The sequence below is a fragment of the Wolbachia endosymbiont (group B) of Ischnura elegans genome (genome assembly GCF_947251585.1).
GTDB lineage: Bacteria > Pseudomonadota > Alphaproteobacteria > Rickettsiales > Anaplasmataceae > Wolbachia.
Genome location: NZ_OX366371.1, coordinates 1,957,876 through 2,015,546, shown reverse-complemented (window position 1 = coordinate 2,015,546; position 57,671 = coordinate 1,957,876). Strand labels below are relative to the sequence as shown.

47 protein-coding genes, 1 tRNA gene and 6 pseudogenes (1 of these 54 running past the window's edge) are annotated in these 57,671 nt (G+C 35.1%); 31 read left to right on the top strand and 23 right to left on the bottom strand.

Features of this window, described 5'->3' with window-relative positions:
* The first annotated feature begins 88 nt into the window (after positions 1-88).
* The 4 genes and pseudogenes from OPR58_RS10355 to nth all read left to right on the top strand — a co-directional run bounded on the left by OPR58_RS10355 (position 89) and on the right by nth (position 2,927).
* Positions 89-1,033 carry an IS110 family RNA-guided transposase gene (locus OPR58_RS10355; protein WP_265022222.1) on the top strand — a complete coding sequence of 315 codons (945 nt, stop codon included), beginning with the start codon at positions 89-91 and terminating at the stop codon, positions 1,031-1,033.
* Positions 1,034-1,255: 222 nt separating this feature from the next.
* Positions 1,256-1,872 (top strand): annotated as a pseudogene (locus OPR58_RS10350) (IS5 family transposase); the annotation flags it as partial.
* Positions 1,873-1,895: 23 nt separating this feature from the next.
* Positions 1,896-2,267 (top strand): annotated as a pseudogene (locus tag OPR58_RS10345) (molecular chaperone DnaJ); the annotation flags it as partial.
* A gap of 21 nt (positions 2,268-2,288) precedes the next feature.
* Positions 2,289-2,927 carry an endonuclease III gene (gene nth, locus OPR58_RS10340; protein ID WP_265022633.1) on the top strand — a complete coding sequence of 213 codons (639 nt, stop codon included), beginning with the start codon at positions 2,289-2,291 and terminating at the stop codon, positions 2,925-2,927.
* A 297-nt stretch (positions 2,928-3,224) separates the two neighbouring features.
* Here nth and alaS read toward each other — a convergent pair whose 3' ends face one another.
* Complete coding sequence (alaS, locus tag OPR58_RS10335) at positions 3,225-5,798, bottom strand: alanine--tRNA ligase (protein WP_265022632.1); 2,574 nt, start codon at positions 5,796-5,798, stop codon at positions 3,225-3,227.
* A gap of 218 nt (positions 5,799-6,016) precedes the next feature.
* Between alaS and OPR58_RS10330 the strand changes: the two genes are divergently transcribed.
* The 6 genes from OPR58_RS10330 (at position 6,017) to fmt (ending at position 10,268) form a co-directional block, all read left to right on the top strand.
* Positions 6,017-6,973, top strand: coding sequence for a hypothetical protein (locus OPR58_RS10330; protein ID WP_265022631.1), 957 nt, complete (start codon positions 6,017-6,019; stop codon positions 6,971-6,973).
* Between the two features lie 289 nt (positions 6,974-7,262).
* On the top strand, positions 7,263-8,024 hold the full coding sequence (locus OPR58_RS10325) for a hypothetical protein (RefSeq protein WP_265022630.1): 762 nt from the start codon (positions 7,263-7,265) through the stop codon (positions 8,022-8,024).
* Positions 8,025-8,229: 205 nt separating this feature from the next.
* Positions 8,230-8,673 carry a PAS domain-containing protein gene (locus OPR58_RS10320; RefSeq protein ID WP_265022629.1) on the top strand — a complete coding sequence of 148 codons (444 nt, stop codon included), beginning with the start codon at positions 8,230-8,232 and terminating at the stop codon, positions 8,671-8,673.
* 98 nt (positions 8,674-8,771) lie between these two features.
* Complete coding sequence (gene rpmI / locus OPR58_RS10315; RefSeq protein WP_010402777.1) at positions 8,772-8,978, top strand: 50S ribosomal protein L35; 207 nt, start codon at positions 8,772-8,774, stop codon at positions 8,976-8,978.
* Between the two features lie 21 nt (positions 8,979-8,999).
* On the top strand, positions 9,000-9,356 hold the full coding sequence (rplT, locus tag OPR58_RS10310; RefSeq protein ID WP_265022628.1) for a 50S ribosomal protein L20: 357 nt from the start codon (positions 9,000-9,002) through the stop codon (positions 9,354-9,356).
* A gap of 12 nt (positions 9,357-9,368) precedes the next feature.
* On the top strand, positions 9,369-10,268 hold the full coding sequence (fmt, locus tag OPR58_RS10305) for a methionyl-tRNA formyltransferase (RefSeq protein ID WP_064085375.1): 900 nt from the start codon (positions 9,369-9,371) through the stop codon (positions 10,266-10,268).
* 87 nt (positions 10,269-10,355) lie between these two features.
* Here fmt and OPR58_RS11355 read toward each other — a convergent pair.
* A pseudogene (locus OPR58_RS11355) lies at positions 10,356-10,511 on the bottom strand (WPE palindromic element domain-containing protein); the annotation flags it as partial.
* Positions 10,512-10,663: 152 nt separating this feature from the next.
* Here OPR58_RS11355 and purH point away from each other — a divergent pair.
* Together purH and OPR58_RS10290 are read left to right on the top strand one after the other, a co-directional pair.
* Complete coding sequence (purH, locus tag OPR58_RS10295; protein WP_006013536.1) at positions 10,664-12,184, top strand: bifunctional phosphoribosylaminoimidazolecarboxamide formyltransferase/IMP cyclohydrolase; 1,521 nt, start codon at positions 10,664-10,666, stop codon at positions 12,182-12,184.
* 476 nt (positions 12,185-12,660) lie between these two features.
* Positions 12,661-12,732: transfer RNA gene (locus OPR58_RS10290), tRNA-Asn, on the top strand.
* Between the two features lie 95 nt (positions 12,733-12,827).
* Here OPR58_RS10290 and tnpC (OPR58_RS10285) read toward each other — a convergent pair.
* The 3 genes from tnpC (OPR58_RS10285) to OPR58_RS10275 all read right to left on the bottom strand — a co-directional run bounded on the left by tnpC (OPR58_RS10285) (position 12,828) and on the right by OPR58_RS10275 (position 15,630).
* A complete protein-coding gene (gene tnpC / locus OPR58_RS10285) occupies positions 12,828-14,171 on the bottom strand; it encodes an IS66 family transposase (RefSeq protein ID WP_265022247.1) in 1,344 nt (447 codons plus the stop codon).
* A 293-nt stretch (positions 14,172-14,464) separates the two neighbouring features.
* Entirely contained in the window at positions 14,465-15,019 is a 555-nt protein-coding gene (pth, locus tag OPR58_RS10280) for an aminoacyl-tRNA hydrolase (protein WP_265022627.1), read from the bottom strand.
* Positions 15,019-15,630, bottom strand: coding sequence for a 50S ribosomal protein L25/general stress protein Ctc (locus tag OPR58_RS10275; protein ID WP_320109892.1), 612 nt, complete (start codon positions 15,628-15,630; stop codon positions 15,019-15,021). The genes pth and OPR58_RS10275 overlap by 1 nt, the downstream gene beginning before the upstream one ends.
* 142 nt (positions 15,631-15,772) lie before the next feature.
* Here OPR58_RS10275 and OPR58_RS10270 point away from each other — a divergent pair, with 142 nt between their 5' ends.
* On the top strand, positions 15,773-16,072 hold the full coding sequence (locus tag OPR58_RS10270) for an ETC complex I subunit (protein ID WP_265022625.1): 300 nt from the start codon (positions 15,773-15,775) through the stop codon (positions 16,070-16,072).
* Between the two features lie 827 nt (positions 16,073-16,899).
* Here OPR58_RS10270 and rsmH read toward each other — a convergent pair.
* On the bottom strand, positions 16,900-17,784 hold the full coding sequence (gene rsmH, locus OPR58_RS10265) for a 16S rRNA (cytosine(1402)-N(4))-methyltransferase RsmH (RefSeq protein WP_265022624.1): 885 nt from the start codon (positions 17,782-17,784) through the stop codon (positions 16,900-16,902).
* Positions 17,785-17,989: 205 nt separating this feature from the next.
* Between rsmH and OPR58_RS10260 the strand changes: the two genes are divergently transcribed.
* Positions 17,990-19,201 carry an MFS transporter gene (locus tag OPR58_RS10260; protein WP_265022623.1) on the top strand — a complete coding sequence of 404 codons (1,212 nt, stop codon included), beginning with the start codon at positions 17,990-17,992 and terminating at the stop codon, positions 19,199-19,201.
* Positions 19,202-19,231: 30 nt separating this feature from the next.
* Here the strand turns inward: OPR58_RS10260 and map are convergent, their stop codons facing one another.
* The gene (gene map, locus OPR58_RS10255) at positions 19,232-20,014 is read right to left on the bottom strand and encodes a type I methionyl aminopeptidase (RefSeq protein WP_010403864.1); all 783 of its coding nucleotides are present in this window, start codon (positions 20,012-20,014) and stop codon (positions 19,232-19,234) included.
* Between the two features lie 346 nt (positions 20,015-20,360).
* Here map and terL point away from each other — a divergent pair.
* From terL to OPR58_RS10235, 4 genes and pseudogenes are all read left to right on the top strand, one after another.
* Positions 20,361-21,795, top strand: a pseudogene (terL, locus tag OPR58_RS10250) (phage terminase large subunit).
* Positions 21,796-21,916: 121 nt separating this feature from the next.
* Positions 21,917-22,294 (top strand): ankyrin repeat domain-containing protein, encoded by a 378-nt coding sequence (locus OPR58_RS10245; RefSeq protein ID WP_265022622.1) that lies wholly within the window; start codon positions 21,917-21,919, stop codon positions 22,292-22,294.
* Between the two features lie 57 nt (positions 22,295-22,351).
* Entirely contained in the window at positions 22,352-22,807 is a 456-nt protein-coding gene (locus OPR58_RS10240) for a hypothetical protein (protein ID WP_265023197.1), read from the top strand.
* Between the two features lie 170 nt (positions 22,808-22,977).
* Positions 22,978-24,219 (top strand): IscS subfamily cysteine desulfurase, encoded by a 1,242-nt coding sequence (locus OPR58_RS10235; RefSeq protein ID WP_265022621.1) that lies wholly within the window; start codon positions 22,978-22,980, stop codon positions 24,217-24,219.
* Between the two features lie 48 nt (positions 24,220-24,267).
* On the opposite strand, the gene rodA is transcribed toward OPR58_RS10235, so the two are convergent.
* Positions 24,268-25,371: a rod shape-determining protein RodA gene (gene rodA, locus OPR58_RS10230; protein ID WP_320109913.1), complete on the bottom strand. Its 1,104-nt coding sequence runs from the start codon at positions 25,369-25,371 to the stop codon at positions 24,268-24,270.
* Between the two features lie 45 nt (positions 25,372-25,416).
* Positions 25,417-26,865, bottom strand: coding sequence for a proton-conducting transporter transmembrane domain-containing protein (locus OPR58_RS10225; protein ID WP_320109891.1), 1,449 nt, complete (start codon positions 26,863-26,865; stop codon positions 25,417-25,419).
* Positions 26,866-26,929: 64 nt separating this feature from the next.
* On the opposite strand from OPR58_RS10225, the gene OPR58_RS10220 reads away from it, so the two are divergent.
* The 4 genes and pseudogenes from OPR58_RS10220 (at position 26,930) to tnpC (OPR58_RS10205) (ending at position 30,684) form a co-directional block, all read left to right on the top strand.
* Entirely contained in the window at positions 26,930-27,235 is a 306-nt protein-coding gene (locus OPR58_RS10220) for an NADH-ubiquinone oxidoreductase subunit NDUFA12 family protein (protein WP_010404196.1), read from the top strand.
* Positions 27,236-27,237: 2 nt separating this feature from the next.
* Complete coding sequence (gene mlaD, locus OPR58_RS10215) at positions 27,238-27,693, top strand: outer membrane lipid asymmetry maintenance protein MlaD (protein WP_010404199.1); 456 nt, start codon at positions 27,238-27,240, stop codon at positions 27,691-27,693.
* 245 nt (positions 27,694-27,938) lie between these two features.
* Positions 27,939-29,130: pseudogene (locus OPR58_RS10210) on the top strand (IS256 family transposase).
* Between the two features lie 210 nt (positions 29,131-29,340).
* Complete coding sequence (gene tnpC, locus OPR58_RS10205; RefSeq protein ID WP_265022247.1) at positions 29,341-30,684, top strand: IS66 family transposase; 1,344 nt, start codon at positions 29,341-29,343, stop codon at positions 30,682-30,684.
* 26 nt (positions 30,685-30,710) lie between these two features.
* On the opposite strand, the pseudogene OPR58_RS10200 reads toward tnpC (OPR58_RS10205), so the two are convergent.
* Positions 30,711-31,115, bottom strand: a pseudogene (locus OPR58_RS10200) (IS110 family transposase); the annotation flags it as partial.
* Positions 31,116-31,328: 213 nt separating this feature from the next.
* Here OPR58_RS10200 and tnpC (OPR58_RS10195) point away from each other — a divergent pair.
* Positions 31,329-32,288: an IS66 family transposase gene (gene tnpC, locus OPR58_RS10195; protein ID WP_320109902.1), complete on the top strand. Its 960-nt coding sequence runs from the start codon at positions 31,329-31,331 to the stop codon at positions 32,286-32,288.
* A 32-nt stretch (positions 32,289-32,320) separates the two neighbouring features.
* Here tnpC (OPR58_RS10195) and OPR58_RS10190 read toward each other — a convergent pair whose 3' ends face one another.
* Positions 32,321-32,623, bottom strand: a complete 303-nt coding sequence (locus OPR58_RS10190; RefSeq protein ID WP_265022618.1) for a hypothetical protein — start codon at positions 32,621-32,623, stop codon at positions 32,321-32,323.
* Positions 32,624-33,060: 437 nt separating this feature from the next.
* On the opposite strand from OPR58_RS10190, the gene OPR58_RS10185 reads away from it, so the two are divergent.
* Positions 33,061-33,492, top strand: a complete 432-nt coding sequence (locus OPR58_RS10185) for a hypothetical protein (protein WP_264682413.1) — start codon at positions 33,061-33,063, stop codon at positions 33,490-33,492.
* 3 nt (positions 33,493-33,495) lie between these two features.
* A complete protein-coding gene (gene ccmA / locus OPR58_RS10180; RefSeq protein WP_064085635.1) occupies positions 33,496-34,119 on the top strand; it encodes a heme ABC exporter ATP-binding protein CcmA in 624 nt (207 codons plus the stop codon).
* A gap of 41 nt (positions 34,120-34,160) precedes the next feature.
* On the opposite strand, the gene tnpC (OPR58_RS10175) is transcribed toward ccmA, so the two are convergent.
* A complete protein-coding gene (gene tnpC / locus OPR58_RS10175) occupies positions 34,161-35,099 on the bottom strand; it encodes an IS66 family transposase (protein ID WP_265023147.1) in 939 nt (312 codons plus the stop codon).
* A gap of 279 nt (positions 35,100-35,378) precedes the next feature.
* On the opposite strand from tnpC (OPR58_RS10175), the gene tnpC (OPR58_RS10170) reads away from it, so the two are divergent.
* Together tnpC (OPR58_RS10170) and OPR58_RS10165 are read left to right on the top strand one after the other, a co-directional pair.
* A complete protein-coding gene (gene tnpC / locus OPR58_RS10170) occupies positions 35,379-36,722 on the top strand; it encodes an IS66 family transposase (protein WP_265022247.1) in 1,344 nt (447 codons plus the stop codon).
* A gap of 157 nt (positions 36,723-36,879) precedes the next feature.
* The gene (locus tag OPR58_RS10165) at positions 36,880-37,833 is read left to right on the top strand and encodes an IS110 family RNA-guided transposase (RefSeq protein WP_265022616.1); all 954 of its coding nucleotides are present in this window, start codon (positions 36,880-36,882) and stop codon (positions 37,831-37,833) included.
* On the opposite strand, the gene tnpC (OPR58_RS10160) is transcribed toward OPR58_RS10165, so the two are convergent.
* The 9 genes from tnpC (OPR58_RS10160) to OPR58_RS10120 form a co-directional block, all read right to left on the bottom strand.
* A complete protein-coding gene (gene tnpC / locus OPR58_RS10160; RefSeq protein ID WP_265022247.1) occupies positions 37,830-39,173 on the bottom strand; it encodes an IS66 family transposase in 1,344 nt (447 codons plus the stop codon). The two genes, OPR58_RS10165 and tnpC (OPR58_RS10160), sit on opposite strands and share 4 nt — an antisense overlap.
* A 288-nt stretch (positions 39,174-39,461) precedes the next feature.
* Positions 39,462-39,638, bottom strand: coding sequence for an IS66 family transposase zinc-finger binding domain-containing protein (locus OPR58_RS10155; protein WP_406846499.1), 177 nt, complete (start codon positions 39,636-39,638; stop codon positions 39,462-39,464).
* Positions 39,638-39,886: a DUF6444 domain-containing protein gene (locus OPR58_RS10150; RefSeq protein ID WP_265022268.1), complete on the bottom strand. Its 249-nt coding sequence runs from the start codon at positions 39,884-39,886 to the stop codon at positions 39,638-39,640. The genes OPR58_RS10155 and OPR58_RS10150 overlap by 1 nt, the downstream gene beginning before the upstream one ends.
* A 175-nt stretch (positions 39,887-40,061) precedes the next feature.
* On the bottom strand, positions 40,062-42,926 hold the full coding sequence (locus tag OPR58_RS10145) for a hypothetical protein (RefSeq protein ID WP_265022615.1): 2,865 nt from the start codon (positions 42,924-42,926) through the stop codon (positions 40,062-40,064).
* The gene (locus OPR58_RS10140; RefSeq protein WP_265022614.1) at positions 42,907-45,261 is read right to left on the bottom strand and encodes a VirB4 family type IV secretion/conjugal transfer ATPase; all 2,355 of its coding nucleotides are present in this window, start codon (positions 45,259-45,261) and stop codon (positions 42,907-42,909) included. The genes OPR58_RS10145 and OPR58_RS10140 overlap by 20 nt, the downstream gene beginning before the upstream one ends.
* 51 nt (positions 45,262-45,312) lie before the next feature.
* Complete coding sequence (locus OPR58_RS10135) at positions 45,313-45,678, bottom strand: hypothetical protein (protein ID WP_265022613.1); 366 nt, start codon at positions 45,676-45,678, stop codon at positions 45,313-45,315.
* A 104-nt stretch (positions 45,679-45,782) separates the two neighbouring features.
* Complete coding sequence (locus tag OPR58_RS10130; protein ID WP_265022612.1) at positions 45,783-47,123, bottom strand: DUF350 domain-containing protein; 1,341 nt, start codon at positions 47,121-47,123, stop codon at positions 45,783-45,785.
* Positions 47,124-47,268: 145 nt separating this feature from the next.
* A complete protein-coding gene (locus tag OPR58_RS10125; protein WP_264375037.1) occupies positions 47,269-48,264 on the bottom strand; it encodes an NAD(P)H-dependent flavin oxidoreductase in 996 nt (331 codons plus the stop codon).
* A gap of 5 nt (positions 48,265-48,269) precedes the next feature.
* Complete coding sequence (locus OPR58_RS10120; RefSeq protein WP_029237615.1) at positions 48,270-48,791, bottom strand: cytochrome b; 522 nt, start codon at positions 48,789-48,791, stop codon at positions 48,270-48,272.
* Between the two features lie 264 nt (positions 48,792-49,055).
* Here OPR58_RS10120 and OPR58_RS10115 point away from each other — a divergent pair, with 264 nt between their 5' ends.
* A complete protein-coding gene (locus OPR58_RS10115) occupies positions 49,056-50,228 on the top strand; it encodes an NADH-quinone oxidoreductase subunit D (RefSeq protein ID WP_264685566.1) in 1,173 nt (390 codons plus the stop codon).
* Between the two features lie 18 nt (positions 50,229-50,246).
* Here the strand turns inward: OPR58_RS10115 and recJ are convergent, their stop codons facing one another.
* Positions 50,247-51,983 carry a single-stranded-DNA-specific exonuclease RecJ gene (gene recJ / locus OPR58_RS10110; RefSeq protein WP_265022611.1) on the bottom strand — a complete coding sequence of 579 codons (1,737 nt, stop codon included), beginning with the start codon at positions 51,981-51,983 and terminating at the stop codon, positions 50,247-50,249.
* A gap of 666 nt (positions 51,984-52,649) precedes the next feature.
* Between recJ and miaB the strand changes: the two genes are divergently transcribed.
* A complete protein-coding gene (miaB, locus tag OPR58_RS10105; protein WP_265022610.1) occupies positions 52,650-53,972 on the top strand; it encodes a tRNA (N6-isopentenyl adenosine(37)-C2)-methylthiotransferase MiaB in 1,323 nt (440 codons plus the stop codon).
* Between the two features lie 64 nt (positions 53,973-54,036).
* Here miaB and OPR58_RS10100 read toward each other — a convergent pair whose 3' ends face one another.
* Positions 54,037-54,270: a hypothetical protein gene (locus OPR58_RS10100; RefSeq protein ID WP_010402600.1), complete on the bottom strand. Its 234-nt coding sequence runs from the start codon at positions 54,268-54,270 to the stop codon at positions 54,037-54,039.
* 138 nt (positions 54,271-54,408) lie between these two features.
* On the opposite strand from OPR58_RS10100, the gene ileS reads away from it, so the two are divergent.
* Together ileS and OPR58_RS10090 are read left to right on the top strand one after the other, a co-directional pair.
* On the top strand, positions 54,409-57,579 hold the full coding sequence (gene ileS, locus OPR58_RS10095) for an isoleucine--tRNA ligase (protein WP_265022609.1): 3,171 nt from the start codon (positions 54,409-54,411) through the stop codon (positions 57,577-57,579).
* A gap of 44 nt (positions 57,580-57,623) precedes the next feature.
* Positions 57,624-57,671 carry the 5' portion of a hypothetical protein gene (locus OPR58_RS10090; protein ID WP_265022608.1) on the top strand. It continues 2,772 nt past the right edge of the window, so only the first 48 of its 2,820 coding nucleotides appear in the window; it begins with the start codon at positions 57,624-57,626; its stop codon lies off the right edge, out of view.

Here is a 57,671-nt window from a genome sequence, read left to right as displayed (position 1 = left end):
TCTCTCGATACGTTTGAATAGTTGCATGGGACATATGTATGCACCCGTTTACAATCTTAAATTAATTAAACTATCGAGGTTATTTATTATGATTACATCTTATCAAAATTTCATTGGCATTGATATCGGAAAATTTAAAAATGTTGCTGCAGCTTATAACCAAAGGAGCGCTATCAAGTTTGACAATGATGCTACTGGTTGGCAACAGTTGTTTCAAAAATTTTCAGATATCCTACCTAATTCTCTAGTAACTTTAGAAAACACTGGAAAATATGAGCTTGGCTTAGCACATTTTCTTGTTGATAAGAATGTTGCTGTACATCGAGCTAATACTCGTAAAGTAAAAAGTTTTATCATATCACATGGAACTTTAGCAAAGACAGATCAATCAGATGCAAGAGCCCTTGCTCAATATGGTTTTGAACGCTATAGTGCTCTATCTCTATTTGTGCCTATGTCAAAAGAACAAACCGCCTTAGTTGCACTCTGTCAACGTCGTGATGACATTACACAAATGAGAACTCAAGAGAAATGTAGGCTTGCAGCACCTGAAAACGACTATATAAAGGAAAGTTGCCAAAAAACAATAGACTTTTTTACCAGTCAGATAAATGAGTTCAACGATGCCATACAAAGAATTATTGATAAAAATCCAGAGTTACAAAAGCGTCAAAAGATCTTGAGAACAGTGCCAGGAATAGGTCTCAAGTTATCACAAGTTTTTGTGTGTCTAATGCCAGAACTTGGCCACCTAAACAAAAAAGAAGTTGCAAGTCTTGCTGGAGTTGCTCCACATCCAAAAGAAAGCGGTAAAACTATTGGTTACCGAAGGATAACAGGTGGTAGGAGCAATGTTCGTGCAAAGCTTTTCACAGCTGCTATGGCTGCTGCAAGATCTAAATCTGCACTTGGTGCTTTTTATTCTGATCTTATTGGTAGAGGTAAAAAGAAGATGGTAGCTATAACAGCTCTAATGCGAAAAATCATAGTAATTGCCAATGCAAGACTTAAAGAAGCAATTAATATGAAATAAAAAATCTGTATAGAAAATAGGTTAACGAATATGTGCGTCTACACACATTTAAAGCACATATTCGTTAACCATAAAATCTAAGCAGTGCTTGCTGTTTGATATAAATTTCTTTCTGTATAAACTAGGGTTTTTGTTGCCAAAATACATTTTTCAATTGAATAAAAATACAAAATTATCAACAAATGAGACTAAATTCAAAAAATTTTAAAAAACATAGTTGATGGCTGTCAATGGCGAATGCTTCCAAAAGAGTTTCCAAGATGGCGAAATTTTTACGATTACTTCAAGAAATGGAGTAAAAAAACGAATGAAGATAGAGAAAATGTTCTAGAAATTGTCTTAAAAAAATTGGTTGGAGAGAACAGTGGTCGGAATACCAAAACAAGCTTCTGCATCATTGATGCCCAAAGTGTAAAAAATACCGATACTGCTGAAGAAAAAGGTTATGATGCTGGCAAGAAAATTTCAGTAATAAAGCGTCATATCGCAGTTGATACACAAGGTTTGACACACGCAATTCATATAACAACGGCAGAAATAACTGATCGTAGCAGTGCTTTGACAATGGTTAAAAATGCTAAAGAAAGTCTCTCTGAAGTTAAAAACATACTGGTTGATGCAGGCTACACTGGAGAAAATTTTGCAACACAGATGAAAGTAACTATTGGTGCAACTGTTGAGGTGAAGCACCTTTGCTGTATTGCCAAAAAGATGGGTTGTTGAGAGATCTTCTTTTGCCTGGTTGGAAAAATGTAGGCGACTTTGGAAAAATTGCGAGCGTAAACTTAATACTAGCCTACAAATTTGCTTTTACTTCTTTCCTCCTCAAAAGATTATGAACAGGTTCTTTGATGATAGAGGGTTTATTTCTAATAGTCTTTATGTTGATGTAACAATATTTGGTACTTTGTCATTGTTAGCACTGCTAGCTACTGAGATATTTAGTCCTACATTTTCAAAAGGTTGTGAAATATACACTGAAAAACACATGAAAGATTTACTTGAGGAAGATCCAAGAGATAGAGTGCAAAAGGAGACTGATCTGTTAGGACGGTATGATCCACGAAGGCTATTAATGCCGATAATTATGCCTCTTGTTAGAAAGTATTTTGAAAAAGTGGCAAGCGAATTTGCTGAGAGGAATTTTGATGAGGTAAAAACTGATATGTCTGATGTTAATACTGAAGGACTACCTCATCCTCGAGCAATTGAATTTGCACAGCAAACAGTATAGTATAAGCTTTTAGCTCTATGCATGGACTCAAAAAAAGTAGAATTAATATTTGAAAAATTTCAACAGTCAAATCCTGCGCCAAAAATAGAGCTAAATTATACCAATCATTTTACGTTATTAGTTGCAATAGTTCTGTCAGCGCGGACGACCGATATAAGTGTTAATAAAATTACAAAGGAGCTATTTAGTATCGCTGATACGCCAGAAAAAATGTTGAATCTTGGGCAAAGTGAGCTGAGAAAATGCATAAGCAGTATTGGTTTATATAATTCTAAAGCAAAAAATATAATCGGGCTCAGTAAAATATTGATTGAGCGGTACAATAGCAAAGTGCCTACTAATTTCGATGATTTGGTATCTTTACCAGGGGTTGGGAGAAAGAGCGCTAATGTGTTCTTAAATTCAGGGCTTGGTATTCCAACATTGGCAGTTGATACTCACGTTTTTAGAGTGAGCAATAGGGTTGGGCTTGTGAAAGAAAAAGATGTACTTAAAACAGAGCAGTCTCTTTTGAATGTAGTGCCAAAAAAATACCTACTTTATGCTCATCATTGGCTAGTTTTACACGGTAGATACATTTGCAAGGCACAAAAACCTTCGTGTGAAACATGCATAATTCATGATTTATGTGAGTTTGAATGTAAGAGGTATAAAGTCTAGCACAACACTTCGATATTTCTTACTTTTATCATCCAAGTAGCTGATCTCTATGATGGTGTCATCCGAGTAGCTGACACTGGGATGACAATGAAGGGCTACTTGATGACGCCTCTGTGCACTGCCGTTATAAAGCTGCTACTTTGATGAATAAAATGATGTCATTCCAGAGCATGGAGCTGTAATCCAGTTCTTATTACCTGATATGCTCATTTGACAGTTAAGTCTTCTCTACCCCTATTTGCATAATACCTTGACGATTCCGTTCACGGTTAAAAGATACCGAGGTAGTAGGGTGTATTAGTTTTTGCAAGCTGTTATTTTGCTATGGATTGCTGTAATGGCATCATCTATTTTATTGTTATCACAGCCTGTTTGGGCAAGTTCGGCATTTCCACCGCAATCCCTTCTGGTTACAGTAGATACTAGCTCTTTTGCATTGATCTTATTAGTTAAATCTTTACTTACTTTGACAATCAAAACTGTTTTATCCTTTTCTGTTACCATGAAGGCTATTACAGTTTTCGGTTTTTGTTGCTGTAGAGCAAATTCCCTTATTATACTTCCTGGAACGTTATTGAAAGTGTGGCTTACGAAATTTATTCCATTTATTTCGGTACTTTTTACAGTTTCTACACTGATAAGCTTTTTATAAAGATTTTTTATTTTGACTTCAAATTCTTTGCGCTCCTGGCTTAAAATACTGAGTCGATTTATTATTTCATTTACTGGTGCTTTTACGCATTCTGCAACTTTTTTTAAGCTAATTTCGTTATTGCGTACATAATTAATTGCTTCTTGACCGGTTAAAGCTTCAATTCTTCTTACTCGAGATGCAACGGAACATTCTGCTGCTATCTTAAACAAACCAATTTCTCCGGTACGCTCCACGTGTGTACCACCACATAATTCTTTTGAATCTCCAATTTTTACAACCCTAACATTATCACCATATTTTTCACCAAATAAGGCCATCGCTCCTTCGTCTATTGCCTCATCCATACCTTGAACTTTTGTGGACGTAGAAAGATTTTCTCTGATTAGAGAGTTTACTATATCTTCTACTGAAGACAGCTGATCCTGAGTGACTGGCTTATTGTGACTAAAGTCAAATCTTAGTCTATTTGGTGCGACTAGAGAACCTTTTTGAGTAACGTGATCACCTAAGATTTTTCTGAGTGCAAAGTGTAGAAGATGCGTAGCTGAATGATTTCTTCTTAAGTCTTGTCTTCTTTTTTTATTAATACTAGCTGTAACTGTGTTACCTTTACAAATTGAGCCGACGCACCTGTGCAAATACAACTCATTAATCTTGTTGGTATTTTCGACTGTTACCATACTTCCATCAGACTGTATAAGATTTCCAATATCTCCCACTTGTCCACCTGACTCTCCATAAAAAGGTGTTTTATCAAGTATAATAGTTATCTTTTCTCCTTCTTTTGCAGAATCAATTACTTCATTTTTAGAGGAAATTATTGCGAGTACTGTTGCATCCTTTACTTCATCACGTTCATAACCAACAAATTCCGTTTTGCCAAACTGATCGATTAAATTAAACCATACTTGTTCAACAGATTTTTCACCAGATCCAGTCCAATTAGCACGTGCTCTTTCTTTTTGCTCTTTCATTGCATTATCAAAACCTTTTTGGTCAAAATTTATTTTCCTTTCTTTCAAAATATCAAGTGTGATATCCAAAGGAAATCCATAAGTGTCATATAGTTTGAATGCTGATTCTCCAGATAGAGTGTCACCTGATTTTAAATCTGCAGTGAATTTGTCCAAGAGATTAATGCCTTTCATTAAAGTGTCTTTAAAGTTTTCTTCCTCTGATTTTAACGTTGTTTCTATTAAGCTTTTAGCTCTGATTAGCTCTGGATAAGCATCTCCCATATAAGCCAAACTTGTGCCATCTATGAGTGCAGGAAAAACAAGGTTCAATAGAGAATCATTATATCCAAGTAGGTGGATATAACGTACTGCTCTCCTGATCAATCTGCGTAGTACATAATTTCTTCCTTCATTTCCAGGAAGCACTCCTTCTGCGATGAGAAATGCAGCTGCACGAAGGTGATCTGCGATAATCTTATGAGCTACTTTATTTTCCGTATTTCCACAGTACTCTTGCGATTTACTTACCAGAGCAGAAAATAGGTCAATATCATAGTTATCATGAACGTTCTGCATAACAGCTGCTATTCTTTCAAGGCCCATTCCGGTATCGATGCATTTTTTTGGTAATTTTTGTAAATTACCTTCTTCATCTTTATTAAATTCCATGAACACCAGGTTCCAAATTTCAACAATTCTGTCGTCTTCATGTAAAGCGGAATTTCCATGATCGTAAAAGATTTCAGAACATGGGCCACATGGACCAGTATTGCCCATGCTCCAAAAGTTATCATCTGTTGTAATTCTTATGATTTTATCATCTGAAAAGCCACTTATCTTACGCCAAATTTCATATGCTTCATCATCAGTGTGGTAAACAGTTATGGATAGTCTGTTTTTATCAAGAGACAATTCTTCAGTAATAAATTTCCACGCAAATTCTATCGCAGTTTCTTTAAAGTAATAACCAAAGCTAAAATTTCCGAGCATTTCAAAAAATGTGTGATGCCGAGATGTATAGCCAACATTTTCAAGATCATTGTGTTTACCACCTGCTCTGAGACACTTTTGACTTGAGACGGCACGTTTCATTTCAGTTTTTTGCGTGCCGGTAAAGATGTTTTTGAACTGTACCATACCAGCATTTGTAAACATGAGTGTTGGATCATGCTCTGGAATCAAAGGAGAAGAAGGAACTTGCTCATGATTATTATTTACAAAAAATTTTATAAATCTTTCTCTAATTTCGTTTAGCTTCATCGTTTTTACTGAGGTTATCTATGCATAATAAGTTGTAACAGAAGTAAAATCAATTTATCAATCTAAATATTAATATATACATTACTTAGTATAATAAAGGTAACTTTTACATAAAAATTTTAATAAAAAGATATAGGTTTAAATATTTTATCCACTAACATAGAGAAGTATTTGTTAATTCAAATAATACTTTTATTAATTCATTTAAGGAGTGTGAAATGCCAAAAAAATTCCAAAACACTAAGAATAGCATGCGAAAGAGAGAAACAACAAATAAGCAGGAGATGGATGGTCCAACAATTAGAATTGTATCTGACTTGGAAAGTATAAAACAAAACAGAAGAGTAGAATTTTTAATTAAAGGAGAGAATTTAACAGTAAAAGACCTCTCTATATCTTCTAGAGCAGCTGAGATAGGCTTGGTTACAGGAATAGTAAATTCAATAGACATTCCTCAAGCAATTCGTGAATCGACAATAGATGGAATTATTTTAGGTCTTAAGAGTGGAGAAATAGAAAAAGGTAAAGAATATAATTATAGAGAATTTAAGAAAATATATCTAAAAAACCTTGTAGATGAATTGGGTAAGGATAGTTCAAAAAAGCTAAAAGAAAGAACTGATGAAAATAGCCAATTGAGAGAATCTACTACTGAAGAAATTGATTATCAGATGCAGGAAGATGTAACTATCGAATCAGCTTCTTTAACAAAACAAGAATTCGATTTTGCATCAAGCAAAGTAACTACTAAAGAGATTAATGACGTAATAAATGAAATAGAAGAATCAAATGCTAGTTATGGAATTACTCCTGAAGATATAAGTAGTGTTTCCCGTTTTGATAGTAATTCACAAGAAGTGTTAGATCATTCTATATTTAATAGCACAGATGTGGAAGGGCCTAAATTACCCGAAATAAATGAAGGACAGTATATAGGAATAGCAGGGATTGCTGGTGGTATATTTGGTGGAGTGCTAGCAGTAGCTTTTGCAGGATTAGGATACTTTGTATGGCATAGAAAAAATAGGGAAGGTAGCTACGATGTTGAAAAAGCGATGAAAAACCTTCCTGAACAAGCTCAACTTGAGCATTCCGGATCTACATCAGAAATAGAATCTTTGCTCAGCAATGCTACATCGGTAGCACATCTATCTTCTCAGATTAGTGTCGAGTAAGATTCCAGAGTTTGATGGCACAACAGTGCCATCAACTTAGCTCTTACAGCACTTATATGCTCTGGAACCAAAGGAGAAGAAATTTTCCTGTCTTACAAAAAATTTTATAACTCTTTCTCTAATTTTATATCGTTTTTACTAAGGTATAATAAATTGCAATGAGAAATTCAGATATTAATATATGTATTATTTAGTATAATAAAAATATAAAAATCTTAGTGAAAAGATGTGGACTTAAATAATTTATCTTTTATACATAAGGAAATATTGGTCAGCTTGGGGGTCATATATGTCAAGAAGATTTAAAAATACTGTAGGAAAAAAAAGATCAATCAATAAGGAAAAAAGGAATAGATGGATTAGTATTGAATCAGAATTGCGAGATGTAGAACAAAACAGAACAATATATTTTCTATTGGGAGGAGGTGATTTAAAACTTAAGTATGTATGTATGCTTGACGATACATCTTATCGTATTCTTGTTGCTGAAGGAGAAATAGTGCATGCAGAAAATCCAAAAGTGATGATTGATGATATTGTTTCTGATCTCAAGAGTGGGAAAATACGAAGTTATAAAAGATATAATGCCAAAGAGTTTTATAAAAAGTATCTCAAAGAGTTTTTGAGTAATGAGAACTTGCAAAAGCTGGAAGCTGGTGATATTGAAAATACAACAACAGAACTACCAAACTTAAAACAAGTAATGGAAGAAATGAAAAAATCAAACGCTAGCAATGGAATTACAATGCGAAATATAGAAAGTGTTCAAAATACGACGAATATTTTGGGTAATCCTATGATTCATGATACAAACTTGAGAGGGTTTAAATTATTGGAAACACCTTCAAACGAGAAAAATAATATAGTGTTCACAGTAGGTATGTTAGCAGTAGCAGTAGCTTTGGTAGCAGCTATCGCAGCAGCTGTACCATTTAAATGTTGGTTTTATAATAGAAAAAATAAAAGCCATAGTAGTGCTAAGGAAGAAACTCCATCTAGTTATTTATTAAGTGCAATAACTTTAGAAAGTGGAACTAATTCTATTCGTTAGCCAAAATATTGCAAAAATAGAATTTTTTTATTTCACAGTTTCCTCATTTAATAATTTTTATGCTCTAATTATTATACTTAATTTATCATTACCTGTTGTGTAAACAGGATGAGAATTTTCAATAATCTACATCCTTTAGTAAGAAAAAATCAATACATTCACGATAAATTTACCTCATATCTGTGTTTTATATGTGGAATTTCGAATGGAAAATTATGCAGGCAAAGAAAGAAGAATAGTGAATATAGTTACTCAACATTGGAGTGATATAAAAGGATCAGATAGAGAATGGCCAGAAAGACATGAAATAGACACTGCAGAAATCATGGAGTCATGGCAGCATTGTTTTATCATTGAAGTTAAAGATCGAGGTTATATTTGTGAAAATGCAGGAGAAAAAGCTATTGAATTCTATGGTTTTGAAAAAAAGATGTACATCGATGATAAGTATTCAATTGATGCACCATTTTTGCGGCTATATAAAATAGATGCAGTTATTGATAAACTTGAGACTGTAATAGAGAGTAAATGCTCAATTAACGAAGAGGAAGAAAGTGAAAGTGTTAAAATGAGGCAAGTATTGTTGCCAATTGGAGATAAAGAAGGTATAACACATATACTGGGTGTGATTACATTCAAGCTGCTTTAAAATACAATTTTAATTTGATTTTTTAATAAAATTATCTATACTCATACTTAATTACTAATAAAGAACTAAATAGTGGTGTTTGTAAATTTGTTTAGAATATGACGAAAATAAAATTAAAAACCAAATCTTCTGTGAAAAAGCGCTTTCACCTTACAGCTAAGGGTAAAGTCATCTCTACTCAATCAGGTAAAAGACATGGTATGGTAAAGAGAAGTAAATCTAATATTCGTAATCAGCGTGGTACGACGATTCTTAGTAAATCTGACTCGCGTATAGTTAAGCTTTATATGCCTTATGGTATTTAACAAAATGGAGGTAAAATAAAAATGGCTCGAGTAAAACGTGGAGTCACTACTCATGCTCGTCATAAAAAAATATTGAAACTAGCAAAGGGTTATAGAGGACGGGCAAAAAATTGTTATAGAATTGCATTACAAAGAGTTGAAAAAGCACTTCAATATGCTTACAGAGACAGAAGAACCTGTAAACGTGATTTTCGTGGTTTGTGGATAATACGTATTAATGCAGCAGTAAGAGAACATGGACTTACTTACGGTAGATTTATGCATGGTCTTAAACTTGCTGAAATTGATTTAAATAGAAAAGTTCTTGCTGAGATGGCTGTTAATCATAAGGATGATTTTGCTAAATTAATAGAAATTGTAAATAGTAAGTTAGCTTAAAGCAAAAACACCATGAGAATTATTTTCATGGGGTCACCGGAGTTTGCTGTTGGTGCGTTAAACTTACTATTGAAATTACAGAGTGAAATAGTAGCAGTATATACCAAAGCTCCAAAACCTTCTGGACGTGGGCAGAGGTTAACAAAATCCCCAGTACACATCGTTGCTGAAAAAAGTGACATAGAGGTATGTACTCCTGCCTCTTTAAAATCTTCGATAGAGCAAGAAAAGTTTGGAAATTTTAAGCCAGACGTTGCAGTTGTTGCTGCGTATGGATTGATACTTCCAAAAGAAATTTTAAATATTCCCAAATATGGTTGTATTAATATTCATCCATCATTGCTGCCTAGGTGGCGCGGTGCAGCTCCGATACAGCACACAATTTTAGCCGGAGATCAAGAAACCGGAGTTAGCATTATGCAGCTAGATGAAGGATTAGATTCTGGCCCTATTTTAAAACAGAAAAAATTTCTTATTGAAAAAAGCGATAATTATAAGACGTTGTATGATAAATTGTCTGAATTAGGTAGTGATTTACTGCTGAAAGTACTAAACGAAATTGAAAAGCAAGTTCCCTTAAAACAGAGCGATAACGATGCGTGCTATGCTGACAAAGTAAAAGACTATAAAATTTACGCAAGTGACGCCTGTGAAATTGCTTATAGAAAGGTTAAAGCATTTTATCCAAAAGCATTCATTAAGGTAGAGAATAAACGTATCAAGATACTTGATGCTGAATTTGAAGCCTTCACTTCAGGACAAGGTGAGATCATTAATGATAATATGCATATAAGTTTAAAAGGTGGTACTTTAATTCCTAAAGTTGTACAAATGGAAGGAAGAAATCCTTGCGATATTAAAGATTTTGTTCGTGGCTTAAAATCAAGTTTAACAAAAAAATTTATAGAATAGACTACTTTGAAAGGAGGGTGAGGAGAGCTAAAGCAACTTCTACAATTTGGTATTCCGCTGCTTGTTAGCGGAATCTACAACAAGATACCGCGTTTTGGTGTACGAACATTGCAATTTGCAGGTAATTTGAGTAGTAGATGGTGTCATTCCAGTGCTTGACACTGGAATCCAGTTTCTATTGTACAGCCACCTGGTGTGCTCATTTAAAGTGAAGTTTTCTGGATCCCAGTGTCTGGGCACTGGGATGACATCTTTCTTGGTCTCTTGTATCACAATGTTCGTACAGCTATGTGCTTGTTAGCGGAATCTACAACGAGATACCGCAGTGGTATGACGTAGTAGCTATATATAGACAAATTTTCTTTTCTTAGATATAATCTTAAGAAACCTTCCATATGAAAATTAAAAGAGCTTTAATATCAGTATACGATAAGACAAATATAATTGAACTTGCATCGTTTTTGATGCAGCAACAAATAGAAATTCTCTCAACAGGGAATACTTATAAAGTGCTATCAGGTGCGGGAATAAAAACGCAAGAAGTTTCAGATTACACACAATTTCCAGAAATACTAGATGGCAGAGTGAAAACTTTACATCCTAAAATTCATGGAGGAATACTCTGTGATCGAAAAAGGCACGAAAAGGAAATGCAGAATCTAGAAATTAAGCCGATAGATCTGCTTATAACTAACTTATATCCATTTTGGAAAACGGTTAATAGCAACTCAAGTGAGAAGCAAATCATAGAACAAATAGATATAGGTGGAGTAGCCTTAATTAGAGCTACAGCAAAAAACTTTCATTTCACTTCAGTGATTTCTAGCATTCAAGATTACGAAACACTGAAAGCTGAGATGATCAAAAATAACAATCAGACAACATTAGAATATAGAAAACATCTAGCAACTAAAGCATTTGCTCTGACTGCACAGTATGATTCTAATATTTACAATTGGTTTTTATCACAGGGTAAAAGCAATGAGTTACCAGAGTTTTTTACTTTATATGGATGTAAAGCACAAGGACTCAGGTATGGTGAAAATCCTCATCAAAAAGCTGCATTTTATAGCAATCAATTTAGCAAGTATCCACTGGAGAAAATACATGGAAAAGAGTTGAGCTATAATAATATAGTCGACATAGAGTCTGCACTTAACATAATTTCTGAGTTTCAAGAACCTGCAGCAGTGATAATAAAGCACAATAATCCATGTGGCGCTGCTGTTAGTGATAGTGCTTTAAAAGCATATGAAAAAGCTCTATCATGTGATGAAATAAGCAGTTTTGGTGGAATAGTTGCTTTCAATCGGGAGATAGATTTAAAGCTAGCAGAGAAATTAAACGAGATATTTTTGGAAGTGGTGATAGCACCATCGGTAAACAATGAGGCACTAAAAATTTTACAAAAAAAGAAAAATTTAAGAGTGATTATTCATCAATCTCTTCAGCAAAATGCAAAATATCAAATCAAAAATGTTGTTGGCGGGTTCTTAGTGCAAGAAAATAATAACCATACAGTAAAAGTAGAAGAAATAAACCGAGTGACAGAATGCACTACAACAAAAAAAGAGAAGGAAGATCTTATTTTTGCTTGGAAAATATGTAAACATGTAAAATCCAATGCAATAGTGATAGCAAAAGACGGTTGTGCTATTGGCATCGGTGCAGGACAAACAAGCAGAATAGATAGTGTGAATATTGCAGTAAAAAAAGCAGGTGAAAAATGTAAAGGCGCAGCGCTTGCTTCAGATGCATTTTTTCCATTTCCAGATAGTATAGTAGAAAGTGCAAAGCATGGAATTACAGCTATAATTCAGCCAGGTGGCTCATTGAAAGATCAAGACGTGATAGCAGCTGCAAATGAGAATAAAATTGCCATGTTTTTCACTGATGTTCGTAACTTTCTCCATTAAGCTTTGTATCCTGTCAAAATTATACCCACACAGGGCTTTGTTGCATAGCAGCTTATAGGTATGAAAATTGTAGTAAATTTATGTAGTTACTTTAAACTCAACTATACCTATCTGTAATTGTAAGCTGTACTCTTGAGCTCCTGATGCGATTTATAGCAAATCCTAAAATGCCTTGCTGTTTTTCCTTATAGACATTCAGCTTACCTTGTACATTAGTCTATCTGGGTGACATTTTACTTTTTCTAGAATATAATAATTCCCTAGAAATTACCCTACTCAATTCTATTGTACCTTGTTTAACATTGAAACATGAGTCTGGAATCTAGAAATTTTTTAAGAACAAAAGTTATTCTAAGTTTTTGTTGGTAAGAAAGACTGGATTACAGCTCCATGCACTGGAATGATATCTAGGTCTAAAGTCTACATAAAAATCGTTTACAATCGGCGTTCAATGTGATAAGTTGAAAGCAGTTTATTCCTCGGTAGCTCAGTGGTAGAGCAGTTGGCTGTTAACCAATTGGTCGCTGGTTCGAATCCGGCCCGGGGAGCACTATTTTATACAATCTGTACATTTCACTTTTAGCCCAAAATTCACTACCTTTTTTTGTCTCTTAAACAGTAACCGTTCACGGAATATTCCCAATTAGGCAGGAATAGCGACTAAATTCTGTAGTTTCTGGACAGGATTCTGATCATTCAAACGTGCAGTCAAAAATATCGAAAGCATTCTTTCAATGAACTTTTCTCCACGTTCTGACCAAGTGAAAAAACTATTTTTACGATAAATGACGTACCGTCTAGCCTGACGTTCTGCAAGGTTATTGGTTGTCTCGATCAGATCAGGATTGCGCACGAATCTCCACATCATATCTTCAGAACGTAGTATATTGGCAGCCATTCTCGAGGCCTGAGTTCCTTTTGCAACCCTTGTTATCTCTCGCAAAAAATGTTTCACCCTTTTTCGAATCTTCCTCATTAACCGGAAAAATCTTAAATTGTCTATCAGGTTTTGTTTACGTGCTCTATCTACCACAAATACCCTGTTGCTCAGCGATTTTAATGCTGCGCCAATTCTGCTCACTTCAACATTTTTACTGTAAAAAAACCTTTCAAAGTCCCTTGCTAAATGGGCCCAGCATATCTGTCTGTTTTCACGATTAAAGTAATTATACGCAGCATACCTATCGCTTATAACTATTCCATCATACTCTGGCAATAGCCCTTTTAATATCTTCTTTCCGCGAGATCCAACTAACTTCATAAGTGTTGCTGTTTTATTCGTTACTACCCAACTCCAACCTTTCTTTCCCTGGTTCCTATGGCTTGTTTCATCTATATGTAAATACTTGCTTTTCCGTAGCTCTTCTCTTATTTTTTCGTATTCAGATATACATTTTTCTGATACTCTACCCTCGGTCTTTGATACCAAACCTAGGCTTATATTCAGATTAAATATGCTGCTCAAAATTTGCTGTACTTCCCTTTTTGAATTGATAAAAAATCCACTAAAACTGCTAATTACTGCTTTTGCATTAGCTCCTAAAAGATCCCTTGTCACACCTTCAGGCAGACTAGCTGAGATCCTTTTCTTACACGCCTTACAGTAGCCTTTTTGTAGCCTATATTCAGTCACTATCGGTTTAATTTTTGGCAATTCAACCTTTTGATGCACAGTTTCTTCTTCTAAAATAACTTGGCTTCCACACATGCAAATTGTATCAATTGAACATTTTACCACCTCATCTGCTACCATCAATTCCCGCTTGTGCGCTTCATGTCCTGGCTGCCCGCCTGGTTTTTTATCGCTCTTCTTTTTTGTCTTTTTGCGATATACATCTTGCGATGGTGGCAGCGATGAATTTTTTGAATTTAAACCCAGCTTATCCTCTAGCTCAATTATTTTTGTCCTTAACTTATCATTCTCTGCTTTCAGAGTACCAACTTCTGACTCCAATACCACAATCTTTTCTTGTAGCACCTCTATCATCAACCCCTCATCTATCTAGTTTATTGTTTTTTATACTAATTATGCAATTTTTGTAAACTACTTTCTTATACCGTGAATGGACAAAGTTGATAAGCCTAAACGCCATCATGTCTTTAGGAGAGTCTGCTAATGAAGGCTCTTAAGTTGACGCCATTGCGTGAACGGTTACTCGTATAGCTGTGTGTTTGCACACTGACTATTTGTTCCTATATTTTTGTCTATCTTATTTTGCTACCCTGCTGAACGGATACAAGTTTTATATTGAATAGGATGTCCTGTTCAATTGCTATATTTCACACTCTCCCAACTGAGTTGATAAAAGCTGCGATATCTCCTTGTAGCATTAGGTGTATATTTTTTGCTATTTTTTCCACTAAGAGGATAACATTATCAAAATTTTCAAATTTTGATAATACATAATCTGCTAAGCTTTTCTGATCTTCAGGCCTGCCTACTCCAAATCTTAAACGCCAATAATCATTACCAATAAAGCTATCTATAGAGTTAAGTCCATTATGTCCAGCAGAACTACCACCTTTTTTTACTTTTATTCTTCCAAATTTCAAGTCAGCATCATCATGTATGACAACAATATTATCTAGCGATAATTTGTAAAAATTTTTTATTTTTGCAACAGGAATACCTGAATTATTCATAAACGAATAAGGCTTTATTAGCATAACTTTATTATTGTTAATTATGCCAGAGGTTATCAAGTAATCAGCTTTTTTAGAAAATGACTGAAAGTTCCAATATTTGTAAATTGCGTCAATAACGATAAAACCAATATTATGGTGAGTTAATTCATATTTACTACCAGGATTACCAAGCCCAGCTATTAAATGCACTACTCCTCTGTTTTTGTTTGAGTCTCTTCAACATCACTATCGGCAGCAGAAATTGTGACAATGGTGAAATTTTCTTCCTCATGAGCTACAAATTTAACACCTTCTGGCAATTTTACATCATTGATATGTATAGACTGACCAATCATTTTGCCAGACAAATCAATTTCTATGACTTGAGGTATTTTCTCAGGAGAGCATTTGACAGTAATAGAACGACACAAAACATTAAGCACTCCACCTAATTTGATTCCTGGTGATTTACTTTCATTGATGAATGATAAAGGTATATCTATTTTAATTTCACTACCTTTATCAACAAACTGAAAATCAACATGTTGCACAGTATCCTTTACTACATGCCATTGAATATCACGAACAAGAGCATATTCTTTTTTCCCTGAAATATCTAGTTCTATTAAATGTGCAGAAAGAGCACCTGATTTATATTGTTTAGTAAATTCCTTTGAAGACAATGTCAAATTTACGTTATCATGCCCTTTACCATATATAACTGCAGGTATACTTCCCTTTTCCCTCAGAGCCTGCATCGCTTTCTTTTTTTTTACATTACGTAACTCTGCATTAATTGTTACCATTTCTTGCTGTGCCATCGATTACTCCTATTCAGCTAATCCTTTTTATATAATTTAATAATATAACATAAAAATATTTATTTCAAACTTCATTCTTTCACACTAATTCTTTGTGGAAAAATTTATTTAGATATATACTTAAGATTACGTAGTAAGGACTATGAGTATTAACGATCAAGTAGTTTTTAAGATTTATAAGCCAACAAAAACTGCAACACAATCTGGTTTAGGTAATACAAAATTCTGGCACCTAAAAATTGAGCCTTGTTCTTACTATATTGAACCTTTGATGGGGTGGTTTGGATCAAAAGATCCCCAAAAACAGATTATATTAAAGTTTGATTCTCTTGAAAAAGCAGTATCTTACGCAAAGAAACACAACACAAAGTACACAATTGAAATACCAAAAGATGTTAAAAGACTGCCAAAATCTTATGCGAATAATTTCGTATCAAAGTAAGTTTTATCGTAGTGTGTTTATCTAAAAGCCTAAATTTAAGAACATATCTTGAAAGGACTTAAGTGGTTAAGCATATATTAAAGAGTTCTTGAAGTAAGGAGAGCACGCTCATACGTCAAGCAAACAATGTTTACCTAAAATTCTTTGACATTAGCAGCTTTCTTGCCCCGTTTTCAGTAACAGTGATTTTGTAATTCTTCTATATATTAGAAAAATTTTTATTTTAATTAGCCATAGGCGCCTATTGGTTTTTAGCTAAAGTAAAGGTCAAGTATCTGGAATTCTGGACATAAAATCCTCCTGTGTAAAAAAGATTAGAAAAAAGTGCAGCGCACATACGACAGAAATTAAGCACACTTACATGCTCTGAAGAAGATACGCTACGCTTTTTGATTAAAAATTTGACTGAAAAGTCTGCAGACAAAGATAGATTTTGAGCTCTTAAAATATCTCTAACTGTAATTATAATCAGATTTAAAATATATGGAAGCAATTTTTTACGTTAATATTTCAAATTTCCCTTTCAAGATAGGTTCTAATTGTTACTCTAGGTTTTAAATTGTGCTAACGCACTGCGGCTATTTAGAGAGTTGAACCTGGTTACCTAGTATCAAAGAGTTATTTTTTAGGTATTTCTCCGTAAGACTGCAAGTTTTTTTGGATTACTCAAATAACTCCACTCTGCTCGCAGGACTTTTATGCCGCTTTGCACTAAATTAATTTCACGTTTTATTTGTGTTAGCTATTTATTTAGTGAGTGGACATGTAATTTTACCTTAAATAACCCTATAGTAAAAACATAGTTATTGAAATAATACAGAAGGTTCTCATGACAACCTCTGTATAGCTCTTAATTTTGCTGAACGCGCACGCGGATTTGCATTTATTTCTTCCGCACTTGCTTTAATCACTTTTTTGTTTAAAAGGGAGAATGTCTTGGTAGGTCCTGGTTCACACAAATCTTTAAAAAGGGTTTTAACTATACGATCTTCTAGAGAATGAAAGGTAACTACAATTAATTTGCCGTTTTCACTTAAAATCTCAGATGCAGCTTTAATACCCTTTTCAAGCTCTCCTAGCTCATCATTTACCCATATTCTGATTGCCTGAAATGTCCTAGTTGCAGGGTCAATCTTGCTTTTTCCACGAAACACTACAGAACGTACAATATCCGCAAGTTCAAATGTAGTTTTGATAATTTTCTTCTTCCGCGCATTTACTATCGCTCTTGCGATTTTACGAGAATGACGCTCACCCCCATAATTATATATAGTGTTTGCAATCTCTTCTTCACGTAAAGCGTTAACAAATGTCGAAGCATTCATATGAGAATAGTTATCCATGCTCATGTTAAGTGGGCCATCACGTAGAAATGAGAATCCTCTATCTCCATTATCAAGCTGCATAGATGAAACTCCAACGTCGAAAACTATTCCATTGATACCTTTAATATTATTACTATCTAATAAATCTTTGATATTACTAAACTTTTCAATAAATAACTTTATTCTATTAGGGTATTTAACATTTAGATCATCATAAAATTTGGTAACTGTTTCATCCCTATCAATTGCATACACTTTGCAATCAGCGGATTCCAATATTGCTTTGCTATATCCTCCAGCCCCAAATGTAGCATCTACATATATGCCACCACTTTGTGGTGCTAATTGAAATAGCATCTCTTTTAACAAAACTGGAGTATGTGTCATATCAAGAGACTTTGTGCACTTAAATTAAAATAACTTTCTCGCCAAAAAATATATGGAAATATATAGGTATAGTATAAGAATATTTAAATATAATCAACGATATAAAAATTTAATAAGATAATATTATTAATATAACATTTACATAATTCACGTTTGAAAAAGTAAGTAATATTACTATAATATCAAACAAATTACGGAAGATTTCGTGCAACAAATAACAAAAGTAATACTATCAAGTTTAATTTGTAACACTTTGTTGTGGTATGATCACATGCTTTTCAGCCATCTAATAAGCATAATCGGAGATGTGTTTTTTCCATCAGACGACAAATTAGTCAGCATACTTAAAGCTTTTGGAGTGTTTGCAGTGGGTTTCTTAATAAGACCAATTGGTGCTGCTATATTTGGCCACATTGGCGATAAATATGGAAGAAGGATTGCTCTATTTCTCTCTATCATATTGATGACTCTATCAACCGTACTTATTGCATTTGTTCCAGGGTATCAGAACATTGGGGTACTCGCATCAGTACTGGTGGTATGTTTAAGATTATTGCAGGGTATATCTCTTGGAGGAGAGGTAGGAAATGCCCCATTTTTAATAGAGCATGCTCCTAAAAATAAAAGAGGATTCTTTGGCAGTATTGAAGTATTGAGCGCAATTCTTGGCTCAATATTAAGTCTTATAGTGGTGCTTATATGCAAAAAAGTATCCGATTTTGAATCTTGGGGATGGAGATTGCCTTTTATTTTCAGTTTTGTAATAGGATTAATCAGTATATATATGAGATATATACTCGATGAAAGCCCAGAATATAAAAAGCAGGAAAAGCCACATGAATTACCTTTAAAAGAACTGTTAAATGGCTATAAAAAACCTTTTCTAATATCAATTGGAGTTGACATAGTTGAGAATGCATCTCTTTACATATATTTAGTGTTTTTTAATCTACTTGCATCAACAATAAACACTCACTTTAATCACGCAGTAGAAATATTGAACCAAATTGCACTTGGAGGACTGACTATACTATTTGCAATACTGTCTGATAAGATAGGAAGAGAGAAAGTCATGAAATTTGCATTTGTGACTTTTATAGTAGTAAGTTATCCAGTTTTTTCAATGATACTAAGTGGTAATAATTTGCTCACCATAATGGCGCACGTTCTTTTTATAATCCCAATAGCTGCTTCTCTTGGTCCTGTTAGCGCGTTTATGTGCGAATTATTCCCAATAAAGGTACGATACAGTGGATTTGGTTTATCAAGAAATATAGCTTCGGGATTTTTTGGTGGTCTTGCACCATTTATATGCACAACTATTATCAAAGTTACAGGACAAGGAACTTTAGCAAGTTTTTACATGATTTTCTGTGCACTAATTGGGTTAGTTGCTATATCACAAGTTAAGAGTTAGATTTTTTCAAAAACCAAGTGTTTAAAAAATCTAATCATAAGGTGGAAAATGCCAATTTTTAGGTGATAGTGTAAATATTTCAACTCCATCTTTTGTGACTCCAAGCGTATGCTCAAACTGTGCAGAAAGTGAAAGATCACGTGTTGTCACTGTCCAGCCATCTAGCTTGCTGAGCAGAGTTTCATGTTTTCCAGCATTGATCATTGGTTCTACCGTAAAAAACATGCCTTCTTTTAAGATAAGATCCTCACCTTCATCATAAAAATGTACAACATTTGGTGGAGCATGAAAAACCTTTCCTATGCCATGTCCACAATAATTGCGTACGATAGAATATCCAAAATCTTCAATATATTTTTCTATAGCAAATCCTATTTCATTTAACTTATTGCCAGGCTTAACTTGTTTTATCGCTTCCATTAGCGCATTGTAGGCAGCATTACACAAACGCTTTGCTTTTATTGAGGGTTTACCGGTCCAAAACATGCGACTTGTATCACCATACCAGCCATTTAAAATCACTGTAACGTCAATATTTAAAATATCTCCATCTTTAAGAGGTTTATCATCAGGAATACCATGACATACAACAGCATTTTTCGAAGTACAAATTGATTTCGGATATCCCTTATAATTCAGTGGTGCTGGAATTGCACCTGCATTGATTATAAAATCATGACATAGATCATTTAATTCATTAGTTGTTACGCCTACTTTGACGTATGGTGCAATAAAATCAAGGGTTTCAGCTGCAAGCCTGCCAGCTTTACGCATAAAGTCAAAGTCTTCTTGTGAATGTATAGTTATGTTCATATCTTCCATTTCTTATTATAATTCACATCTTGCATAGTAGATAATGTCATTCCACTGCTTGACACATAATTGTACGAATATTGAATGCAAAAGTACAAAAAATAGTGTCATCAGAATGCCTTTTTTTCCTGTCATCCCAGTGTCAGCTACTCTGATGACACCAAAGGGGCACTTGGATAGAGGCTACTTGAATAACACCATCATAAGGTGAAACTAGATTCCAGTGTCAAGCACTGGAATGACAAGGAAAGGGCTACTTGGATGACAAGAAAAAGGACGCTGAGATGACACCAAAGAGGCTGACACCACCATAAAGTAAATTCCACTAACACTATAGGAGACTAACATGAACTTTTTAAAATTTATCGAACTATGCTTTCAAACGGTAATGCCGGGGTGTGAGTATAACAATTATCATTATATAAAAATCATAGCAGACAGGCTTGAAGCAGCAGGTACTGGCACAGTGAAGCGAATAATATTCAATATGCCCTCCGCGCTCAATGAAGTCTATGTGCGTGAGTGTTGCATGGCCCGCATGGATACTCGGTAATCAGCCAACTGCAAGAATAATAGTTGCAAGCTATTCTCAGCGGCTTAGCGAAAAGCATTCGCTCGACACCAGGTGCGTAATGCAGTCTAGTTGGTATAGAGCGCTATTTCCAGAGGTAGAGCTATGTAAAGACCAGAACACTAAATATAAATTTCAAACAGTGCAGAGAGGATGTAGGATTGCAACATCTGTTGGTGGAACATTAACTGGTGAAGGTGGTGATTTTATCGTTGTGGATGATCCACTGAGTTCCTCTCAAGCTTTGAGTGAAACGTTTAGAAAACGTGCTACAAATTGGTTTGATCAGACTTTAGTAACTAGGCTCAATGACAGGAAAAAAGGAGTTATCGTTGTTGTGATGCACAGACTACATCGGGAGGATTTAACTGGGCATCTTCTCTCCAAACCGATAAATATATGGCATCATGTTTGTTTACCGATGATTTCTGAAAATAAGGAAATTATCTATTCAATCAAAAGATCAATTCTCCCTTCTCCTGTTCCTATTATTCGAGTAACTACAAATGAGTGCAAAAGCTCAACAGGCGCTACATCTTCAAGGATTTTATACTTAAAAAAGGAAGGTCAGCTGCTATATCCCCTAGATGTAGGAGAAATTGAAATGATAAAGGCTGAACTTGGGAGTTACGCTTTTGCTGCTCAATATCAACAAAATCCTCTGCCACTTTCAAGTGGTATAATTAAGCAAGAATGGTTGAAACGCTATAGAAATTTTCCTGACAATCTCTCACATATAACTCAGAGCTGGGACACTGCTGTTTCAACAAACGATTCTAGCGGCTTTAGTGTCTGCACCACCTGGACAAAGGTGAATAATAAGTTTTATTTACTCGATGTGTACCGTGCAAAGCTTGAGTATCCAAAACTTAAAGAACAAGTTCTATCACTAGCTGCAAGATGGAAGCCACACGCAATTTTAATCGAAGCAAAAACAAGCGGTCAGCAATTGATTCAAGAGCTCAAGGCAATACCTATTATCGGGATAGTGCCACACGGTGGCAAACTTGCTCGATTCCACCAGATTGTTCCGATAATAGAATCTGGCAAGGTTTTTCTGCCACACCAAGCAGTATGGCTCAGCGATTTTGAGTATGAGATTTTAATGTTTCCAGAAACCCGCCACGACGATCAAGTAGATAGCGCTGTGCAATACCTTCAGTGGATGAGAGATAGTAGCTTCAGGGTTGCAGCTATACGAACATTGTGATCCAAGAGGCAATAATTTGCTACCCACAATTTCGATTATAAGCTCATTTAAAATAAATATTGATTTCTTATTTTAATTATTTAAAAATTAAAATAAATTATTTAAGATTAGGGTAAAAATTATGACAATAAATTATCAGCAGTGGCGGGAAATATTAAGTACGGTTAATAGTGATAATAAATTAGATAAAAGGAACGTAATTGAAAAAGTAAAAGAAGAGCTAAAGGCAAGCAATGAAGAGGTATTTAAACAGTGGGAAGAGAGTAATTTTTATGTAAATTATAAATTTGAAGTTGGAGATAATGAATTCACATTATTACATTTAACTGCTAAGTTAGGCTATACGAGCTTGACAAAGGCTTTAATAGTAACAAAAGGGATAGATGTTAATATAAAAGATAAAAATAAAAAGACACCTTTACATTTAGCTGCTGAAAATGGTTATAAAGAGGTAGTAGATGCTCTGTTGGAAAAAGATGAAATCAGGATTAATGAATAAGAAGATAAGGAGGGATGGACACCTTTACATTTAGCTCTTATGAATGGCCATGCAGACGTGGTAGAATCTCTCGTAAGAAACGGTGCGAATATTAATATAAAAGATGACTATGGAGTGACACCTTTATCTTTGGCTATTCGAAGAGATTATGTATTTACTCCGCCAAAAAAACGTGAAGGCTCCTATGTTAATGTGAAAAATCATGCTAGAACTGCTTCTAGGAATTTAGCTAAAGAGGAAAAACAACGTACATCAGCAATTGCGAAAGGTTTTTTTGCCGGTAGTACAACTGCATTATCAGGTGTTTTAATAGCGAAAGCACTTTCTGCAACTGGAATAGTTACAGCTGAGTCAAAACCCTCTACACCAATAGCAGTGGTTGCAGTTATAGCAACAGGACTAGCAGTTGGTGGTGCTACATATATGATGTTAAAGCCCAGTACTAAAGTTGATGGAGTAGCAGTCTTAATGGATGGGCGTCAAGAAGCTGCTAGCACTAGTAGGGTTACCTAGCGCGTATTCGACCTAGCTGCATAAACACTGATCATAGAAAATGACATTACAGGGACACTGGAATAACGTAGGAGAGAGCGCTGACAACTTTCATTTAGGCAAGATTATATCTTGAAAAAATTAAGCTTTAGTGCTACTAAATGTTGTAACTTCTATGCTGAAACCTGACTATGAATATGGAAAAAATACGCAATGTTAAAATAAAATTACCAATATTTCTCGATTATCAATCTACTACTAAAGTAGATCCTCGTGTTTTAGAGGTGATGATACCTTATTTTGGTGAGTTTAGTAATGCACACTCTCGTAGCCATTCATTTGGTTGGACAGCTGAGGAAGCAGTAGAAAAAGCAAGGAAGCACATTGCTGATTTAGTGAATGCAGACAGCAAAGAAATCGTCTTTACCTCGGGTGCAACCGAATCAAATAACATGGCTATCAAAGGTGTTGCTCATTTTTATAAGAATAAGGGAAATCATATAATAACTGTCTGCACAGAGCATAAGTGCGTTTTAGATTCTTGTCGACATCTGGAAAATGAAGGCTTCAAAGTTACATATTTGTCCGTTAAGCAAAACGGAATTATAGATTTGTTGAAACTTGAGGAGGCAATCACTGATAAAACAATTCTGATTTCAGTGATGATGGCAAATAATGAGATCGGAGTAATGCAACCTGTCAAAGAAATTGGTGCAATGTGTAGAAAGCATAATATATTTTTTCATACAGACGCTGCTCAAAGCTTTGGAAAAGTTCCAATAGACGTAAATGAAATGAACATTGATCTTATGAGCCTTTCTAGCCATAAAATTTATGGACCTATGGGAATAGGTGCATTATATGTCCGTAGAAAAAATCCTCGTGTTAGGTTGACGCCACTAATTAGTGGTGGTGGACAGGAGAGAGGCATGCGCTCTGGAACAGTTCCTACTCCCCTTGCAGTTGGTTTTGGTGAAGCGGCACGTATCGCTAAAGAAGAAATGGAAATAGAAGCAAGCAAATTAGAAGAGTTGAGAGATATTTTGTACAACAAAATAAAAGAGGCATTTCCTGATGTTGTTTTAAATGGTAACTACGAAAATAGGATTCCAGGTAACCTTAACTTAAGTTTTCCTTATGTTGAGGGTGAGTCTCTTATCATGGCAATCAAGGATTTAGCAGTAAGCTCTGGTTCTGCATGCACATCCGCATCTCTTGAACCTTCTTATGTCATAAGATCACTAAACAATGGCCACGATCTTGAGCATTCATCAATTAGATTTGGCCTTGGCCGATTTACAACTAAAGATGAAGTTCTATACGCGGCAGATCTTGTTACTAAAAATGTTGGACGGCTAAGAGAGATGAGCCCACTTTGGGAAATGGTACAAGAGGGAATAGATTTAAGCACCGTAAAATGGGATTCTCATTGAAGAATAAGACGTTAGCCATTAGCAGAGTGATGGTTGTCTAAGCTCTTTCTATGGGTAAAATCGGAAACTTAGCTTTAAGTCCTTTGTAGATGTCACGGAACTAAGTAGCAATCCTATACATATTAAGCTCGCAGCAGTTGTGCTTCCGCCATAGGATAGAAATGGAAGTGGGTCACCTATTATAGGTAATAGGCCTATTGTCATTCCAATGTTTATAAAGAAATGAGCACCAAAAAAGGCGAAAACCCCGATAGATATTAACTTAGAAAAGTAATTTTTTGACCTGTAAGCAATGGAGAATATTATAGCAAGCAATGTGGTATAGAGTAAAATCAAAGCCATGCTGCCTAAGAACCCCCATTCCTCACTAAGTACCGCAAAAGCAAAATCTGTGCGTTTCTCTGGCAAAAATCCAAGTTGAGTTTGACTCCCATTAACAAACCCCTTACCAAACAAACCTCCTGAACCAATAGCTATTTGAGATTGCTGTGCATTATAACCTATTCCAAGTGGATCTACTGATGAATCCAAAAATGATAATATCCTTTGCTTGTGATAAGGGCGCAAAAAAGGCCAAATAGCTGGTATTGCGAAAATGCCAAGCGTTCCAAAAATTATTAAATGAGGTCTTTCCATTATTGCTGTGAATATAATTGATGCTCCTATAAACAATATTATTACAGCTGTTCCTAAATTAGGTTGCTTCAATACAAGGAATACAGGTAAGAAAATAATTATAAGTGGCTTAAATAAACTTTGAAATTTCATCATTTTATACACACTTTGTTTATTAAAATAACGAGCAAGTGCAAGTATTAAGCCCACTTTTACAAATTCTGATGGTTGTAAACTAATTGACCCAATTCTTATCCATCTCGTTGCACCCATTATATGCGAGCCAAAAAAATTTACTGCTAACAGCGCAATTACTGCTGCTATGTAAAAAAAATAAGCGTGCTTCAAATAAAAATCTAGCTCTATAAATGACATAGCTATAGCAAGCAAAAGGAAGAAAGAGAATATGACCAATTGGTGAATTGCAAATGGAGCCCACTTTCCTCCAGCAGAAGAATATTGAACAACAATGCCAACGCAAAACAGAGCTATTACGTTCATGACTAATAATAAGTGAATCTTCTTCAGCTTATCCACAGCGAAAACTTTACAGACTTTTAGATACAATAAAACATAAGAAAATCAAAAAGCAAATTTATTAATTACCAAACGAATTGGACTACTATATATCCCAGTTATTATCGTTAAAATTGCCATAAATAATAGACAAAAGAGCATAAGTAATGGTACCTCATTAAGTGTCATTTCAGTGTTTGATGCTGCGCTATTTTCAAAATACATTTTCTCTACCACCCTCCACATATATATTAGTGCAAGAAAAGAGCCAGCAGCAAAAACTGTAAGGGAAATCCATGCATGAGATTCAAGAATTGCTTGCATCATATACCACTTACTTACAAAGCCATTTGTCAAGGGTACACCGATTAATGCTAAACTAAGTAGAGTAAATGCGAGTGTTGTATAGGGCATTGACTTTTTTAGTCCTGACAAATTTTCTATCTTTGTCATACCAAATTTATAAGAAATACACCCTGCAACCATGAATAAAGACGTTTTTATCATGCTATGATTTACTATGTGAAGAACTGCTGAAAACAAACCTGATTTTGAATTTAAACCCAGCATTAAAAGTATATAGCCAATCTGACTGATACTGGAGTGAGCAAACAGTCTTTTTATATCTTTTTCGATTATTGCAGATATTGATCCAAATACAATAGCGCAAAGTGCGAGGATAATTATCACATTATGCAGTGGTAAGAAAAAATTTTGCTGAAAAACATTGTAAAAGATTCTGATAAAAACATATATCATCACTTTGGTTACTGTACCTGAAAAGAATACGCTAATGAAGCTTGGTGCTTCACTATACGCATTAACTAGCCATTTACTGAGTGGAAACAGTGCCATTTTGATTGAGAGACCAACAAAAATGAATAATGTACCAAGTCTTATGATGTTATTATCGTATAATGGTACTATTCTTTCAGCCATGTCAGACATGTTGAGCGTTCCGGTCATAGAGTATAAAAGGCCGATGCCAAACAAGTAAAATGTTGCTCCTACAGTACCACTAATGAGGTATTCAAATGCTGCAACTAAAGCTTTCTTATCCCTTCCCATTGAAACTAAAACATAAGAAGAAAGAGATGAAATTTCTAAAAAGACATAAAGGTTGAATATATCGTTTGTTACTAAAATTCCGAGTAATCCACTCAAGCACAGTAAAAATAGAGAATAAAAACCAATGATTTTGTTTTTGCTAATCTCTTTTTCATTAATATGAAAGCTATAAAGCACACTAATCAGCGCTATAAAATTCACCAAAGTTAGAATCAAGGAGTTCAATATGTCGATTCTCAACTCTATTCCGTATGGAGGAGCCCAATCTCCAAGATAATAAGTTATAATTTCACCATTGTATGTTTTCACTAGCAACATTAATGAAATAAAGAAAGTAGCTGCCGTTGTAAAAAAAGAGATAAACCAGGACACCCTATGTTTCCTGGTAAGAAAGCAGAACATCGATGCAATTATTGGTATAATAACTTGTAGAATTGGTAATTGCATTAAACTGTTGTTAATACATCGTTAAAGTATTAGTATATATAATACTTTTTGTTTTAACACCTTTATGTTGTCTAAAATTTATAATGCAGTAACGAGCCTATTGCGGAGAGAAGGTGAACTTATAGGAAGGGACGAAAACGGAAATTCTTACTATGAATCAAGTAAAGGAAAAAGATGGGTAATATATGACAATGTTTCTGAGCCTACAACAATTCCTCCAGCATGGCATATATGGCTGCATTATACTGATAATGCAGTACCAGTGAATAATAACAAAAGAAAAATTCCTAATTTAACAGGTACAAAAGATGCATACTACCCAAACCAAAAGGTGAAAAATTACTATGAAAGCTGGAATCCTAATAACTAAAGATGCGAAGGTCAAATATACTTGAAATAACTGCTGGTTCATTTGTATTAATTTTTACTGTTTTTCTTATCTTCTTCGCTATTGATAAATTATCTTACATAAAGAAAAACTATAAGGATTGTTATAAAATACATGGCCTTTTTACTGATGCTAACGGTGTAGGAGTTGGTGATAGTGTCAAGATCTCTGGTGTGGAAGTCGGAAGCATAACTGGTGTATCACTCGACAAAGCTACCTACATAGCACGAATCGACATGTGTATAAGTAGGGATATAAAACTCCCAGTTGATAGCTCAGCCCTAATCACTAGCAGTGGAGTTGTTGGTAGTAAATTTGTTAATATATCACCTGGCGCAGATCCCAAATTAATTTCACACGGTGGTAAGATAGCACACACTCAAGCTGAAGCAAATATGGGCGGAATAATGGATAAAATTATTGGCATGTTTACAAAGTGAGAATAAGAACACATAAGCCAACTTGGCCTATGTACAATTAAGGGATTTTTCTATCAATAGCTTGAAGTTGTTCAGCGTTTGAATTATCAAGATTTCTGCTAGGTTTTACATTCCTAATAATCTCAACAAATGCTTGTACTTTCAGTATAGGAGTGTTTTTTCTTACGTACTTAGGGAAGTGTTAAATAAACTGTGTCAAACCGAGAAGTAAAAATAAAATAGAAACAAAAAATGGAGGTTTGACAATCAGTCAAGCAAACAGAACTACCGGTTTGGTAGACTATAAAGAATTAGAAACAAATATCTTATCGTCTATACGAGAAGGAAGACCATTGACGGAAAGAGATGGTGCATTAACACCGTTTGTAAAAAGGCTACTGGAAGCGATTCTGGAAGGTGAAATAAAAAATCACTTGTCGGCTAAAAGCGAAGAAAATAATCGAAGAAATTGAAGAAATTCAAAGACTTTACGGACAAGTGCAGGTTCATTTGAGTTATTGACACCAAGAGATAGGGAAGGAAGCTTTGAGCCACAAGTAGTCAGAAAAAGGCAAACAACCGAACTTGAAGCAAAGGTTTTAAGTACATATGCCAGTGGCATGGTATATAGAGATATAGAGTCGCATGTAGAAGAGATATAAAATATCTGTAGCGGAGATATCAAGTATTACTGATAAATTATTGCCTGTAATAAATGAGTGGCGTAGTCGTCCACTGCAATCAGTGTATCCAATAGTGTTTATGGTTTTTTAAGGTCAAAGAAGACGGGCATTGCGTAAGTAAATATATGTAGAATATATTAGCAGAATGAAAGGAAAGAAGTTTTAGGCTTTTATATAGCAGAAAGTGAGGGAGCTAACTTTTGGCTAGGGATGTTAAATGACTTAAAAGAGAAAGGAGTAGAAGATATCCTGATTGTATGTGTAGATGGGCTAAAAAGCTTTCCTAAAGCAATAAACAGTGTATTTCCTAAAGCAGAAATACAACTATGTATTGTACATCAGATAAGAAATTCACTGAAATATGCATCGAGCAAAGATGTGAAAATTTTCATGAATGATTTGAAAAAAATATACCGTGCTGCAAGTAGAGAAATTGCCGAAAATTATTTGCTTGAGCTCGAGGAAAAATGGGGAGAAAAATATCCGTTGGTTTTGGCAGAATAATTGGGAAAATTTGTCTAGTTATTTAAAATATTCTGGCCCTGTAAGAAAGTTAATTTATACCACAAATCCTATTGAGGGACTACATAGACAGATCAGAAAATTTACTAAAACTAAGGGCTCATTTACTAGCACAAATGCCTTGTATTAACAGGTATATTGTGCTATAAAAAAGGTAAGAGAAAAATGGGCTATGCCTATACATGATTGGCCTTTAACTATCTCTCAACTTGATATCTTTTTTTCTTGTAGGTTAAAAATTGAGTTGAATTAAAAATGCGGTTTGACACAGTTTATTTAACACTCCCTTTTTGAGTAACCGTTCACGCAATGGCGTCAACTTAAGAGCCTTCATTAGCAGACTCTCCTAAAGACATGATGGCGTTTAGGCTTATCAACTTTGTCCATTCACGGTATAAGAAAGTAGTTTACAAAAATTGCATAATTAGTATAAAAAACAATAAACTAGATAGATGAGGGGTTGATGATAGAGGTGCTACAAGAAAAGATTGTGGTATTGGAGTCAGAAGTTGGTACTCTGAAAGCAGAGAATGATAAGTTAAGGACAAAAATAATTGAGCTAGAGGATAAGCTGGGTTTAAATTCAAAAAATTCATCGCTGCCACCATCGCAAGATGTATATCGCAAAAAGACAAAAAAGAAGAGCGATAAAAAACCAGGCGGGCAGCCAGGACATGAAGCGCACAAGCGGGAATTGATGGTAGCAGATGAGGTGGTAAAATGTTCAATTGATACAATTTGCATGTGTGGAAGCCAAGTTATTTTAGAAGAAGAAACTGTGCATCAAAAGGTTGAATTGCCAAAAATTAAACCGATAGTGACTGAATATAGGCTACAAAAAGGCTACTGTAAGGCGTGTAAGAAAAGGATCTCAGCTAGTCTGCCTGAAGGTGTGACAAGGGATCTTTTAGGAGCTAATGCAAAAGCAGTAATTAGCAGTTTTAGTGGATTTTTTATCAATTCAAAAAGGGAAGTACAGCAAATTTTGAGCAGCATATTTAATCTGAATATAAGCCTAGGTTTGGTATCAAAGACCGAGGGTAGAGTATCAGAAAAATGTATATCTGAATACGAAAAAATAAGAGAAGAGCTACGGAAAAGCAAGTATTTACATATAGATGAAACAAGCCATAGGAACCAGGGAAAGAAAGGTTGGAGTTGGGTAGTAACGAATAAAACAGCAACACTTATGAAGTTAGTTGGATCTCGCGGAAAGAAGATATTAAAAGGGCTATTGCCAGAGTATGATGGAATAGTTATAAGCGATAGGTATGCTGCGTATAATTACTTTAATCGTGAAAACAGACAGATATGCTGGGCCCATTTAGCAAGGGACTTTGAAAGGTTTTTTTACAGTAAAAATGTTGAAGTGAGCAGAATTGGCGCAGCATTAAAATCGCTGAGCAACAGGGTATTTGTGGTAGATAGAGCACGTAAACAAAACCTGATAGACAATTTAAGATTTTTCCGGTTAATGAGGAAGATTCGAAAAAGGGTGAAACATTTTTTGCGAGAGATAACAAGGGTTGCAAAAGGAACTCAGGCCTCGAGAATGGCTGCCAATATACTACGTTCTGAAGATATGATGTGGAGATTCGTGCGCAATCCTGATCTGATCGAGACAACCAATAACCTTGCAGAACGTCAGGCTAGACGGTACGTCATTTATCGTAAAAATAGTTTTTTCACTTGGTCAGAACGTGGAGAAAAGTTCATTGAAAGAATGCTTTCGATATTTTTGACTGCACGTTTGAATGATCAGAATCCTGTCCAGAAACTACAGAATTTAGTCGCTATTCCTGCCTAATTGGGAATATTCCGTGAACGGTTACGTTGATTCCTGCGAGATAATTTTTGCTTCAAACAGTCAATACTACTAACTTTTAAAGGAGTGACACGCATGTCTGTATTACTAACATAACGTGAGATGATGCTACAGTCTATTTTATCAGTTTTAGTAGCAATACCAAGGCTTTTTGCATAATCTCTCACCCATCTTGGTTGAATGACATATACTTCAAAACCATGGCTTAATAAAGTATAAGCACATAATTTTTCGTACCCACCAGTTGCTTCAAGTCGAACTTTGGTTACGTTATGTAAACGCAAAAAGTCGATTATTTGATCAATAGCTTGAACGTTATTTTCAAATACTTTATGATGTCCAAGTGGATGAATATGGATATCTAGTTTATTTTTGCTAATATCAATGCCAGTAATAATATTTGATAAATTCATAATCCCTCCATAAATAATGTGTATACTGCATTTTCCACCCTTATATACGAGCCTAAAAGCTCAACCAGTTGTTCGGAACTTTCAGTATAATAAACCAGAGAGGAGAACCTTGCTGCAAAACGGTCCTTATGACCAAGAGTATGTACGGTTCCTCCTCTCTGCGTGTCTTTATACCGCCATTTCGTGACATTTATAAAGACTTGTTTTTAACATATAAGAGTATGTAATAAAAGAATTACAGCAAATTTACCCGAAGGTGTTGCAAGAGATTTTCTAGGACCCAATGCTAAAACAGTTATAAGCAGCCTTAGCGGCTTTTTTATTAACTCAAAAAGAGAGGTACAGCAAATTTTGGGCAGTATTTTTAATCTAAATATAAGCCTTGGTTTAGTCTCAAATACTGAACGCAGGGTATCGAAGAAGTGTGCATCTGAATATGAGAAAATGAAGGAAGAGTTGCAAGGAAGCGAGTATTTGCATATAGACGAAACAGGGCACAGAAATCAAGGAAAGAGAGGCTGGAGTTGGGTAATAACAAACAAAGCGTTGACACTTCTGAAGGTAAGCGAGTCTCGTGGTAAGAAGGTGTTGAAGAGTTTACTGCCAGAATATGATGGTATAGTTGTGAGCGATAGATACGCTGTATACAATTACTTCAATCGTGAAAATAGACAGATATGTTGGGCACATCTGGCAAGAGATTTTGAGAGATTTGCCCATAGTAAAAATGTTGAAGTGAGCAAAATTGGCCAAGCACTAAAATCGCTCAGCAATAAGGTGTTTGTAGTAGATAAGGCAAAAAAACAAAATTTGATAGATAATTTGAGATTTTATCGACTGGTGCGAAAAATTCGGAAAAGGGTAAAACATTTTTTACGTAAAATGACGAGGGTTGCAAATAGCACTCAAGCTTCAAGAATGGCCGCTAAGATGTTACGATCTGAGGATATGATGTGGAAGTTTTTAAGAAAACCTGAAGTGATAGAAACAACTAATAACCTTGCAGAACGGCAAATTAGACGGTACGTAATTTATCGTAAAAACAGCTTTTTCACCTGGTCAGAACGTGGAGAAAGATTCGTGGAAAGAATGTTGTCGATATTTTTGACATCACGTCTAAATGGCCAGAACCCCTTTCAAAAGCTACAGAATCTAGTAGCTGTCACTGCTTAGTTCTTTAATTCATTCTCACAATCCGTGAACGGTTACTGTTCTACCTTCTCTCTTTCTTCTTGAACCTGTGACTTTAATTCACTAGCTTCTGCTTCTAATTGTGTAATTTCTCTTTGTGATTCCACAGCATCTTTTTTACACTTTATTAACTTATCTTTTGCCTTCTTAGTTTCATCTCTACAGTCACGAAGTAAATCTTCTTCTGATTTATCATCCTCTTTTCCCGCAACCTGATCTCCTAGATTTTCGACTTGCTCACCCTCTTCACCATAAAAAAGTTTGTTGGCATATAAATTACTATTATTAACTTGATCGCTATAGATATTGTTTGACATTGTGACCTCCTATATAGTCAAAGCTGGAATTAAATTAGAGTATAAAAGCTAGGAATTCAACATGGGTAAAAGAAACCACAGCTCAGGAAATCTAAGGTTAACTCAGAAATTATTATAAGCCAAAATGATTAAAAATTTTATAACTTATATTGTAGATCTAGCATGATAACCAACAATTAGATTTTCTTTCAATTTCCACCTTACTCACCAGCTTGACACAGTCCATCTTTATTCATTAGAGAGCCGTGATTCCTCTACTCTCCAATGATTAATCACTTGTCAGTTTTGAGTGTAGTAGTTGATAGCCTGTACGTAAATACGTTGCTTTTGTCCTTTAGAAATTTTTAGTCTACTATCTTTATCCAGAAAAAAATTGTAAAATTTCTATAGTTATGGTATAATTGTAAATACCGCTTGTCAATAAGCTGAGTATAAAAATGCCGTTCGGACAAATCATTACATATAGCACGATATTACTTACTATAATTGCAGTATTTCTCTTTTTGAGAAAAATATACAAAAATCATATTAGAAAAATTATATTTCCTCTAAAAGTTCTCAAAGAAGAGTGGGAAGAAAATAGAAGATTTAATGAATTGTATCAAAAAAATAAGCAAAAAGAGTTGATGAAACAACAGGAAATGCTAAGGGAGAAACAAAAGAATATGCAAGTTTACAAAGAAGATCTAGAAATAGTTGATATAGCAAAACCGTTAGGTAAATGGACAAAGATGGTTATGATGGGTAATAGTTTAATGAAACATTTTGCACAATTGATAAACAGAGAAGGTGATAAGAAAGGATTTTGGGAGCTATTTATAAAAGCTCAGTCTTCAACTAAGGGTAAATATAAAGGAAAAGGCAGATAATCCATGCTTGAATGTAAAAATCTATCCTGTGCTCGTAATAACAAAGTATTATTTAAAAACCTCAATTTTAAAGCTGAGCCAAAATCAAAAATCTTAATCACTGGTCCAAATGGTAGCGGCAAAACCAGCTTAATCAGAAGTTTATCTGGACTCTTACCACCAGTATCAGGCAATATAAGATACTGCGGAAAAGACATATATGATGATCCAAAATCCTTTATATCTTCCATGGTTTACGTAGGACATAAAAACGCCTGTAAAGATAGTTTAACAATTGGTGAAAACATAGAATTCTGGGCAAGAATACGGAACACTAGAGAATCAGTTATGGCAGCTGCTTATTGTTTAGAGTTGCAGCCTGTGTTTAACATTAGATATGGTGAACTTTCTGCAGGCTGGAAAAGAAGAGTTGCGCTTGCTCGCCTTTTAATTTCTAATGCAAACATTTGGCTGATAGATGAACCATTCTGTAATCTTGATAGCACAACATGTGAATTAGTATTGAACCTAATCTCAATACGCTCTGAGCAGAACGGTACAGTAATTATTACAGGACATAGCTCTACAGAACAATTGTGTGACTTCAAGACAATCGACATACGTGATTTTAACAGACCTCTTGTATAATTTTTGTAACCGTTCACGGATTGTGAGAATGAATTAAAGAACTAAGCAGTGACAGCTACTAGATTCTGTAGCTTTTGAAAGGGGTTCTGGCCATTTAGACGTGATGTCAAAAATATCGACAACATTCTTTCCACGAATCTTTCTCCACGTTCTGACCAGGTGAAAAAGCTGTTTTTACGATAAATTACGTACCGTCTAATTTGCCGTTCTGCAAGGTTATTAGTTGTTTCTATCACTTCAGGTTTTCTTAAAAACTTCCACATCATATCCTCAGATCGTAACATCTTAGCGGCCATTCTTGAAGCTTGAGTGCTATTTGCAACCCTCGTCATTTTACGTAAAAAATGTTTTACCCTTTTCCGAATTTTTCGCACCAGTCGATAAAATCTCAAATTATCTATCAAATTTTGTTTTTTTGCCTTATCTACTACAAACACCTTATTGCTGAGCGATTTTAGTGCTTGGCCAATTTTGCTCACTTCAACATTTTTACTATGGGCAAATCTCTCAAAATCTCTTGCCAGATGTGCCCAACATATCTGTCTATTTTCACGATTGAAGTAATTGTATACAGCGTATCTATCGCTCACAACTATACCATCATATTCTGGCAGTAAACTCTTCAACACCTTCTTACCACGAGACTCGCTTACCTTCAGAAGTGTCAACGCTTTGTTTGTTATTACCCAACTCCAGCCTCTCTTTCCTTGATTTCTGTGCCCTGTTTCGTCTATATGCAAATACTCGCTTCCTTGCAACTCTTCCTTCATTTTCTCATATTCAGATGCACACTTCTTCGATACCCTGCGTTCAGTATTTGAGACTAAACCAAGGCTTATATTTAGATTAAAAATACTGCCCAAAATTTGCTGTACCTCTCTTTTTGAGTTAATAAAAAAGCCGCTAAGGCTGCTTATAACTGTTTTAGCATTGGGTCCTAGAAAATCTCTTGCAACACCTTCGGGTAAATTTGCTGTAATTCTTTTATTACATACTCTTATATGTTAAAAACAAGTCTTTATAAATGTCACGAAATGGCGGTATAAAGACACGCAGAGAGGAGGAACCGTACATACTCTTGGTCATAAGGGTAACCGTTCACGCAATGGCGTCAACTTAAGAGCCTTCATTAGCAGACTCTCCTAAAGACATGATGGCGTTTAGGCTTATCAACTTTGTCCATTCACGGTATAAGAAAGTAGTTTACAAAAATTGCATAATTAGTATAAAAAACAATAAACTAGATAGATGAGGGGTTGATGATAGAGGTGCTACAAGAAAAGATTGTGGTATTGGAGTCAGAAGTTGGTACTCTGAAAGCAGAGAATGATAAGTTAAGGACAAAAATAATTGAGCTAGAGGATAAGCTGGGTTTAAATTCAAAAAATTCATCGCTGCCACCATCGCAAGATGTATATCGCAAAAAGACAAAAAAGAAGAGCGATAAAAAACCAGGCGGGCAGCCAGGACATGAAGCGCACAAGCGGGAATTGATGGTAGCAGATGAGGTGGTAAAATGTTCAATTGATACAATTTGCATGTGTGGAAGCCAAGTTATTTTAGAAGAAGAAACTGTGCATCAAAAGGTTGAATTGCCAAAAATTAAACCGATAGTGACTGAATATAGGCTACAAAAAGGCTACTGTAAGGCGTGTAAGAAAAGGATCTCAGCTAGTCTGCCTGAAGGTGTGACAAGGGATCTTTTAGGAGCTAATGCAAAAGCAGTAATTAGCAGTTTTAGTGGATTTTTTATCAATTCAAAAAGGGAAGTACAGCAAATTTTGAGCAGCATATTTAATCTGAATATAAGCCTAGGTTTGGTATCAAAGACCGAGGGTAGAGTATCAGAAAAATGTATATCTGAATACGAAAAAATAAGAGAAGAGCTACGGAAAAGCAAGTATTTACATATAGATGAAACAAGCCATAGGAACCAGGGAAAGAAAGGTTGGAGTTGGGTAGTAACGAATAAAACAGCAACACTTATGAAGTTAGTTGGATCTCGCGGAAAGAAGATATTAAAAGGGCTATTGCCAGAGTATGATGGAATAGTTATAAGCGATAGGTATGCTGCGTATAATTACTTTAATCGTGAAAACAGACAGATATGCTGGGCCCATTTAGCAAGGGACTTTGAAAGGTTTTTTTACAGTAAAAATGTTGAAGTGAGCAGAATTGGCGCAGCATTAAAATCGCTGAGCAACAGGGTATTTGTGGTAGATAGAGCACGTAAACAAAACCTGATAGACAATTTAAGATTTTTCCGGTTAATGAGGAAGATTCGAAAAAGGGTGAAACATTTTTTGCGAGAGATAACAAGGGTTGCAAAAGGAACTCAGGCCTCGAGAATGGCTGCCAATATACTACGTTCTGAAGATATGATGTGGAGATTCGTGCGCAATCCTGATCTGATCGAGACAACCAATAACCTTGCAGAACGTCAGGCTAGACGGTACGTCATTTATCGTAAAAATAGTTTTTTCACTTGGTCAGAACGTGGAGAAAAGTTCATTGAAAGAATGCTTTCGATATTTTTGACTGCACGTTTGAATGATCAGAATCCTGTCCAGAAACTACAGAATTTAGTCGCTATTCCTGCCTAATTGGGAATATTCCGTGAACGGTTACTCATAAGGACCGTTTTGCAGCAAGGTTCTCCTCTCTGGTTTATTATACTGAAAGTTCCGAACAACTGGTTGAGCTTTTAGGCTCGTATATAAGGGTGGAAAATGCAGTATACACATTATTTATGGAGGGATTATGAATTTATCAAATATTATTACTGGCATTGATATTAGCAAAAATAAACTAGATATCCATATTCATCCACTTGGACATCATAAAGTATTTGAAAATAACGTTCAAGCTATTGATCAAATAATCGACTTTTTGCGTTTACATAACGTAACCAAAGTTCGACTTGAAGCAACTGGTGGGTACGAAAAATTATGTGCTTATACTTTATTAAGCCATGGTTTTGAAGTATATGTCATTCAACCAAGATGGGTGAGAGATTATGCAAAAAGCCTTGGTATTGCTACTAAAACTGATAAAATAGACTGTAGCATCATCTCACGTTATGTTAGTAATACAGACATGCGTGTCACTCCTTTAAAAGTTAGTAGTATTGACTGTTTGAAGCAAAAATTATCTCGCAGGAATCAACTAGTAGAAATAGCAAAAATACAAAAAACCCAAGCTCATCAAGTAACCGATTTATCTATAATCAAACAAATGGAAGAGCTACTTGCAGTTTTACAAAATCAAATTCAAGTCTTAGAAGATGAGGTAATGGAATTAGTCGATAAAAATCAAGAGCTTAAAAAAAAGTACATGTCAATAACTAGTATACCTGGTGTAGGTGCAATAACAGCTATTACTTTTATTTGTTATCTACCCGAGCTTGGAACTCTCCAACATAAAGAAATATCCAGCCTTTCCGGAGTTGCACCTTTTAATCGAGATAGTGGTTTTAGTAAGGGAAAAAGGTGTATTCAGGGTGGTAGATCACAAATTAGAAAGGTTTTACATATGTGCATTCTTAGTGCGCAAAGGTACAATTCTTATATAAAAATCTTCTTTGATAGGCTATACAATCAATATAAAAAACCATATAAAGTTACCTCTACTGCTGCAATGAGAAAATTACTTATCCTTGCTAACTCTTTAGTAAGAGACGGTAGACGTAACCGTTCACGGAATATTCCCAATTAGGCAGGAATAGCGACTAAATTCTGTAGTTTCTGGACAGGATTCTGATCATTCAAACGTGCAGTCAAAAATATCGAAAGCATTCTTTCAATGAACTTTTCTCCACGTTCTGACCAAGTGAAAAAACTATTTTTACGATAAATGACGTACCGTCTAGCCTGACGTTCTGCAAGGTTATTGGTTGTCTCGATCAGATCAGGATTGCGCACGAATCTCCACATCATATCTTCAGAACGTAGTATATTGGCAGCCATTCTCGAGGCCTGAGTTCCTTTTGCAACCCTTGTTATCTCTCGCAAAAAATGTTTCACCCTTTTTCGAATCTTCCTCATTAACCGGAAAAATCTTAAATTGTCTATCAGGTTTTGTTTACGTGCTCTATCTACCACAAATACCCTGTTGCTCAGCGATTTTAATGCTGCGCCAATTCTGCTCACTTCAACATTTTTACTGTAAAAAAACCTTTCAAAGTCCCTTGCTAAATGGGCCCAGCATATCTGTCTGTTTTCACGATTAAAGTAATTATACGCAGCATACCTATCGCTTATAACTATTCCATCATACTCTGGCAATAGCCCTTTTAATATCTTCTTTCCGCGAGATCCAACTAACTTCATAAGTGTTGCTGTTTTATTCGTTACTACCCAACTCCAACCTTTCTTTCCCTGGTTCCTATGGCTTGTTTCATCTATATGTAAATACTTGCTTTTCCGTAGCTCTTCTCTTATTTTTTCGTATTCAGATATACATTTTTCTGATACTCTACCCTCGGTCTTTGATACCAAACCTAGGCTTATATTCAGATTAAATATGCTGCTCAAAATTTGCTGTACTTCCCTTTTTGAATTGATAAAAAATCCACTAAAACTGCTAATTACTGCTTTTGCATTAGCTCCTAAAAGATCCCTTGTCACACCTTCAGGCAGACTAGCTGAGATCCTTTTCTTACACGCCTTACAGTAGCCTTTTTGTAGCCTATATTCAGTCACTATCGGTTTAATTTTTGGCAATTCAACCTTTTGATGCACAGTTTCTTCTTCTAAAATAACTTGGCTTCCACACATGCAAATTGTATCAATTGAACATTTTACCACCTCATCTGCTACCATCAATTCCCGCTTGTGCGCTTCATGTCCTGGCTGCCCGCCTGGTTTTTTATCGCTCTTCTTTTTTGTCTTTTTGCGATATACATCTTGCGATGGTGGCAGCGATGAATTTTTTGAATTTAAACCCAGCTTATCCTCTAGCTCAATTATTTTTGTCCTTAACTTATCATTCTCTGCTTTCAGAGTACCAACTTCTGACTCCAATACCACAATCTTTTCTTGTAGCACCTCTATCATCAACCCCTCATCTATCTAGTTTATTGTTTTTTATACTAATTATGCAATTTTTGTAAACTACTTTCTTATACCGTGAATGGACAAAGTTGATAAGCCTAAACGCCATCATGTCTTTAGGAGAGTCTGCTAATGAAGGCTCTTAAGTTGACGCCATTGCGTGAACGGTTACCGGTAGACTGTTTACTGAGGAGTATAGCCCTAAAACTGCTTCTATATAGCAATAGCATAGCTGTGAATAAGTACGCCCACACAAATTTTAAGTACTTATTCACAGCTACATCAATTTTTCTATTGACTTTTAACACAACTGCTACAATGTCCTCTTTGCAACCTGTACTCAGTTACAATTGGCTTAATTTCTGGCAACTCTGCCTTCTGATGAATAATTTCATCTTCTAAAGTAATCTTACCTCCACACATACAAATTGTATCAATTGTGCATCTCACTACCTCGTCTGCAGCCATTAATTCACGCTTATGCACCTTATGTCCTGGCTGACCTCCTGGTTTTTTATCACTTTTCTTTTTTGCTTTCTTACGATATATATCTCGTGATGGTGGCAGCGATGAGAATTTTGCGAATTTAAGCCCAATTTGTCTTCTAATTCAACTATTTTTGCTTTCAAGCTATCATTTTCTCTGATCAGTGCTTTTATTTCTTCCTTGAGATTAGCGTTTTCTGCTACAACCTTTTCTTGCAGCACTGTTGTCATTTACCCATTCCATATTTAGCTTCCTATCTCTTTACACTTTTATACTTACTTTGTAAACCACCTTATCTCCGTGAACGGTTACGAAAAGAAACACTGGTTTGACATGCACCTGAACAGATACTCTCAGTGATGTAAATTCAACTTTACCCCATTTGCAACCATCAGGGTTCTTTGACTATAGACCTAACAATTCTTTTCTAATTTCTTCTTTAATTGTATCAATAATCTTTTTATCAAGTTTATTTATTAAGGAATCATCAATACCTGTGATGTCATCTGGATTTTGTATCATTTTTTCAATAGCATCATCTATTTTTTTTACTCTTTTTTCATTAATTTCCTCAAATATAGGTTTAATTTTCACATAACCAGGAGCGCCCTTGCTATAATTTTTGCTGCTTTCGTTGATGCAACCGCCAGCACCATATATTATATTAGTGTAGCTTTTACTACATTCTGGTACATTTTCATACTCAATCTTACCATTCCTTATGTATGCTATTTCATTATCCTCTCTAGAGTCTAACTTATCTCCTTTTACAACTTCTTCTTCTAGCTTTAAATTTTGCTCATGAATTATTGTATCTTTGTAATTCTTTCCCCCATAGGTTCTGTATGTACCTCCGCCTGCAACAGTAATTAAATCTTTACAAATTGTTTCTGAAGAGTCTCTGCACATTTTTATTAAAGTTGGTCCCCCATCCTTGTTAGATTCATCATCTTCTTGTCCACCACCTCCTTCTGTCACTTTTACTTTAATATAGTGATAATTGGGGTTGATTTTTAGTTTAGCTTTAATGTAATCACCTGGCATTCCTAGTCTACTTACAGTAGACTGAGCTTTATCAGCTATATGACCAGCTTCACCACCTCCCCATGCTTCTATTTCAACGTAATCATACATTGACAGATCATCTGTATAGCCATCTCCAAGCTCATAAAGTTTTTGATCCCTGTTTTCAATAATCTGCTTCTTATGTTTCAATTGTGCTATTATTATTTCACGTAATCTCTTTTTTAAACCCTCTAAATCGAACCTACACAATTTATCAGCATAAAAGACTTCTGTTCTATTTGCTTTAATCGGTTGATTTTTTAATTGTGTGCACTTTTGTATTTCACCTTTCTCGTTTTTTACTGTTTTACCATCCTTATCCTTGCAATCCACTTCTTCATATCTTAAGTAAAATAGTTTATCATTCTTATCTACATACTGTGTTGAGCGACTACATACTCCATCAAAGCAGAGGCAACCATCATCACCGTGATTACAGTTTTTTTCTTCATACTTTCCATCTGTTAACTCATATACTATTTTGCATTTGTCACAATTTTGTTTTGTATCTACCTCTTTATCCTCTTTTGCCATGCAGTTATCTCTAGACTTATTTTCAGCAGGAATGGAAATATATCCTTTTTTATTAAATATTATTTCATTCAGTGCATCTTGTGGCTTTGCTAAAACCTCAATTGTTTCGTTACAGGGAAAATAATAAAGCTGATCAGACTCCTTTGAATAAACAGTATTGTATTTATTGTATCTTGCCCCCATTGATTTTAGCGATATTAGCTTACTTTCTTTTTTAAGAACAAACTCGTCTGGTTCTGGTTGCCACCCAGAAAGGCAGAGCATTTTACTTTTAGAATTTTCTTTATATTTTATTTCTACTTTTGGATATCCTGAGCCATCTAGTTTGCACTTACCATTCTGAAGCTCTTTACATTCTGTTTCAATATCGGGAACATATCCATACTTTTTGAGAACTTCAAATTGCGAATTATTTTTTAATATACCTTCTATTACGCTATCGATGTCGCTTTTACTGTTACTGCTATCAGTTGTTTTTGCCACTATTGCTGGCTTTACTACTTTTAAAGGTAGATGGACAACATATGTAGGAGAATTTTTATTAACATAAAAAGTACAGATGCCATTACTGTGAGTTCCACGTGCGTCATAAGTACAAACGTTCTCACTCATCTTCATTTTTACTTTTAGCGTATTTTCGCCTTTACCCTCATTAGGCTTTGGTATGCTCACTTCTTCAATCTTTGGAGCAGGTGGCGCTGGGAAGCAGCGAGCAGGAAATTGTAATTTTCTTTTGGACTCTTCTCTCTCAGTACCATAATATTCAGTGCAGAGCTGACCTTTTTTTCTATAAGTTTTAAAGTGATGGTGGGTATCTTTATCTGGAATAGAGTATGTAGCACTTTGAATGTTTTTATTACTTGAAATAACGCGTGGAAAAGGTAGCTCTCTTCTTTCTTTCAGCTCACCAATAATGACTCCAACTCTTGGATGGAAATAATCATTTTCTTCATTTGTTATAGGAACAATTCTAACTTGTGGTGGTGACATCGCAAGTTGTTCACAAAATGGAGGTGGGCCAGGTGCAAGTTGCACAGGGGCACACTTTACTTTTGTTTGATAGCATGTATCACAAACTTTTTCCATCTCTCCAGGACGAAAAATATTTTCCCCGGAAAATACTCTAGAGCCCCATGCAGAAATTCCTGACATACAAGCCCCCTTTTGACTACAAGCGCATATTTTAGGGGCGTTAGCAAATTTTACTTTTTCTTCATCAGTAACACCATCTGCCCACTCCCATCCAAGACCTTGAGCAATTTCTCCTCCAGCTTTTGTTTTATCTCCTTCCCAATCGATAAAAGCTGCTGCAGAAACTCCAGCTCCTATACTCTGCGTTCCATATATCTGGCGGCAGGATGTTCCACTGGATAATATATAACAGTTGTCGTTCCCTTCGTAATCGCAGACCTTAATTTTCGGATCGAAGTAACCTTCTGGTCCCTGATTATTTACTGCTGTAACTTTAATAAATTGCAATAATTTTTCGTCAAAATCTATATTGCTCCAATCAAAGCTAATGATCTTCCAAAAGCCTTTTCCTGCTTTACTTCCTGTAGCTTCAATTTCAGTATTACTTTTTACAAATGTTGGACAATCAGCATATCCTTGATAAGAAAGACAAAATATCAAGGAGAATATCAATAAAAAATTAAGCTTTACATTTTTCATAGAACACCGGTAACCACTTACTCACTTTCTCGCCTTTTTCCTTCATCGCCTCATACATATACTTTATAGTCTCTTTATTAGCTGAAAGTACATGTATTTCTTTCATATTCTTCAAATCTAGATTTAAAGTTACTAAACCTTTGTATTGCTTTATCAAAAATAAACCTTCCTGTGTTGGTGTTTGCAAAATGACATTCAGTTCCTCTTTCGACAGAGAAAATGCTTTCATGTATAACCTGTTTGCATTTATGTTCGGCATCAGGATTCTCGTATCGACATGCTTATCTAAATATTGAGTAAACTTGCTAGCAAATGCTAGGTTTAAGTTTTCAGTACTTAGAATTACTACAACATTTAACTTTGTCATTCTTTGCATCCAGTCGTCAAACTCTCCCTCTGTAGGAAAAATATTACTTATCTCCCATGCTTCATCCAAAACAAGTATTGCAGGTGAGCCATCACATTTTGCTTCGAAAGAGTATAAGAAATAGTAAAGTATCACGGACATACATTCTTTTTGCTTAGTGAGATTTGCAGTATTGAGGGATATAGTTTTTGTTCCCCAGTCAATGTCTGACTCATCACCATCTTGGAATAAGTAAGCAAATTCACCATCACCACACCATTTACTTATTTTACCCCCAAGAAGTAAAAGCACTTCAGAAATTTGAGAAATAGATCGCAATTCTCTTGATATACCAAATATAGAATCTACAATTTTTTTTGTCTTTTCTTCTACGTCTACCAAACTTGCATCTGCAACCATCCTTTTGATCAATTCAACAAGCATATTGCGATTAGAAGCACTATCTTCAATGTTCAGTGGGTTGAATTTTAGACTTTTATCTTTATATTTTGGATCAATTATGTAATATTGGCCGCTTACTGCTTTAGTAAATATTATTGATTTTCCAGTATTATCCAATATAACAATCCTAGGGTTAAATTTTCTTGATTCCGAAAGTAAGAAATTGATCAGTGAGGTTCTACCTGAATTTGGAGCTCCAAGTATTGTGGTATGACCATTATTTTTCTTTCCATGAAAGTTAAAAAAGTAAGGACTGCCTTTTTTTGAAAAAAAAACTGTTACTGCTTCTTTCCATCTTCCTCCTTTTAACGTACCTGATGTAAAATCATGCAACATAGCAAAGCTGCAAGCATATTTTTCTAATATATTTTTTGGTTGTGTAACAAAAGCAAAGTTTCCAGGAAGCTGTGCCCAAAAATGATTTTCCATGTGCAGATCAGTTCTAAACATCATCAACCCGATTAACGACATTACAGAGGATAAATCGCTGATATTTTTAGCTAACCTATTCTTATCATCTGCAAAGATTGTAACAATAATTTTCTGTTGACAAAAATCCATAGCAGAAATTTTTTCAAGCTCTATTATTTCATTTATTCCTGAGTTTTGAAGTAAGGTATTGTCCTCACTGATTTGCAGTATATTAATTTGTTTTTTGAATTCTTTTACTGCTTTATTATTACTAGTAAATATTATTATTTCTGTGATGATAAGCTCAGAGTCAAGTTGCAAACACCTATCTATATTTTCTAAGGGGATTTCTCGATATTCCTTTATGCAAAAAATAGAACCAAACTTCTGTTGACCTTCAAACGATGTTTGAAATTTATTGAAACCGAAAGCTACTTTTAGGTTTTTCACATGCTGCGATAGATCCCTTTCACATATTGGATAATCTTTGTGCGTTAATGTAATAATGTAATGGAGAAATTCCATCATTTGAGAATATATTTTGCCTTCACTAGACCTAAGGCCCAGTTTTTTAGCTCCAAAAGGTTCTAAATCTTTTTGAATCAGGTCAGTTATTTTTTGTAATTCTTGATGATTTTTTTGTAAAAATAACTTGTGCCTATTCTTTATCCCGCCAAAAAAAAATGCATTATTAATATGTTTGCCAAAATCACTAAGTAACACCACAATGTACAATTCATTTATATACTGTAGTTTACTATCAACTAGTTTATTAAACCACGTTGAGTGTAGCTGATCGGAAAAGTCTGCAGTTTTATTCCACTGTAAGCTCAGTTTATTGCGCTTACGGACAGTGTGAATCCAAACGTTAAAATATAAACTCTTGATATTTTTTGATATACTTTTTCTAATTTCAGTTCTAAGATCACCATAGTTATCAACTGAAGAATAGTCTTCTAATTTGATTATTTTTAATAATTCCCCCTGTTTTGTTAGTATAGTTTCTTCATCGTAGTGGCAAGCATAAGGGATAAAATCTAAATTAATACTTTCTAGTAACGCTAAATTGTTCTTTTTTTCAGAATTAGAGCTAGTGGCTGGTACTTTTGGTTGCATACAATATCATGCATATTCAATAAAAAGATAATAAAGAATCATCTATCTTACTTAATCCTTATCTTCTTTTTTGTTATTGGATTGTAACTGTATGTCCTTTGCAAAGTTGAATTTTTCTTTCAGGTAATCTGTTGCCTTTTCTGTGCTTCCAAACATCATGATCAGTACGCCAAATATTATCATGAAAAAAATTAGGCCTCTGAACACTACTGCAAGTATCACTGTAGCTATACATAAACCTATAATTGTTGAGGGACTCATATTTTCTACAGTATCTTTAACTGAAAATGAAGAAATAAGTTCTTTCAACGTTCCTGGTATATTTTTCAATTCATCACTTGCTTTGCTAGAACACGACATGAAAATAAAACTTAACAGGGCTACAATAGAAAAAACTCTACCCAATTGAATATGCATCAGCTAAATACCTTTAAGATACTCCTCAAATGTAACAATTTTTACATCAATAGGCAAGAACCGAATTCACTTGCTCACCATAAGTAACTCATATTTAACTTTTATCACCGTGTTAGCTCTTTATTATCAACAAGAGGACTCACACTAATGGATGTCAATTTACTTGACAGAATATTTGAACAAAATTCAGCAACAGCTGCTGTAGCAAACACTGCAGCCACCACAAACAGTCCTGCTCCTACTAATCCTGATGTCATTGCTCCTGCAACAATGCACCCTATTGCTAAGAGAGCAGAACTTGTTACAAGTGCGACGTGAAGATTTTTGTTTTTGATTTTACTATTATTTTCATAATTATTGGATTGCATTGTATCTTTTACCTTACTGCCTGTCACTGAGATCACACAATGAGGCCCTTCTTCAGTCTTCTTATAATGTTTAGAAGGGGATCTTCTTCCGCTTGGGCCTTTGGGCCTTGTTTTGTTCGGATGTGCTAATTTTGTTTTTCCTTCATCTTCTAGTTGCAAACTATTATCTTCCTCAGCAGGGTTTAATTTTAAGTGTACACTTTCCTCAGATGAAATGCTTGTTACTGAAGTTAAGCTGTTCCTTCTGCTACTTGATGCCAAGCTAGATGAATTTATTCGACTATCTAAATCACTACTACTACTGAGTTTAGAAGTATTTGCACCACTTGGCACTTCTACAGCATTCACAGTTATATTAGGCTTTTCATTTTTTAAATCTTTACTATCAATCGAAAGATCAGATTGACTATTCAATTGTGATTGTGTGATCTTCTTTCTTGCTTGCGATTGTTTTGATGTAAGAATTGTTGAAGCATCATAACGACCTGAACTTCTCAAGGAATTATATATTCCAGGGGTTCCTTTTCCACTTACACCCTTAGCTAAAGAATCCTTTTCCAGAGGATTAATACCTGAATTTTTGGGAATTTCAACTTCACCAGAAAGAATTTGTTTGTTAAATAGTTCCATAGTATTATTTTGTCTATTTGCTTGATTACTTCTAAGACTTTTCTGATTTTGAATAGTGCTACTAGAATGATCTTTATTGTTGCTCTTTTTAGTAATCTCTGAAATTATTTTTAATGTTTTCCCTCTTCTTGTTGGTGATCCTTGTGATTGTTCTATTTCATTCTTAAATACTGGAAGTCCGACTTCTGATCCCATTACTTCTTTTTCCAATTCTGGAAGAAATTTCTCGGTGTAATAATTATAATATTTTTCTTGCTCTCTCAGTAATTTTTCTAATTTAATTAATATGTTCGGATCAGCTCCTTTGTTGAACAACTCTATGCATTTTGCGATAGTTCCATCTCCCTTTTTTAGATTTTCATGATTATGTGTTTTTTTTTGTGACCTTTTTGTATATAGCATTGTACAATTGTTGATTAATATCTTCACTCTTCTGATGTTTTGCAAAACGACTTAGCATAACATTTCTCCATACATAACAAAATGTATGAATACCTCTTTAGCGTTAATTTTACATTAAAACTGGGCAGTTATGCCTTATTGCGGATAATTATAGCAATTTGCTAACTATTTTCTTTGCTGATTACTGATTTTACATTTCAACATAATTGCTTGCCTGTTGAACTAACATATCTATCACTTCTTTTACAGGCTTTTCTCTATCAACCATGCCAACACTTTGACCGGCCATTAAAGATCCTGTTTCAACATCTCCATCAATTACTGCCCTTCTTAAAGCTCCAGCCCAGAACTTTTCTATTTCAAGCTGCCCATCTTCTTTTGAGATTTCTCCATTTTGATATTTATCAATAATGTCTCTTTGATGCTCCATAAAATCGTCACTTGCTTTGTTAGCTATAGCCCTTACTGGAATTACAGGGAAATCAGCACTAATCTGCACAGAAGATACAGCATTACGCGCAGCTGATTTGATGAATACTTCTTTAAAATTTTTGTGAGCGATTGACTCATTCGTGCAGACAAATAATGTACCTATTTGACAGCCACTTGCTCCCATTTCTAGGTAGTTAACTATCATTTCGCCTCTTCCTATTCCACCTGCAACAAACACCGGTGTTTTCTCATTTTTAAAATGAGGTAATATCTCTTGTGCGAGAACAGAAGTGCTAACAGGACCGATATGTCCTCCTGCTTCCATACCTTCTATTATTAACGCATCTACTCCCATTTTTACTAACCTTTTCGCGAGGCTTAATGCTGGTGCAAAACACATAACTTCAATGCCCGCACTCTTGATTTTTTCTATATTAGGCTTCGTTGGTAGTCCACCGGCAAGCACTATATGGCTTACTTTCGTTTCAATGCACACATCTATCAACTCACTCAACTTTGGGTGCATAGTAATTAGATTTACACCAAATGGTTTGTTAGTTAATTTCTGTGTCTCTATGATTTCTTTTTTCAGTAAGTCTGGAAACATTGCACCGCAAGCAATCACGCCAAATCCACCAGCATTTGAGATTGCTGAAACCAAATTTCTCTCTGAAACCCAGCTCATAGCACCACCCATTATGGCAAATTCACTACCAAGAAAATTCGTTCCTTTTTTCCAGAGGCTACTTAACATATAACCTATATCATACGTTTAAAAATGTTTTGTTTATCTATAAATGTGTGTTTTAAAGCACCAATTATATGCAAGGCTATAAAGAGTATCATAAAATATGCAAGTATCGAGTGTAACTGATTAGCTGCACTAGCTAGATCTTCATTATGGTTAATTAATAAAGGGATATGGAAAAAATATTTGATCTCTTTGCTAGAAGCAGAAGACATGACATAACCAGATAGTGGCATTAGCACCATCAAAGCATATAAACCAAAGTGTATCGTTTTGCTCGCATTGATTACAAATCGAGAAAAATTGGCTGGTAATGGCGGAACATAAGTAAAGACGCGAAAAAATATACGTACTATAATTAATCCAAGAACGGTGATACCACAAGCCTTATGAACAGCGTATATGCTGAATTTAATTTCATTGCTAATCGGCAAACTTTTCATGTACAGCCCAGAACAAAGCATGCCAATAATAAAAGCAGACATTAACCAATGAATGATCCTTAAACCTAAACTATATTTATTGTCTTTCATTAATTTTGATTACTCTAAAGTAGAATTTATATAGTAGAAAAACTATTTCTCAATCAAAATTATCTATACATAATTTCGCTGCCTTGATCAACATAAGTGCAATAATTGTATGTGACACATAAACATTGTCTATCAGATCATGAAGAAGTGGTGAAGTTTTTGAGAGTTTTTCTATTGTAACGATGAGTTATAGCTTGTACAAGAAGCCTATTGACTTTAAGCACATTTTACCCTATACAATTCCAATACCTTAAGCTACCAAGCATGCCTGATCTAAAGACAATGATGCTAAACTTTGGCCCTCAGCACCCAGCTGCACACGGGGTGTTACGTCTTGTTTTAGAGATGGATGGTGAAGTGATCGAGAGGGCAGATCCCCACATTGGACTTTTGCATCGCGGCACTGAGAAGTTAATAGAACATAAAACATATCTTCAAGCTCTGCCTTACTTTGACCGCCTTGATTATGTGTCACCAATGTCACAAGAGCATGCATATTCGTTATGTGTAGAGAAATTATTGCAGTGCGAAGTTCCGATTAGGGCAAAATATTTGCGTGTTCTATTTTGTGAGCTGACAAGAATACTAAATCATTTACTAAATATCTCTTCCCAAGCACTTGATGTTGGGGCGATGACTCCTCTTTTATGGCTCTTTGAAGAGAGAGAAAAAATACTCGAGTTCTATGAAAGGGCCTCAGGTGCAAGATTTCACGCAGCTTATATAAGGCCAGGTGGACTTGCAGCAGATATCCCAGAAGGTTTGATTGAAGATATTGCAAAATTTATAGAGCAATTTCCAAAGTATATAGATGATGTTGATGAGCTTCTAACAGAAAATAGGATATGGAAGCAACGCACTGTAGGAATTAGTGAAATATCAATAAAACAGGCGCTTGATTGGGGCTTTAGTGGACCAATGCTCCGTGCTGCTGGACTTGCTTGGGACTTGCGAAAAAGCCAGCCATATGAGATATATGATCAGTTAGATTTTGATATACCTATCGGCCAAAATGGTGACTGTTATGACCGTTATTTAGTAAGAATGGCAGAGATTAGGCAATCTATTAGCTTGGTGAAGCAATGCATAGAGAAAATTCCTAAAGGGCCAATAAAAACTGAAGATAGAAAAATTTCTCCACCGCCAAGAGCAGAAATGAAAGAATCTATGGAGGCTATGATTCATCATTTTAAGCTTTACTCAGAAGGATATCATGTGCCAGAAGGTGAGGCTTATGTGGCTGTTGAAGCGCCAAAAGGCGAGTTTGGAGTATATATAGTTTCAGATGGTACCAATAGACCTTATAGATGTCGAATAAGAGCACCTGGCTTTGCACATTTACAGGCCTTAGATTTCATGGCAAAAGGACACATGCTTGCTGACATTGCAGCAATTATCGGTTCACTCGACATAGTCTTTGGTGAGATTGATAGGTAATTATTTTAAAATAGTAACTTAACTAATGGTTAAGACATCTTCTATCATAAATTGTATAAATTCATTGCCATTCCAGTAATTCATAGAGATTTTACCCAAAATGGCTTTAACATTACCCTGCATAATAGCAGAGCCGAGCTCAGTATTTGCACAGCGAAACGCAATAGCTTTTACCATAACATTATCGTCAGCAATAAAACATTTTATATGGTCAACTCCTATAACTTCCGGCTTTCTTATCTTTGCTCCTTGAATGATGAATCTCGGTTCAGGATTGCCAACACCAAATGGCTCTAAGCGTTGCAATTGATTCCACAGGGATAAGTTTATTGCTTTAGCTGTTACTATGCCATCGGCTTTTATGATTTTGTCGTTTGTGGAGTTTGCAAATCTTTCAGTAAAGAAATCATGTAGATCACTTATTTTATCTTCCTTAATCGAAAATCCTGCTGCCATACTGTGACCACCACCTTCAATGATTAGGTTGGTAAATTTTGCAGAAAGAACCGCAGCACCAATATCTACTCCAGAAATTGACCTACAGCTTGCTTTTCCTATTCCATTGTTTAAAGATATCACTATCGTTGGTAAGTGAAACTGCTCTTTTAGTCTTGATGCAATGATACCAATTATTCCCTGGTGCCAATTACCACTTACCATTATAAAATTTACACCTAAGTGGGCAAAATTTTCCGCTTGTGTTGTGGCTTCCAAAATAGCCTCATTTTCTAGCATTTTTCTTGCATTATTCAAATCTATTAGTTTTAGCGCGATTGAATGTGCATCATCATCATCGGTGGAAAGCAACCTTGCACCGAGCGATGCTTCTCCAATTCTTCCTCCGGCATTTATACATGGCCCAATACTAAACCCTAATCGTGAAACACTTGGTTTTTCAAGGATTCCCAAAGCGTCAAACAAAACACGTAAGCCAACATTTTTTCTTGCTGACATAACTTTTAATCCTTGTAAAACAAAAGCCCTATTTAGGCCTGTAATCTGCATAACATCGCAAACAGTTCCAAGAGCAACCAAATCCAGTAGATCAAATAAATCTGGTTCTTTTTTGTTGGTAAAAAATCCTTGCTCACGTAGGATTCTGTTAAGAGCAACAATTAGCAGAAATGACACTCCAACTGCTGCTAAGTTATTATAAGGAGAGCTCTCATCAAGGCGGTTGGGATTAACAACTGCTACAGCACTTGGTAATTTTTCTGTTCCAAGGTGATGGTCGACAACTATAATATCAAGTCCAAAGACTTTTGCATCTTCTATTGGTTGATATGCAAGCGTACCGCAATCAACAGAAATACATAAATCAATACCATTCTTTTTAAGTTGTAATAAAGCATCTGTGTTCAATCCATAGCCCTCATCAACACGATCTGGAATATAGATTATAGAGCGTGTTCCAATCGCTCTTAGGTACCTATTAATCAATGCTGATGACGTTGCACCATCAACATCGTAATCACCAAATATTGCAATATTCTCATTATTGTTTATTGCTTTTATTATGTGAGAAACAGCTTTATCCATATCAAGGAGGTGAAAGGGATCTGGTAATAGCGATCTGATTAGTGGGTGTAAGAAGTCATGTGCATTTTCTATGTTAACACCACGAGCAACTAATATTCTTGCTAATATTTCTGGCAACTCAAATCTCTGTATAAGAGTAAAAATCTCCCTTTGATCTGCTTCTTGTAACTTCCACAGTGCATTTGTTATGCTGCGTTTTTCAATATCAAGTAGCATATTTTTTGTAAATAAAACTACTTTACCAGAACTTTTACGCTTGTTCTATAATTGTGTTAGACTTCTGTATAACCTAAAGAAAGATATAGGAGAGTGTCACTCGAAAGGAATCACATTTATTTTGACAAAGAGCATCTGTAAAATCTGATACTTCTTCTTGCATAACATGCTCTTTAATTAGTATTATATCTATATTAGCATATAAGTGTGAATATTATATTAGTGTAATTACTTTTTGGTATACATAACAAATTTATGCCTGGAAACAGTTTTTGGTTACTCAAACCTTTTCTACCTTTATTTCATATTCTTTAAAGTATTTTTTGCACTTTCTTTATAAAAACCATAGGTACCAATCGGTTTTTAGCTTAAGAATAAAGGTTAAGTATCTGGAATTCTGGACATAAAATCCTCCTGAAAGATTAGAAAGAAAATGCAGCGCATATACAACAGAATTTGAACACGTGCTGAAGAAGATACACTACGTTTTTTTTTGAAAAATTGACTGAAAAGTCTGCAGACGAAGATAGATTTTTGAGCTCTTAAAATACCTCTACTGTTAGAGTAAGGAAAGCGAGAAGGTTTGTCAAGCAATCTTTATTGGCTGTTGTACTAGAATTCAGTTTTTCGTATAATTTGCTAGAATTTGTGTGAAGAATTTTAAATATGAAAGGCCTATATATTAAAACTTACGGCTGTCAGATGAACGTTTATGACTCCATTTTAATGGAGAATATAGTTAAGCCTTTAGGGTTCAACGTTGTTAGTGATGCAGAACAAGCTGATTTGGTGATATTAAATACTTGTCATATTAGAGAAAAGGCAGCAGAAAAGCTTTACTCAGAGCTTGGAAGAATCCATTCATCACAAAAAAATAAGGAAATGACCATAGTGGTGGCTGGATGTGTAGCGCAAGCAGAGGGAGAAGAAGTGTTCAGAAGGGCTCCTTTTGTTGATATTGTTGTTGGTCCGCAGAGTATTTCTGCTTTACCGGAGTTAATAGTCAAAGCAAGCAGAAGTAAAGGTCATGTAATAAATACTGATTTTCCAGAAGTTGCGAAGTTTGATAAATTGCCAGATGAATGCTATGGCAATAGCCAGGGGTCTTCTGCGTTTCTTGCCATACAAGAAGGTTGTGATAAATTTTGTACGTTTTGTGTGGTACCATATACACGCGGGGCTGAGTATTCACGACCAGTAAATGAAATATTCCGTGAAACATTGAAGTTAGTTGCAAATGGGGCAAGGGAAATCAATTTGCTCGGTCAAAATGTTAATGCTTATCATGGAGAGTGCAAAGGAGAGGTGTGGGATTTAGGAAAATTAATTAGTCACATTGCTAAAATTGAAAAGCTAGAAAGAATCCGCTACACAACTTCTCATCCAAGAGATATGCACGAATCTCTCTACTTGGTACATGCGGAGGAATCAAAACTCATGCCGTTTGTTCACCTACCTGTGCAGTCAGGTTCGAATAAAATATTGCATGCAATGAATAGAAAACACACGGCAGAGGAATATTTGGGAATAATAGACAGATTGCGCAAATTGAAACCTGAAATCGAATTTTCTTCTGATTTTATTGTTGGTTTTCCTGGAGAAACTGAAAAAGATTTTGAGGAAACTATGAAGTTAGTAGAAAAAGTAAAGTACGCTCAGGCTTATAGTTTTAAATATAGCCCAAGGCCAGGAACGCCAGGGGCGGAAAGAAAAGATCAAGTACCAGAAGAGGTTAAAACAGAGCGTCTTCTTCGTTTACAGGAATTAATTAGCAAGCAACAACTTGAATTTAATCAGAGTATGATAGGAAAAACTATTCCTGTTCTATTCAGTGATAAAAAAGGTAAACACCAAAATCAAATTATTGGTAAAAGCCCATACATGCAATCAGTATGCGTTGATGATCCTGACGATAAATACAAAGATAAAATAGTAAATGTAAGGATATTGGAAGCTCGGCAAAATAGTTTGTTGGGATGCGCTGCCTAATTAGAGAAAAGTGCTCCCATGGTCTCATGTAGAAGCACTTTGTGTGTTTTTATAAGTTTATAAGCTATCTAGATTTAATCCTTAAGGGACTACAACTCTCTGTTACGCAATCATATGAGACTTGATATAATAGATTTGCGGGATTTTTTTTCTTTTCCCACTGATAGTGTACTTTTTCAACCTTTCCAGAATTATTATATTCATAAGAAAGCGATCTCCAAATAACGCTGCTTTTACTATTATTTTTGTTAGCATCGTGAAATTTCTGATAAGGCCAACTGTTATTGTCTTTATTCATCTTTAACTTAAGTAAATAAGTCTGATTTATTAATATGCTGTATAATAATGTCAATACCTATCAATGTTTATAGAAACAGAGTTTTTGAATTTGTAATTTTCTGGAAAGCTCTATATTCTTTGATTTTATCCAGTTAAAATGAATATGAAGTATTATCCTGATACAAGCAGCAGTCCTGATTTTTCATTGCTAGAAAAGGAAATCATAAAATTTTGGCAGGAAAATAAAATTTTTGAGCAGTCAGTCGAGAAACGTTCCAAGGATCATTGTTTTGTATTTTATGATGGGCCTCCGTTTGCAAATGGACTTCCGCATTACGGACACTTGCTTACTGGTTTTATAAAAGATGCATTTGCAAGATATCAAACTATGCTGCAAAAAAGGGTTGAACGCAGATTTGGTTGGGATTGCCATGGGCTACCGGCTGAGATGGGCGCGGAAAAGGAACTTAGAATATCTGGTAGAACTGAGATAGAGAAGTTTGGCATTGAAAAATTCAATAATCATTGCCGTACTTCTGTGATGAAATTTTCATCAGAATGGGAGAAGTATGTAAATAGGCAAGCAAGGTGGGTAGATTTTCACAATGACTATAAAACCATGGATAAATCATTTATGGAGTCGGTCATGTGGGCATTTAAGCAGCTTTATAATAAAGGTCTTGTGTATGAATCAGTACGCGTTGTTCCCTATAGCTGGGCGTGCGAAACTCCACTCTCCAATTTTGAAACAAGGCTTGATAACGCTTATAGAGAAAAGACTAGCAAAGCTGTAACTGTTGCTTTTGAACTTTTAGAAAGTCCAAAGCAATTTAAGCAAAAATGTAAGTTGCTTGCTTGGACTACGACGCCTTGGACGTTGCCAAGCAACCTCGCACTGGCAGTAGGAAAGGATATTGAGTATTGTGCAGTGTTAGTAAATGATGAAATATACATTTTCGCTAAAAGCTATCTAGAAAAATTTATTGATCACTATACAAAGAGCAATATTCCATATGAAAACTGTAATACAAAACTTAAAGCGAGTGATCTTGCAGGTCTTTCCTATAAACCACTGTTTGATTACTTTAAAGATACAAAAAATGCGTTCCGTGTTTTCATTGCTGATTATGTTACAGGAGAAGATGGTACTGGTGTTGTGCACACTGCTCCTGGATTTGGTGAAGAAGATTTTTACCTTTGCCAAAGCCATGATATTCGAGCTGTTTGTCCAGTTGATAACGGTGGGAAATTTACTGCAGAAGTTTCAGATTTAACAGGAGTTCATGTTTTTGATGCCAATGATACAGTAATAAAAAAATTGAAAGGGCAGGGAAATTGGTTCAAAACCGAGCAATATATTCACAATTATCCACACTGTTGGAGAACTGATACTCCTTTAATCTACCGAACTATGCCTTCTTGGTATGTTGCCGTTACAAAATTCAAAAGCAGAATGGTAGAGCTAAATAAGAGAGTTAATTGGATACCAAACCACATTAGAGATGGTCAATTTGGAAAATGGCTTGAAGGAGCGCGCGACTGGTCTATTTCACGCAATCGATTCTGGGGTACTCCAATTCCTGTGTGGAAATCAGACGATGCAAAATATCCAAGAGTGGATGTGTATGGCTCAATAGCAGAACTAGAGCGAGACTTTAATGTTAAGATAGATGACTTGCACAGACCGTTTATCGATACTTTGACGAGACCAAATCCTGATGATCCAACAGGAAAATCAGTTATGCGTCGTGTGCCTGATGTGTTTGATTGTTGGTTTGAGTCTGGCTCGATGCCGTTCGCGCAAGTTCACTATCCGTTTGAAAATAAAGAATGGTTCGAGAAAAATTTCCCTGCGGATTTTATCACTGAATATATAGCACAAACAAGAGGATGGTTCTATACGCTTTTTGTGCTTTCCACTGCTTTATTTGACAGTGAGCCATTTAAGAACTGCATATGCCACGGTGTGGTTCTTGATGTGAAAGGTCAGAAATTATCCAAACGTTTGAATAATTATGCAGATCCAATGGAGGTTTTTGACAAATATGGTTCTGATGCGCTGCGTTTTCTTATGCTGTCTGGTTCCATTGTTTGCGGTGGTAATTTACTACTCGACAAAGAAGGAAATTTAGTGCGTGATGTTCTAAAAAACGTAATAAAACCTATTTGGAACAGTTATCACTTTTTTACTATGTATGCAAATGCAGATGGAATTAAAGCTGAGATTTGTCAAGATTATCAAAGTACTATTGATCGCTACATGATTTCAAAATGTTTTGAAGCTGTGGAAGGTATGCGAGCTTCTATGAACAACTATAACTCTCAGGAAGCTTGCAAAATCTTGACAGATTTTTTTGAAGTGCTAAATAATTGGTATATTCGTCGCAGTCGCGAGCGTTTTTGGAAAAGTGACTTAGATCAAGATAAAACCGACGCTTATAATGTTCTGTACACAGTTTTTTATTACATACTACGGGCTGCAGCTCCTTTGTTGCCACTTATAACAGAGACTATATGGCAGGGGCTGAAGTATAAAGAAACATCTGTTCATTTGGCTGATTTTCCACAATTAGATAGATATAATAGTGAACTCATTGCCAAGATGGATTTGGTAAGGGAAATATGTAATGCTGCACTCTCTATTAGAAACATGTTTAACATACGTATAAGGCAGCCACTTGGTAGCATGACTATTTATCATAAGTCTTCCTGCAATTTTCTTGAAGATGAATATCAAGAGATGGTAAGAGATGAGGTGAATGTAAAAGAACTAGAAATAGTAAGTGAATTGAAAGAGGTTGCATCACTAGAGTTAAAATTAAATTTTCCTGTGCTTGGAAGAAAAGTTCCAGACAAAATCAAGAAACTAGTTCAATACGTTAAGGAAGGAAAGTGGAAGCAAGTTGAAAACGAACAGATATTTTTGGGAGATGAAACAGAGAGCTATACTATGGAAAAAGGTGAATATGAACTATTATTAAAAGCAAACAGTGAATATTCTGCTGTGTTTGATAATAACAAAGGAGTTGTTATTCTAAATACTGAATTAAATAATGAACTAATTCTAGAAGGGCTGGCAAGAGATATTGTGAGGCTTATTCAAGAAACTAGAAAACAGGCTGATTTTTATATATCAGATAGAATCAGAGTAATAATCAAAGCAGAAGATGAGAAAATTAAGGAAGCAATAAATACATGGGTTGAATATATAAAAGATCAGACCCTTGCCTTATCTTTGGACACTAATAAAGAGATCGAGGCCGATTTCTATTCTAAGGAATACCAAGGTTTGACAGTTGGTATTAAGTTAATAAAGTTGCAAAGTTAGTAATGTTTATGCTATACTTAAATTGCTTTAAGTAGGGTGGTGATATGAATCAAGTTGTTGCAGATGGTCATAGAGAAGTTATTGATTTAAAT

Bases quoted from the DNA above. Each gene is read 5' to 3' on its own strand.
- mlaD (WP_010404199.1), top strand. From the start codon at position 27,238: ATGCGAAGGTCAAATATACTTGAAATAACTGCTGGTTCATTTGTATTA.
- OPR58_RS10190 (WP_265022618.1), bottom strand. From the start codon at position 32,623: ATGTCAAACAATATCTATAGCGATCAAGTTAATAATAGTAATTTATAT.
- nth (WP_265022633.1), top strand. From the start codon at position 2,289: ATGGACTCAAAAAAAGTAGAATTAATATTTGAAAAATTTCAACAGTCA.
- OPR58_RS10155 (WP_406846499.1), bottom strand. From the start codon at position 39,638: ATGGCTGCAGACGAGGTAGTGAGATGCACAATTGATACAATTTGTATG.
- purH (WP_006013536.1), top strand. From the start codon at position 10,664: ATGAAAATTAAAAGAGCTTTAATATCAGTATACGATAAGACAAATATA.
- OPR58_RS10125 (WP_264375037.1), bottom strand. From the start codon at position 48,264: ATGTTAAGTAGCCTCTGGAAAAAAGGAACGAATTTTCTTGGTAGTGAA.
- map (WP_010403864.1), bottom strand. From the start codon at position 20,014: ATGAACATAACTATACATTCACAAGAAGACTTTGACTTTATGCGTAAA.
- tnpC (WP_265022247.1), bottom strand. From the start codon at position 14,171: ATGATAGAGGTGCTACAAGAAAAGATTGTGGTATTGGAGTCAGAAGTT.
- miaB (WP_265022610.1), top strand. From the start codon at position 52,650: ATGAAAGGCCTATATATTAAAACTTACGGCTGTCAGATGAACGTTTAT.
- tnpC (WP_265022247.1), top strand. From the start codon at position 35,379: ATGATAGAGGTGCTACAAGAAAAGATTGTGGTATTGGAGTCAGAAGTT.
- OPR58_RS10120 (WP_029237615.1), bottom strand. From the start codon at position 48,791: ATGAAAGACAATAAATATAGTTTAGGTTTAAGGATCATTCATTGGTTA.
- OPR58_RS10330 (WP_265022631.1), top strand. From the start codon at position 6,017: ATGCCAAAAAAATTCCAAAACACTAAGAATAGCATGCGAAAGAGAGAA.
- OPR58_RS10270 (WP_265022625.1), top strand. From the start codon at position 15,773: ATGAGTATTAACGATCAAGTAGTTTTTAAGATTTATAAGCCAACAAAA.
- ileS (WP_265022609.1), top strand. From the start codon at position 54,409: ATGAATATGAAGTATTATCCTGATACAAGCAGCAGTCCTGATTTTTCA.
- rsmH (WP_265022624.1), bottom strand. From the start codon at position 17,784: ATGACACATACTCCAGTTTTGTTAAAAGAGATGCTATTTCAATTAGCA.
- rpmI (WP_010402777.1), top strand. From the start codon at position 8,772: ATGACGAAAATAAAATTAAAAACCAAATCTTCTGTGAAAAAGCGCTTT.
- OPR58_RS10140 (WP_265022614.1), bottom strand. From the start codon at position 45,261: ATGCAACCAAAAGTACCAGCCACTAGCTCTAATTCTGAAAAAAAGAAC.
- fmt (WP_064085375.1), top strand. From the start codon at position 9,369: ATGAGAATTATTTTCATGGGGTCACCGGAGTTTGCTGTTGGTGCGTTA.
- OPR58_RS10245 (WP_265022622.1), top strand. From the start codon at position 21,917: ATGACAATAAATTATCAGCAGTGGCGGGAAATATTAAGTACGGTTAAT.
- OPR58_RS10355 (WP_265022222.1), top strand. From the start codon at position 89: ATGATTACATCTTATCAAAATTTCATTGGCATTGATATCGGAAAATTT.
- tnpC (WP_265022247.1), bottom strand. From the start codon at position 39,173: ATGATAGAGGTGCTACAAGAAAAGATTGTGGTATTGGAGTCAGAAGTT.
- OPR58_RS10235 (WP_265022621.1), top strand. From the start codon at position 22,978: ATGAATATGGAAAAAATACGCAATGTTAAAATAAAATTACCAATATTT.
- OPR58_RS10165 (WP_265022616.1), top strand. From the start codon at position 36,880: ATGAATTTATCAAATATTATTACTGGCATTGATATTAGCAAAAATAAA.
- rplT (WP_265022628.1), top strand. From the start codon at position 9,000: ATGGCTCGAGTAAAACGTGGAGTCACTACTCATGCTCGTCATAAAAAA.
- OPR58_RS10220 (WP_010404196.1), top strand. From the start codon at position 26,930: ATGTTGTCTAAAATTTATAATGCAGTAACGAGCCTATTGCGGAGAGAA.
- OPR58_RS10225 (WP_320109891.1), bottom strand. From the start codon at position 26,865: ATGCAATTACCAATTCTACAAGTTATTATACCAATAATTGCATCGATG.
- OPR58_RS10115 (WP_264685566.1), top strand. From the start codon at position 49,056: ATGCCTGATCTAAAGACAATGATGCTAAACTTTGGCCCTCAGCACCCA.
- OPR58_RS10100 (WP_010402600.1), bottom strand. From the start codon at position 54,270: ATGAATAAAGACAATAACAGTTGGCCTTATCAGAAATTTCACGATGCT.
- OPR58_RS10150 (WP_265022268.1), bottom strand. From the start codon at position 39,886: ATGACAACAGTGCTGCAAGAAAAGGTTGTAGCAGAAAACGCTAATCTC.
- ccmA (WP_064085635.1), top strand. From the start codon at position 33,496: ATGCTTGAATGTAAAAATCTATCCTGTGCTCGTAATAACAAAGTATTA.
- recJ (WP_265022611.1), bottom strand. From the start codon at position 51,983: ATGCTACTTGATATTGAAAAACGCAGCATAACAAATGCACTGTGGAAG.
- OPR58_RS10145 (WP_265022615.1), bottom strand. From the start codon at position 42,926: ATGAAAAATGTAAAGCTTAATTTTTTATTGATATTCTCCTTGATATTT.
- OPR58_RS10320 (WP_265022629.1), top strand. From the start codon at position 8,230: ATGGAAAATTATGCAGGCAAAGAAAGAAGAATAGTGAATATAGTTACT.
- OPR58_RS10275 (WP_320109892.1), bottom strand. From the start codon at position 15,630: ATGGCACAGCAAGAAATGGTAACAATTAATGCAGAGTTACGTAATGTA.
- OPR58_RS10135 (WP_265022613.1), bottom strand. From the start codon at position 45,678: ATGCATATTCAATTGGGTAGAGTTTTTTCTATTGTAGCCCTGTTAAGT.
- alaS (WP_265022632.1), bottom strand. From the start codon at position 5,798: ATGAAGCTAAACGAAATTAGAGAAAGATTTATAAAATTTTTTGTAAAT.
- OPR58_RS10185 (WP_264682413.1), top strand. From the start codon at position 33,061: ATGCCGTTCGGACAAATCATTACATATAGCACGATATTACTTACTATA.
- OPR58_RS10325 (WP_265022630.1), top strand. From the start codon at position 7,263: ATGTCAAGAAGATTTAAAAATACTGTAGGAAAAAAAAGATCAATCAAT.
- tnpC (WP_265022247.1), top strand. From the start codon at position 29,341: ATGATAGAGGTGCTACAAGAAAAGATTGTGGTATTGGAGTCAGAAGTT.